Raw genomic sequence first — 45,630 nt, forward strand, 5'->3', positions numbered from 1 at the left:
ACACGTCAGGATTGTTCCATGACCCTTTAGCGGTACGCTCGTATTCTCGCTGGTATCCTGCAAATTCTTCACGCCATTATTCGGCGCGGGTATCTGACACAATGCGCCGGCGATGACAGTCGCCTGGTTGCAGTTTATCCCCCTGAGCGGAACGCACATCCAGATACTGAAGGGGCTGGCCGTGCGCGTTATCCAGCAGGACCGAATAGGTTTCCCCTTGCTCAAACATATAACGCTCTCCCCATTGCCGCAGCGCCACAACAATGGGAAACACGGAGCGCCCCTTTTCAGTCAGGACATATTCCTTGTATGCGCTGCCATCCGATGCCGGTAAAATCTCGAAAATACCGATATCAACCAGATGCTTCAGCCGCGAGGCAAGGATATTTTTGGCCAGCCCCAAATTTTTTTGAAACTCGCTGAATCTCCGCACATCGTCAAATGCTTCGCGGATAATCATCAGGCACCAGCGTTCACCAATTGATTCCAACGTTCTCGCCACCGGACACTCACTGGTTCTAAGTGATTCCTGCTTTGCCATCTGCGCGCTCCTTATCAATTTATCTACTGATCTAGCTTAATCCTCACCTTTACCAGTTGCAAAAAAAAACCAGCAAGGCTAATTCTATAGGTACACTAGTTTTAAAAAGCAACCAGACAGAGGGTCTCTTATGAAATGTAAGGCAAGTAGATGTACCGGCCAAAGGATCCAAACTGCGTCAGTCCCTGACACGATGCTGACCACAGGGATAACGGCGTTGTTTTCACTAACCTGCGCGCTGGCAGTAGCCAATGTTTATTCAGCACAGCCTTTACTCGACTCGATGGCGGTCAGCCTGAAGGTGTCGCCAGGCATGATTGGCAGCGTCATCACCGCTACGCAGGCGGGCTATGCCATTGGCTTGCTGTTCCTGGTTCCGCTCGGGGACTGGTTGAACCGTAAATACGTGGTGATGAGTCAACTGTTGCTTTCAGTAGCGGCGTTAGTCGCGGCAGGGTTATCCCCCAATATAGCAACGCTGCTTGGCGCCATGCTGATCGTCGGCCTGATGGCCGTGGTGGTGCAGGTGCTGGTGGCCTGGGTGGCAGTACTGGCGACGCCGCAGAAACGAGGCCAGGCGGTGGGTACCCTGACCAGCGGCATTGTTTCAGGTATCCTGTTATCTCGGTTTATCTCAGGCGCGATAGCCGATATCGCCGGCTGGCGAGCCGTGTATCTCACGGCTGCCTGTCTGATGTTGGTGATTGCAGGGGTCGTCTGGAAAATCATGCCTTCGCCCCCGCAGCAGCCGCAGCCGCAAAAGCCGACTTACCTTTCCTTATTGAAGTCCGTGTTTCAGCTGTACCTCACCGAGCCGCAACTGAGAAAGCGCGGGATCCTGGCGCTATTTATCTTCGCCGCTTTCAGCATGCTATGGACGACCATGGTCATGCCGCTCACCGCCCTTTCCCTCTCGCACACCCAGACGGGGATGTTTGGCTTAGCCGGCTTCGCTGGCATGCTGGCCGCCGCCAGAGCGGGCAAGTGGGCTGACCAGGGATGGGCTCAGCGCACTACCGGCCTGGCGCTGGCGCTGCTGACCATCTCATGGCTTCCTATCGGCTATGCCGAAACCTCTCTGCTTTGGCTGATAGCTGGCGTCATTGCGCTGGACTTTGCGGTACAGGCCGTTCATGTCTCCAGCCAGAGCCTGATCATTGCCGCCAGGCCTGCAGCGGCAAGCCGCCTGGTTGGGGCTTACATGTGTTTTTATTCGCTGGGCAGCGCGACAGGGGCTATCGTTGCCACACAGCTTTATTCCCACTGGGGATGGCAGGCGGTCTGCCTTGCGGGCGCCGCGGTCAGCGCGTGTGCATTTCTGATCTGGTCAGGATCGCGTCAATCATGATATTCGTTCTGCGTTTTAAAGGGGCCAGTCAAAAAGACCGTAATGCTGACCTGATTGCTGCCAGCTATTTGTATCGCATACATTTTTTCAATGCTTTTAAACAGTTATGTTCATGTTGTATAATGACGTGCACTTTAACTAAAAAAAGAGTGCGACCATGATTGATTCCTCATTGCCATTAACCGACATTCATCGTCATCTTGACGGTAACATCCGGGCCCAAACCATCCTCGATCTTGGCCGCGAATTTAATATCGCTCTTCCCGCAACCACCCTCGACACGCTGCGTCCGCACGTCCAGGTCACCAGCCTTGAGCCCGATCTGGTTAGTTTCCTCGCCAAGCTCGACTGGGGGGTAAAGGTCCTGGCCTCGCTGGAAGCCTGTCGCCGCGTGGCGTATGAGAACGTCGAAGACGCGGCGCGAAATGGCCTGCACTACGTTGAGCTGCGCTTCTCTCCCCGCTATATGGCGATGACCCACCGGCTGCCGGTCGACGGCGTGGTAGAGGCGGTAATTGCCGGGGTTCAAGAGGGATGCCGCGATTTCCAGGTCGACGCCCGGCTGATCGGTATTCTGAGCCGCACCTTCGGCGAAGCCGCCTGTCAGGAAGAGCTGGCGGCGCTGCTCGCCCACCGCGAGGGCATCACTGCCCTCGACCTCGCCGGCGATGAGCTCGGCTTCCCGGGTACGCTGTTCCGCAACCATTTTAACCAGGCCCGCGACGCCGGGTGGCATATCACCGTCCACGCGGGCGAAGCGGCCGGCCCGGAAAGTATCTGGCAGGCCATTCGTGAGCTGGGCGCGGAGCGCATCGGCCATGGGGTTAAAGCGGTAGAGGATCCAGCCCTGATGGACTACCTGGCCGAGCACCGCATCGGGATTGAATCCTGCCTGACCTCGAACGTGCAAACCAGCACCGTGGCCTCCCTGGCCCAGCATCCGCTGAAGCAGTTCCTTGAGCACGGCGTGCTGGCGAGCCTCAACACTGACGATCCGGCGGTCCAGGGTGTGGACATCATTCACGAGTATACCGTGGCGGCGCCGGCGGCAGGGCTGAGCCGGGAGCAGATCCGTCAGGCGCAGATCAACGGCCTGACCCTGGCGTTCCTCGGCGAACAGGAAAAAGCCGCCCTCATTCAGCGGGTTGCCAAAGGCTGATAACCGGCCCGGCAGCCGTGCTGCCGGGCTCCTCCTCAGACCAGGCTGAGCGTGGCGCGATGTCTGGCCGACTCGATACCCAACTCAATCAGGGTCATTATCTGAATCGCCTCGCTGGCCGGGACCGGGTTTTCCCCTACGCCGTTAAGCGCGTCGCGGATAGCGGCATAGTAAGCGGGATAATTACCCGGTAGCGTCAGCCATTTCTCCTGACTACGTTCATCCCCTTCGGCGCGAGTCAGGGTACCGTCGCGCATATCATATCCCCAGTCCTCCTGCGGCAGCCGTTCACCGTTTTTTAGCCGCTCCTCCTGCGGGTCAAGACCGTACTTAATATAGCTGGCCCGCGAGCCGTGGACGATAAAGCGCGCGCTCTCCGCGGCGGCGAGTAACGTACCATGCAGTACTACCCGCCGCTGCGGATAGGCCAGCACGGCGTGAAAATAGTCGGTGGATTGCGCGCCGGGCCGAAGCTGCGCGAGGTCCACCGTGATGCTTACCGGCAGGCCAAACAGCACCACGACCTGGTCGAGCAGATGCGGCGCGAGGTCATACCATATGCCGCTGCCAGGACCTGCCTGCTCACGCCAGCGCTGGCGCACCTGTGGTCGGAAGCGATCGAAATGCGACTCGAAGTAACACACCTCCCCCAGCTGACCTTCGTTGATCAACGCGCTGACCGTTAAGAAATCGCTGTCCCAGCGCCGGTTATGAAACACCGAAAGTATCCGACCGCAGTGCTTCGCCAGGCTTTCCAGCTCGCGAGCTTGTGACAGTGTCACGGTAAAGGGTTTATCCACCACAACATGCTTTCCCGCCTCCAGCGCCGCTTTCGCCAGCGGAAAGTGGGTGTCGTTCGGGGTGGCGATGACCACCAGATCGATATCCGGGTCGTCCAGCAGATCCCCCGGCGCACTCATTACCTTCACGCCAGGCCAATCGGCATGGACCTTATCGGCGTCGCTGCTGGCGACCGCCTTCAGCGCCATACCCGGCGTGCCGCCGATCAACGGCGCATGAAACGTTTTGCTGGCGTAACCGAACCCCACCAGCCCCACCCGGATCGCATCGCTCATCTTACCGCCTCGCTTATGCAACTGATATCAACACCAGGTTAATGAGAATAATTTTACAAACCGTGAGCAAAACTTATCATTCCTTACTTTGCGACTTACATGCAAGTGTGAGAAATCAGACAGATACCCCTTGTGATCTGCTGACCATCGAGTAACATTTCACGCTGTGTTCAAAGGATATTGAAGTGTTATGACAACTGTTTTTACCCGTATTGTAGAACTTATTGGCTGGGTTGTTTTTGGTATTTCGGCACTGCTTTTGGTTATCGCACACCATATAGATAACTATCAGTCCCCACCGCCAGCGGATGTGGTGCACACGAAGTAGCTCCGCGTTAAAACAGTGACCCGCCTCGCAACTGTGCAACCGGTTTCAGAAACCGGTTGCACGTATGCTCGCGCTTTTATTACACTCCCTTTATCATCAGACAGGGAGCTTTTTCATGGCCGCTTTTCCGCACAATTTCTTATGGGGTGCCGCTACCGCAGCGTATCAGGTTGAGGGAGGACACGACGCCGACGGTAAAGGACCGTCAATCTGGGATATCTACTCTCATCTGCCGGGTACCACCTTTGAAGGCACCACCGGCGATATTGCCGTCGACCACTATCACCGTTTTCGCGAAGACGTGGCGTTAATGGCCGAAATGGGCCTGCAAAGCTATCGATTCTCCATCTCCTGGCCCCGCCTGCTGCCCGCCGGGCGCGGTAAGGTGAATGAAGCGGGAGTCCAGTTTTACAGCGATCTGATCGACGAACTGCTGGCGCACAATATTGAGCCGATGATCACCCTCTATCACTGGGATCTGCCGCAGGCCCTGCAGGATGAGGGCGGCTGGGAAGCGCGCACTACCGCCGAGGCCTTCGCCGAGTACGCCCGCCTGTGCTATGCGCGCTTTGGTTCACGGGTGAAGCTGTGGGCTACCTTCAACGAAACCATTGTCTTCATTGGGCACGGCTACATTAACGGCCTCCATCCCCCGGCGGTCCGCGATCCGGCGCGTGCTATTCAGGCCTGCCACCACGTATTTATCGCCCATGCGCTGGCGGTGAAGGCCTTTCGCGAGATGGCTGTGGCCGGCGAGATTGGCTTCGTCAACGTACTGCAACCGCATACCCCGCTCACCGACAGCGAGGCGGACATTAAGGCCACCGAACTGGCTGACGCCATCCATACTCACTGGCTGTACGATCCGGTGCTGAAAGGCACCTATCCTGCCGACCTGCTGGCGCAGACCCAGGCGCTGTGGGGGGTACCTCGCTTTGCTCCAGGCGACGACGCGCTGCTCCGTGACAACCGCTGCGACTTTATCGGTCTGAATTACTATCGCCGGGAAACGGTATCTGCCCAGCCGCCTGAGATCGCTACCGGCGGTGAGCCTGGCGTGGAGGGATTATTCTATTTCGTGCGTAATCCCCAGAGTACATATACCGAATGGGGCTGGGAAATCTGGCCGCAGGGGCTAACTGACGGCATTATGATGATTAAGGCGCGCTATGGCGATATTCCGATATATATCACCGAGAATGGCCTCGGCGCGAAGGACCCGATTATTGACGGGGAAGTGGTCGACGACCCGCGGATTGATTATCTCAGCAGCCATATTGGCGCCCTCGAAAAAGCGCTGGCGCTGGGGGCAGATGTGCGCGGCTATTACCCCTGGTCATTTATCGATCTGCTGAGCTGGCTCAACGGCTATCAAAAGCAATATGGTTTTGTCTATGTCGATCACCAGCAAAATCTGGCGCGGAAACGAAAGAAGAGTTTTTATTGGTACAAATCTGTTATTGCCAGTCACGGCGAACAGCGTTAATCTTCTCTTGCGGGCGCCATTCGGCGCCCGGTCTGATTTTAGAATATTCTTAAACTTCTCCCTGCTCTTCAAGGCTGGCTTTGCCCCTTGTCATGGGTTTATATAACCTGATTCATTCCACGCGGCCCCAGCAGAAGGCGCCGTTGGTTGAGAGTAGGTTTAGTGAATGCTGATAATATTCAACGCAATAATTCCGATTATAAAATGGATACGAAAATGACCGTGCTGGACTACTTATTAAAATTTCGCAAAATCAGTTCGCTGGAAAGCCTTGAAAAACTATTTGATCACCTTAACTACTCCCTGACTGACACCCAGGAGATCGTGAATATGTATCGCGCCGCCGATCATCGTCGCGCAGAGCTGGTCTCCGGTGGTAAATTGTTCGATGTGGGCCAGGTTCCTAAATCCGTTTGGCGATTCGTGCAGTAAGGCTGTCATCCTTCACGCCAGTTGCTTATACTTCCCGGCCTGATTTTATTCACTGGCGTTGAATAGGGGAGAAACATGACGTCTCAATCTGCAGAGCGCATCGGCGGATGGCTGCTGGCTCCGCTGGCCTGGTTGCTGGTGGCGCTGCTGAGCGCCTCGTTATCGCTGCTGTTTTTTGCCAATGCGCTGATGTCGCCGCAGACCTATACACTACTGCGCGCCATGAGCGCGGGCCATATGGCGCTGTGGGTCGCCTCGCTGCTGTTTGCCCTCGCCATGTGGTATTACACGCTCTGGCTGACTATCGCCTTTTTCAAGCGGCGCTCGGTGGTGCCGAAACACTACATTATCTGGCTGCTCATCACCCTGCTGCTGGCGATAAAGGCTTTTGCCTTCTCGCCGGTCTCGGATGTGCTTGCCCTGCGTCAGCTGCTGTTTCCGCTGCTGGCCGCTGCGCTGCTGGCGCCCTATTTTCGCCGTTCGCAGCGGGTAAAACGGACTTTTGTTAATCCGTAATACCCCCACACTTAACCTGTTGTCGCTGGTATCGTTTTATTCGATAATAAGCGGCTTTTTTTCGTTTCAGGTCGCATGATGGCTGATTATTTACTGCTCTTTATTGGTACAGTCCTGGTCAATAACTTCGTTCTGGTGAAGTTTCTTGGTCTGTGCCCGTTTATGGGGGTTTCCAAAAAGCTGGAAACCGCAATGGGGATGGGGCTCGCTACCACCTTCGTGATGACCCTGGCCTCTATTTGCGCCTGGCTGATTGATACCTGGATCCTTATCCCGCTAAATTTGGTTTATTTGCGTACCCTGGCCTTTATTCTGGTTATCGCCGTGGTGGTTCAGTTTACTGAGATGGTGGTGCGTAAAACCAGCCCGGCGCTCTATCGCCTGCTGGGGATCTTTCTACCGCTGATCACCACCAACTGTGCCGTACTCGGGGTAGCGCTGCTGAATATTAATCTGGGCCACAATTTCCTGCAGTCGGCGCTGTACGGCTTTGCCGCCGCCGTCGGCTTCTCGCTGGTAATGGTGCTGTTCGCGGCGATCCGTGAACGCCTGGTGGTGGCCGATGTCCCCGCGCCGTTTCGCGGTAATGCCATCGCGCTGATTACCGCCGGTTTAATGTCTCTGGCCTTCATGGGCTTTAGTGGTTTGGTGAAGTTGTAATGAGCGCAGTCTGGATAGCCGTGATCGCCATCAGCCTGTTAGGGCTGATTTTCGGCTTAATACTGGGATACGCCTCGCGTCGTTTCGCGGTGCAGGACGACCCGGTGGTGGAAAAAATTGATGAGCTATTGCCGCAGAGCCAGTGTGGGCAGTGCGGGTACCCTGGGTGTCGCCCCTATGCGGAAGCAGTCGGCGTACAGGGTGAGAAAATAAACCGCTGCGCGCCGGGTGGCGAAGCGGTGATGTTAAAAATCGCCGCCTTGCTGAACGTCGACCCGCAGCCTGTCGACGGCGACGCACAGGAAGCGGAGCCGGCCCGCATGCTCGCGGTAATTGACGAGCCGAACTGCATTGGCTGTACCAAGTGTATCCAGGCCTGTCCGGTGGATGCCATCGTTGGGGCGACCCGCGCCATGCATACCGTGATGAGCGACCTGTGCACCGGCTGCAATTTGTGCGTCGCCCCCTGCCCGACCCAGTGCATTTCACTCGTTCCGGTGGCCACCACCCCGGAGACCTGGAAATGGGATCTGCATACGATCCCGGTGCGAAATATTCCTGTGGAACAACATGTTTAAGCTATTTTCCGCTTTCCGAAAAGACAAGGTCTGGGATTTCAACGGCGGTATTCACCCGCCTGAAATGAAAACCCAGTCTAACGGCACCCCGCTGCGTCAGGTTTCCCTGCCGCAGCGCTTTGTTATCCCGTTGAAGCAGCACATTGGCGCCGAGGGCGAACTGTGCGTTAAAGTGGGCGACCGGGTGCTGCGCGGCCAGCCGCTGACCCGCGGCTGGGGAAGAATGCTGCCCGTTCACGCCCCGACCTCCGGCACCATTGCCGCCATCGCTCCGCACACTACCGCGCACCCGTCGGCGCTGGCGGAGATGAGCGTGATCATTGACGCCGACGGCGAAGACCGCTGGATCGAGCGCGATGGTTGGAGCGACTATCAGACCCGCACGCGTGAAGCGCTGATCGAGCGTATCCACCAGTTTGGCGTTGCTGGCCTCGGCGGCGCAGGCTTCCCCACCGGCAGTAAACTGCGCGGTGGCGGAGATAAAATTAAAACGCTAATCATTAACGCCGCCGAGTGCGAGCCCTATATCACGGCGGATGACCGCCTGATGCAGGACTGCGCGGCGCAGATTGTCGAGGGTATCCGCATCCTCGCTCATATACTGCAGCCTGAAGAAGTGCTGATCGGCATTGAAGACAATAAGCCGCAGGCCATCTCAATGCTGCGGGCGGTGCTCTGCGACGCCCATGGCATTTCGCTGCGCGTGATCCCCACCAAATATCCCTCCGGTGGCGCCAAGCAGCTCACCCAAATTCTTACCGGCAAACAGGTACCGCACGGCGGTCGTTCATCGGACATTGGCGTGCTGATGCAGAACGTCGGTACGGCTTATGCGGTGAAACGCGCGGTGGTTGACGGTGAGCCGTTAACCGAGCGCGTGGTCACCCTCACCGGCGAAGCGGTAACCAGACCGGGCAATGTCTGGGCGCGTCTTGGCACGCCGGTGCGCCATCTATTGAACGATGCCGGCTTCTGCCCCAGCGCCGAGCCAATGGTGATCATGGGCGGCCCGCTGATGGGCTTTACCCTGCCGTGGCTCGACGTCCCGGTGGTGAAGATCACCAACTGTTTGCTGGCGCCTTCCGCCAGCGAGATGGGCGAACCGCAGGAAGAGAAAGGCTGCATTCGCTGCAGCGCCTGCGCTGACGCCTGCCCGGCCGATCTGCTGCCGCAGCAGCTGTACTGGTTCAGCAAAGGTCAGCAGCACGATAAAGCCACTGCCCATAATCTGGCGGACTGCATCGAGTGCGGCGCCTGCGCGTGGGTATGTCCAAGTAATATTCCGCTGGTGCAGTACTTCCGTCAGGAAAAGGCCGAGATCGCGGCGATTCGTCAGGAAGAGCAGCGCGCTGCGGAAGCCAAAGCCCGATTCGAGGCCCGACAGGCGCGCCTGGAGCGTGAGAAAGCTGCGCGCGCCGAGCGGCATAAAAAAGCCGCCGTTCAGCCTGCCGCCAAAGATCAGGAGGCGATTAGCGCCGCCCTGGCCCGGGTACGGGATAAACAGCGCGATGCCGCGCAGCCGATCGTGATCCAGGCCGGCGCCAAACCTGACAACAGCGAGGCAATTGCCGCCCGCGAAGCGCGTAAGGCTGAGGCCCGGGCGCGCAAAGCGCAGCAGCAGGACGCCCCGGCCGCCGAACCGGTCGACCCGCGCAAGGCGGCGGTGGAAGCCGCCATCGCCCGCGCCAAAGCGCGTAAAGCCGAACAGCAGGCCGCGCCGGTGGAAGCCCCGGCCGCCGAACCGGTCGACCCGCGCAAGGCGGCGGTGGAAGCCGCTATCGCCCGCGCCAAAGCGCGTAAAGCCGAACAGCAGGCCGCGCCGGTGGACGCCCCGGCCGCCGAACCGGTCGACCCGCGCAAGGCGGCGGTGGAAGCCGCTATCGCCCGCGCTAAAGCGCGTAAAGCAGAACAGCAGGCCGCGCCGGTGGACGCCCCGGCCGCCGAACCGGTCGACCCGCGCAAGGCGGCGGTGGAAGCCGCTATCGCCCGCGCCAAAGCGCGTAAAGCCGAACAGCAGGCCACACAACAGGATCTCGCGTCAGCCGCAGCCAATGACGACCCGCGCAAAGCGGCCGTCGCCGCGGCTATCGCCCGCGTTCAGGCGCGTAAAGCAACACAGCAGGCAGTTAACGAGGAATAAATGGTTTTCAGAATCGCAAGCTCCCCCTATACCCATAACCAGCGGCAGACCTCGCGTATTATGCTGCTGGTGCTGCTCGCCGCTGTGCCTGGCATTGTGGTCCAGACCTGGTTTTTCGGCTGGGGCACCGTACTGCAGATTGTCCTCGCCGCCCTGACGGCCTGGGCGACCGAAGCCGCTATTCTCAAACTGCGTAAACAGCCTGTTGCTGCCACGCTGAAAGATAATTCCGCCCTGCTCACCGGCCTGCTGCTGGCGGTGAGTATTCCGCCACTGGCCCCGTGGTGGATGGTGGTGCTCGGCACTGCCTTTGCCGTAGTCATTGCCAAGCAGTTGTACGGAGGCCTGGGCCATAACCCCTTCAACCCGGCAATGATCGGCTATGTCGTGCTGCTGATTTCGTTCCCGGTGCAGATGACCTCCTGGCTGCCTTCCTATGAGATAGCCGCCCATATCCCGGCATTCAGCGACGCGCTGCAGATGATCTTCACCGGTCATACCGCCGCCGGAGGCGACATGGCCAGTCTGCGGCTGGGTATCGACGGCGTCAGCCAGGCCACCCCGCTGGATACCTTTAAAACCTCCCTGCATGCCGGACATAGCGTTCAGCAGGTGCTGCAATTGCCGGTCTACGGCGGCGTGCTGGCAGGTCTGGGCTGGCAGTGGGTGAATATCGCCTGGCTGGCAGGCGGCCTTTTCCTGCTGTGGCAGAAGGCGATCCGCTGGCATATCCCGGTCAGCTTCCTTGTTAGCCTCGGCCTGTGCGCCACCCTCGGCTGGATTTTTTCGCCGCAGAGCCTGGCCTCACCGCAGATGCATTTGCTCTCCGGGGCGACCATGCTTGGCGCCTTCTTTATCCTGACCGATCCGGTGACGGCCTCAACAACCAACCGCGGCCGTCTGATCTTTGGCGCCCTCGCTGGCCTGCTGGTCTGGCTCATCCGCAGCTTCGGTGGTTATCCGGACGGCGTGGCGTTTGCCGTTCTGCTGGCGAATATTACCGTGCCGCTGATCGATTACTACACGCGCCCGCGCGTATATGGCCACCGTTGAGAGAGCAATGATGTTAAAAACGATGCGTAAACACGGCGTCACGCTGGCGCTGTTTGCCGCCGGTTCCACCGGGCTGACGGCGGCGATCAATGAGCTGACCAAAAGCACCATCGACCAGCAGGCGGCCCTGCAGCAAAAGGCGTTATTCGACCAGGTTTTACCTGCCGACCGCTATAATAACGATCTGCTTAAGAGCTGCTATCTGGTCAGCGCCCCGGCGCTGGGCAAAGGCCAGCATAAAGTGTGGATCGCCAAAAATAACGATCGACCGATCGGCGCGGTGATGGAAGCCACCGCGCCGGACGGCTACTCCGGAGCAATACAGCTGCTGGTTGCCGCCGATTTTAGCGGCACGGTCCTCGGCACCCGCGTAACTGAGCATCATGAAACGCCGGGCCTGGGGGATAAAATCGAACTTCGCCTGTCGGACTGGATTACCCATTTTGCCGGGAAAGTCATCCACGGCCAGGGCGATAGCCACTGGGCGGTCAAAAAGGATGGCGGCGATTTTGACCAGTTCACCGGCGCCACCATCACCCCCCGGGCGGTGGTCAATGCCGTTAAGCGCGCAGGCTTATATGCACAAACGCTGCCTGCGCAACTTCCTGAATTCACCGCCTGTGGAGAATAACCATGAGCGAAGTTAAAGACGTCATCGTCCAGGGCCTGTGGAAAAATAACTCCGCCCTGGTTCAGCTGTTAGGTATGTGTCCTCTGCTGGCGGTCACCTCGACCGCCACCAACGCCCTCGGGCTGGGTTTGGCCACCACCCTGGTGTTAACCCTGACCAACCTGACCATCTCCAGCCTGCGCCGCTGGACGCCGGCGGAGATCCGGATCCCCATCTACGTAATGATTATCGCCTCGGTGGTGAGCGTCGTGCAGATGCTGATCAACGCCTATGCCTTCGGCCTCTATCAGTCGCTGGGGATTTTCATCCCGCTTATCGTGACCAACTGCATCGTGGTCGGCCGCGCCGAAGCCTTTGCCGCCAAAAAAGGGCCGGCGCTGTCGGCGCTGGACGGTTTCTCGATCGGCATGGGCGCTACCTGCGCGATGTTTGTGCTGGGCTCCCTGCGCGAGATCCTTGGCAACGGCACCCTGTTTGACGGCGCCGACAGTCTGCTTGGCAGCTGGGCGAAGGTTCTGCGCATCGAGGTTTTCCACACCGACACCCCTTTCCTGCTGGCTATGCTGCCGCCAGGCGCCTTTATTGGCCTCGGCATGATGCTGGCGATTAAATACCTTATCGATGAACGTAGCAAACAGCGGAAGGCGCAAGCGGCCCGGGCCGTCTCTGTCGCCCCGTCCGACGTGACAGGGAAAGCATAATATGAACAAAGCCAAACGCCTGGCGATCCTCACCAGGCTGCGGGAAAACGATCCCCACCCCACTACCGAACTGCATTTCAGTTCGCCGTTCGAGTTGCTGATTGCCGTTCTGCTTTCTGCACAGGCCACCGATGTCAGCGTCAACAAAGCGACAGCCAAACTCTATCCGGTGGCCAATACGCCCGCAGCGATGCTGGCCCTGGGGGTGGATGGGGTAAAATCGTATATCAAGACTATCGGCCTGTTTAACAGCAAAGCGGAAAACGTCATCAAAACCTGCCGCATCCTGTTGGAGCAGCACAATGGTGAGGTGCCGGAAGACAGAGCAGCGCTGGAGGCGCTGCCCGGCGTGGGCCGTAAAACCGCCAACGTGGTGCTGAATACCGCCTTTGGCTGGCCGACCATCGCCGTGGACACGCACATCTTCCGCGTCTGCAATCGGACGCAGTTCGCCCCGGGCAAGAATGTTGAACAGGTGGAAGAGAAGCTTCTGAAGGTGGTCCCCGCCGAGTTTAAGGTCGACTGCCATCACTGGCTGATCCTGCATGGGCGTTATACCTGTATTGCCCGCAAGCCGCGCTGCGGCTCCTGCCTGATTGAAGATCTTTGCGAATACAAAGATAAAGTCTACGCCTGACTGTCTCGTCTCTATTGCGGTCATAGCTTAACTCTGGGTTATGGCCCGCATTCATCTATTTCACCGGCCATTAACACCACATAATCATCATGATTATGGATGATTATCCGGTTATATAACAAACAACTAGTTCATTCATTTTTTATCAGCGCAAAATTTCTATGCATTTGTGATCCAGATCATGCTCGCAACTTTATGTTGAATGAATGTTACTGGAATGGAAATAAATGTCAGGCAATACAACGGATGAGTAAAGATTGTCAGGATAATGACCCATGATTTTTTAAGATAATGGACCATATCACTATGATTACGCCAGATCAGTAGAATATATCGCCTTTTCCCGGCAAACCGGCGAACCCGAAAGATAAAAATACCAACGATATCGAAACGGTAAAATTTAACGCTGTATAACATCTATATGTCCGGAGCATTATACCACCCTGATTATGTGTAACAGATTATTACAAAAGCCTTGCCTGATGCGCCAGGATAGTGAACATTACTTGCCGTTTTCCCTCCAAGAATAACTATAAAGGCGGCGGTCCAACGAGATTGCGCCCCGAACACCCCCCAGTAAATATGGGATGTAAAAAAAGAGGTATATGTGTCTACTGCAAACAATAAACCAGCAGAAAGCGTGAGTCTGAACGCTTTCAAACAACCACGCGCGTTCTATCTCATTTTCTCGATCGAGTTGTGGGAGCGTTTTGGTTACTACGGCCTGCAAGGGATCATGGCCGTTTACCTGGTAAAACAGCTGGGTATGTCGGAAGCGGATTCCATTACTCTGTTCTCCTCCTTTAGCGCGCTGGTTTATGGCCTCGTCGCCATTGGCGGCTGGCTGGGTGATAAAGTGCTGGGTACCAAGCGTGTCATCATGCTGGGCGCTATCGTGCTGGCGATTGGCTATGCGCTTGTGGCCTGGTCCGGCCATGACGCCGCTATCGTCTATATGGGTATGGCGACCATCGCCGTCGGTAACGGCCTGTTTAAAGCCAACCCGTCCTCCCTGCTTTCTACCTGCTATGACAAAAACGACCCACGTCTGGACGGTGCATTTACCATGTACTACATGTCCATCAACATCGGTTCGTTCTTCTCTATGCTGGCAACCCCGTGGCTGGCCGCACGTTTTGGCTGGAGCGTAGCGTTTGCCCTCAGCGTGGTGGGGATGGTGATCACCATTATTAACTTCGCCTTCTGTCAGAAATGGGTTAAACAGTACGGCTCTAAACCGGACTTTGCCCCGGTACACATGGGTAAACTGCTGGCGACCATCGCTGGCGTGGTGGTGCTGGTCGCTATCGCCACCTGGCTGCTGCATAACCAGGGTATCGCACGTATGGTGCTGGGCGTCGTCGCACTGGGTATCGTCGTGATTTTCGCCAAAGAAACCATAGGCCTGAAAGGCGCTCCGCGTCGTAAAATGATCGTCGCTTTCCTGCTGATGGTAGAAGCGATTGTCTTCTTCGTGTTGTACAGCCAGATGCCGACCTCGCTGAACTTCTTCGCCATCCGTAACGTGGAGCACTCGATCCTCGGTCTCGCCTTTGAACCGGAACAGTATCAGGCGCTGAACCCGTTCTGGATCATGATTGGTAGCCCGATTCTGGCCGCCATCTACAACAAGATGGGCGACCGCCTGCCGATGCCGCACAAATTTGCTATCGGTATGGTACTGTGCTCTGGCGCATTCCTCGTCCTGCCTTTAGGGGCGAAGTTCGCCAGCGACGCCGGTATCGTCTCGGTCAACTGGCTGATTCTGAGCTACGCGCTACAGTCTATCGGTGAACTGATGATTTCCGGCCTCGGCCTGGCGATGGTCGCTCAGCTGGTTCCTCAGCGTCTGATGGGCTTCATCATGGGCAGCTGGTTCCTCACCACGGCAGGCGCGGCGATCATCGCCGGGAAAATCGCTAACCTGATGGCAGTCCCGGAGAATGTCACCGATCCGCTGGTGTCGCTGGAAGTGTACGGTCACGTATTCCTGCAGATTGGTATCGTCACCGCGGTTATCGCCGCCCTGATGCTGCTGACCGCGCCGAAACTGAATCGTATGACTCAGGACGACAGCGCGGACATTAAAGCACGCGAAACCGCGGCTGCCTGACGCCGCAGGGAAAACTAATTATTTTTAAGCCGCTAACGTTAGTTTAGCGGCTTTTTTTTTACCCCTGGCAGGACTAACATACAGAAAACTGCAGCCACGAGGAGTCACGCATGAAACTGTTCTACAAACCCGGCGCCTGTTCCCTTGCCTCGCATATTGCCCTGCGCGAAAGCGGTCTGGATTTTACCCTGCAGAGCGTGGATCTGGCCCAAAAACGGCTGGAAAACGGGGAAGACTATCTGCTGATCAACCCGAAAGGTCAGGTGCCGGCGCTGCTGCTGGATGATGATATCCTGCTCACTGAGGGCGTAGCCATCATGCAGTACATCGCAGACCAGGTGCCGGATCGTCATCTGCTGGCGCCGGTGGGCTCGATTGCGCGCTATCAGACTCTCGAATGGCTGAACTATGTGGCCACCGAGCTGCATAAAAGCTTTACCCCGCTGTTCCGCCCGGATACCCCGGAGGACTATAAGCCTGTCGCGCGGGGGCTGCTTGAGAAAAAGCTGCAATACGTTGATGCAGCGCTGGCAGACAAACAGTGGCTGACCGGCCATCGCTTCACCATTGCCGATGGTTATCTGTTTACGGTGCTGCGCTGGGCCTATGCTATAAAACTGGATATGGCTGCCTATGGTCATATCGGCAGCTGGATGACGCAGGTGGCAGCGCGTCCGGCGGTGGCGGCCGCACTGGCGGCTGAAGGCTTAAAATAAGGCCTGAACCTGCCCGGCGGACCGTCNNCAGGCCCTGGGAGTTACAGCCGGGTGGCGCTGAAGCAGTGCTCCGGTACGGCGATGCGATCCTGCGCCGCTACTACCTGTAGTTCGTATTCCTGCATATTTTTGGTGGCGAGCATAATCTCGTACACCGCGGCGGTGACGTGTTCCAGCGCATCGCGCAGACTTGCCCCCTGCAGCAATTTAACCAACAGCAGACCGCTGGTCACATCGCCGACGCCCACCGGCTGACGCAGGCCGAAATCCACCAGCGGCCGACTAATATGCCAGGCTTCTTCGGCCGTCACCAGCAGCATCTCAAAACGATCCATACTCAGACCCGCACGGGCAAGATGCTTAACTAATACCACTTCCGGCCCCTGGGCAATCAGCTCCCGCGCGGCGGCCACTGCCTCGCTGACGCTGGCGACCGGATGACCGCACAGGATCTCCAGCTCAACCAGATTCGGCGCAATAATATCGCTGGCCGGCAGCGCATAGCGCACGTGGAACTCCGCCACGCCCGGCGCGACGATGCAGCCCTTCTCCGGGTGACCCATCACCGGATCGCAAAAATATTTCGCCGCCGGATTGGCCGCCTTAACCTGACGCACGATACCGAGGATATGCTCTCCCTGCTCAGCGGAGCCAAGATAGCCGCTCAGTACCGCATCGCAGGTCTGCAGCTTGTCGATATCGGCAATGCCCTGAACGATCTCCGTCAAATGCGAAGGCGGCATGACGCAGCCGGTCCATTTGCCGTACTGCGTATGGTTAGAGAACTGTACGGTATTCAGGGGCCAGACATTGGCGCCCAGACGGCGCATCGGAAATTCGGCGGCACTGTTGCCGGCATGGCCAAACACAACGTGAGACTGAATGGCGAGGATGTTCTTCATTTTCTTACCACAACCCTAAAAAGAAAAAGGGCGTGGTTTCCCACGCCCTGGCAGTATTTTTTTATTTCCAGCAGACCAGGCAGTAATTTTTCTTACCGCGACGCAGCAAGGTGTAGCGGCCAAACAGGCGATCGCTGTCACTGAATACATATTCCGGGTCGGCCTGTTTTTCGCCGTTGATGGTCACCGCGTTAGAGGCAACGGTTTTACGCGCCTGACCGCGGGACGGCTGCAGCTCGGAATCAACCAGCGCCTGCAGCAGATCGGCGCCTTTTTCCATTTCGATCATCGGCACGCCATCCTGGGCCAGCTGTTCGAAGTCTGCTTCGCTCAGGTCGCTCAGGTTACCGTTGAACAGGCTTTCGGTAATGCGCTTCGCCGCTTCCAGGCCTTCTTCGCCGTGAACAAGGCGCGTCACCTGCTCTGCCAGCACGTACTGGGCGCGCGGCGCTTTACCGCTGTTTTTGTCTTCTTCTTCCAGGGCATTGATCTCCGCAATGTCCATAAAGGTGAAGAATTTGAGGAAGCGATAGACATCAGCATCCGCGGTGTTAATCCAGAACTGGTAGAATTTGTACGGACTGGTTTTCTTCGGATCCAGCCACACGGCGCCGCCTTCGGTTTTACCGAATTTGGTGCCGTCCGCTTTGGTGATCAGCGGTACGGTCAGGCCAAACACCTGGTTCTGATGCAGACGACGGGTCAGATCGATGCCGGAGGTGATGTTGCCCCACTGGTCAGAGCCGCCGATCTGCAGCGCCACGCCGTGCAGCTTGTTCAGGCAGGCAAAGTCGTAACCCTGCAGCAGATTGTAAGAGAACTCGGTAAAGGAGATACCCTGATCGTCACGATTCAGACGCTGCTTCACCGCTTCTTTGTTGATCATCTGGTTAACAGAGAAGTGTTTACCGATATCGCGCAGGAAGGTCAGCACGTTCATGCTGCCAAACCAGTCATAGTTATTCGCCGCGATCGCCGAGTTGTCGCCGCAGTCAAAATCAAGGAACGGAGCCACCTGTTTGCGGATTTTATCCACCCACTCCTGCACGGTATCCTCGGTGTTTAGTTTACGCTCAGCGGCTTTGAAGCTTGGGTCGCCAATCAGACCGGTTGCGCCGCCCACCAGCGCCACAGGTTTATGACCTGCCTGCTGGAAGCGTTTCAGGCATAACAATGGAACAAGATGCCCCAAATGCAAGCTGTCAGCGGTAGGATCGAAGCCGCAATAGAGCGCGATCGGGCCTTGCGCCAGTCGCTCTGCTAACGCTTCCTCGCCCGTCACCTGGGCTACCAGCCCCCGCTCTTGCAATTGTTTAATCAAGTTACTGCTTGCCATCAAATTCTCCATGTATAAACGACTGCACCTCTGCCGGTACACGACTTTTCGCCAGATGCGAAAAGTACATAGAATAAAGCGCCGGCCCTTTCAGCGCCAGCGCTTCGATAACTAATTTCGGCGTTTACGGCGCCAGACGGTCTATTTTCCAGGCGCCGCTATCGCGCTGGTATAAAAAGCGATCGTGCAGACGGTGTTCTCCCCCCTGCCAGAACTCCATCTGCTCAATGCTGACGCGGAATCCGCCCCAGAAGCTCGGCAACGGCACTTCACCCTGCTGGAACTTCTGCTTCAGCTCGAGGAATTTGCTTTCGAGGATGCCGCGGGCTGAGATCCGGCTCGACTGCTTCGAGACCCAGGCGCCAATCTGGCTGTCGCGCGGACGGCTGTGGAAATATTTGACCACTTCCAGCGTCGACAGACGCTCCGCTTTGCCGATTACCATCACCTGGCGCTCCAGCATATGCCACGGGAAAAGCAGGCTGACCTGCGGGTTGTTTTCAATTTGATGCGCTTTACGGCTGCCAAGGTTGGTATAAAACACCAACCCTTTTTCGTCGTAGTGCTTCAGCAGCACAATGCGCTGGTAGGGCTGGCCGCGCTCATCGACGGTGGCGACCACCATGGCCGTTGGGTCGGCAAGTTTCGCATCGCAGGCCTGACGCAGCCAGCGTTCAAACAGCGGCAGGGGTTCAGCAGGAAGATCGTGGCGACGCAAACCGCCACGGGTGTATTCACGGCGCAAATGCGCAATTTGCTGGAGTTCGTCGTTATCAGACATGGCCATTGAGGATGTAGTCATAAGGTGGCGTTATTGTGCGCCCCCCGGACAGAAATCTCAACGTTTGGCCGTCTGCAGCTGACAGTTATCAAGGACGATGCGGTCGCGCTTATAGACGGTGGCGGTATCGCCTTTTGACCAGAACACATAGACGCCGTCGGTGTAGCGCGCCCCGGAAGCCGACAGCCCCTCAGACAGGTTCAGTTGCTGATTATCATAGATAAAACTGACCTGCTGGCGTGCGTTATTGCGATGGACCGTCAATGGTTTCTGGTCGCATTGATACTCCAGCGTGTCCGTCTGCATCCGCTCGACAAACTGGTTGTAGTAGCTACAGCCCGCCAGCATAAAAGGTACAACTGCGATAAGAATTTTTTTCATTCGTTTGCCTTCGACTTTCCCGGTCACGGCGGGCACTCCGCCCTCCGCTTAACTTGTCCAGTTTACCGGTCGCATCGTATTTAAGATTTCAGTTAACTCCGATTCTGCGGCGGGTTAGCCGGAAAAATGGCGCCCAGCACCGAGGCTTCGCTGGCGCCGGTCACGGAGGGCAGATTGCCCGGCAGACCAGCCAGCGTTCGCCAGGCCAGCCAGGCAAAGGCCAGCGCTTCCATATCATCGCCGCTGATCCCCGCCTCATCGGTGGTGGAGACCTCGGTTCCCGGCAGCAGCGCCGCCAGGCGCGCCATTAACAAGGGGTTACGCGCGCCGCCGCCGCACACTAACAAACGCTCGCAGCCGCCGCTTAACAATACCTGCTCACTGATGGTGACGGCGGTCAATTCCGCAAGCGTAGCCTGAACATCCTCCCCGCGTAGCCCCGGATAGCGGGCCATATGCTGCTCCAGCCAGCCGTAATTGAAATATTCCCGACCGGTGCTTTTTGGCGCCGGCAAGGCAAACCACGGATCGCTCAGCATGTCCTGCAGCAGCGGCAGCAGCACTTTACCTTCGCTAGCCCATTGGGCGTCCTTGTCGTACGGTTTGCCCTTCTGGCGCCAGATCCAGGCGTCCAGCAACATATTTCCCGGCCCGGTATCATAGCCGCGCACCGGCTGCCCTGGCGCCAGCAGCGACACATTAGCGATCCCGCCGATATTGAGCACCATACGTCGCTCAACGGGGTGGGCCAGCAGCGCATGATGAAAAGCCGGCACCAGCGGCGCTCCCTGCCCGCCTAGCGCCATATCCCGGCGACGAAAATCCCCCACTACGGTTATCCCGGTGTGGGCGGCGATCTGGTTGTTGTCACCAATTTGCAGGGTATGCGGAGCCTCTCCCTGCGGTTCATGCCATACGGTCTGTCCATGGCAGCCGATGGCGATGACGTCGGTGGGTTTGAGACTTTCCTGGCGCATCAGCGCCAGTACGGCATCGGCAAACAGCCGTCCCAGACGGGTGTCCAGACGACCTAGCTGCGAAAGGGTCAGCGACTGCCCCTGGCAAATCGCCAGAATCTCTTCTTTTATCGCGTGTGGAATGGGCCAGGTGAGACTAGCCTGCTGCGCCACCATGTTTTCAGTAATGGTGGCCAAAACGACATCGATACCATCCAGGCTGGTACCAGACATAACGCCAATAAAGCGACCCGATCTCATACGTTTTCCTTCATTCCATGACCCTTGTATGCCCNCACTCCATCATAAAGTGTCGGTTAATGCTATGTTGTACTAATACTTTTTAACAATAGAGCGACAAATCAGAGAACATCGTAAANAACCGGCGTTTAGTTGAGGTTGAAGCACCAGTGTTTATTATTTTTTGTATAGTCCAGGGAGAACCTATGCCCGCCGACGACTAAATGCCATATAATTAACCGTATGGACGTTCAATTGAACACCTTCGGTGAACAGGAGATTCATAAATGATTTTACGTGTTTTGGCTGTATCGATGATTGGTTTTACGCTCGCAGGCTGCGTGAGCAGCAGCGGCCTGTCCGGCGACGTTTATTCCGCATCTGAAGCCAAACAGGTGCAGAGCGTGACTTACGGTACTATCGTGCATACGCGCGCCGTACAGATCCAGAGCGGCGACGATAGCAATGCCATCGGGGCCATTGGCGGTGCGGTACTGGGCGGGTTCCTTGGAAACACCATCGGCGGCGGTACCGGACGCTCTCTGGCTACGGCGGCAGGTGCGGTCGCGGGCGGCGTAGCCGGTCAGGGCGTTCAGGGCGCGATGAATAAAACGCAGGGCGTTGAACTGGAAATCCGTAAGGACGATGGCAATACCATTATGGTAGTGCAGAAACAGGGCAGCACTCCGTTCTCCGTTGGTCAGCGCGTGGCCATTGCCGGCAGCGGCAGCCAGGTCACCGTCTCTCCGCGATAATCTCCCTTACGATGCGGCCGGTTGCGCCGCATCGTATTTTTCAGCCACGTTTATTTCGCCGTAATAAATTCGTAGTAACCATCAGACATCTTTATTTTAATATTCCATGAATCATTGCGCCTGCGCAATATCTTATCTGCCCGCCCCTATTACCCTCAAGAACGTAAATTAGCCCTGGCGACTCATCGTCGCTGCCGTTGCCTTTTATGTGGAATATTGCCTATGCCCGAACATGTGCATCATATCGTTAAACGTCTAATCCTTTATATTTGCATTTGTTTACTGGCCGGGATTGGCATTTCCGGGATGACTGCGTTTTTTCATACCAGCTTCAGTAGTACTTCCTCAATATTATTTCCGCTGCTGACCAGTTTCCTGATGGTTTTTCATATTACCATTGCCTGTTTTATGGGCATGAAATACTGGAGCAGCAAGCGGCGTCTGTACCTTACTCCAGTCTCTTTCGGGTTTGCCTGCTCAGCGCTGCTGATGCTTGGCACGCTCAGCAGCTATCCGGACTGGCTTACCTGCAATCCGGCCCCGGTCGTTAATCAAAATGACGCCGTTATTTATTATTTCTTCCGCAATATAATGATGGCTGTGTTATTCATGTCATCTATTATTTTGTACTATTTTCGCCAGCGCATCATGCATTCGTGGAAAGCACACGTTCTTACATTTACAGCATGTATACTTTTTACGTTGACCATTATTGTTTTATCATGGCTATACTCCAGCCATTCGCCGTGGCTGAGCGTCAATTTTATCGACGATCTGAGCCATACCTTTACCCCGTTGTGGCAAAGTATTATCGGCTGGCTGCTGATGGCAGTTTGGTTCATCACGCTGATTTTATTAATTAGCTTGAGTAAACTGCGTAATATTTTTTGGTTCAGCGGCGCTTTTTTTTNCAGCGCTTATTTGTTCACGCTTTTCCAGCTGCTCTCCACCGCAGGGGAGCTGGATCAGACCTGGTACCAGGCGCGTTTTTTCGAAACGCTATGCACCTTGTTCCTGATTCTGGTGCTACTGGTTGACGTCTTTATCCTCTATCGCGAGTCTAACCACAAATATGTCCATTCGTATCAGAATTCGATCCGCGACCCGTTGACCCGCCTCTACAACCGCAGCTTTTTCTACGACACTCTTAACCAACAGCTGGCGAAGGTGAATGCCCAGCATCCGCTGTCGGTGCTCATCAGCGACCTCGACCATTTCAAACGCATCAACGATAGCTACGGCCATGTCGCCGGCGACAAAGTGATCCAGTTCGCCGCCTCGGTGCTGGAAAGCCATTCGCGGGTAGATGACGCCGCCGCACGCATCGGCGGTGAGGAATTTGCTCTGCTGCTGGTCAACACCGGTGAAAAAGAAGCGCAAGCGATCGCCGAGCGTATCCGCCTGGCGGTCAGTGCCGGGGAGAGCCATTTACCGGAGCGAATGACCATCAGCATGGGGGTGTATACCACCTACGACAATAGCGTGACAGCGGAAGCGTGCGTTCAGCGCGCGGACGAAGCCATGTATGAAGCAAAGAATAACGGACGTAACCAGGTGATCGTCTGGCATCGGCAGGGAGGGTGAAAAAAGGCCCGGATTAGCCCGGGCCGCAAAGAATTAATCTTTAGCCTGGAGATCGAGGATATTTTGTTCAAGTTTACGGATTAAGTGGAGCAAGGTTTCCACTTCCTGCTTCGAGACCCCTGAGAGGATTTCATCACGGGTCTTACCTATCACCTCTTCCATCTCGTTGATCAGCGGTTCGGCTTTTTCCGTCAGCTTGATGCGTTTGGCCCGCCGATCGCTTGCGCAGGTCTGGCGAGAAATGAGCCCTTTCTCCTCCAGCTGATCGAGCGTACGCACCAGCGACGGCTGTTCAATACCGATAGCTTTCGCCAGCTGGATCTGCGACTGCTCAGGCGGCAGCTGGTGGATGTTATGCAGCGTGACCCAGTGGGTCTGCGTTAACTCCAGAGGTTTCAGGCGATGGTCGATTAGCGCGCGCCAAACGCGAACTAAACGTGCCAGATCAGAACCAAGTGGCGATTCCAATTTCATCTCCTTATAATTAGCTTGCTAAGTTATTATACTGATTTTAGAATAGTGTGCAGCATTTGAATTATCAAAACAAATGAATTACTTGATTCAACAAAAACCAAAACAATGATTTACACTGTTAAAGAGTAGCACGTCCTGAGGTTACCCCTGTAATGGCAAAGGATTTTTGCTTGTGAAACTGAGTCTTAACACATCCGGATTGCCGCTGCAGGACCTGGTGTTCGGCGCATCCGTCTATTTCCCTCCGCTGTTCAAAGCCGTCTTGTTGGGTTTCTTTATCTGGTTGTTTTTACATCGCCAGCTGCGTGACTGGATGTATGCGGGCGACATCTGGCACCCGCTACTAATGGATCTCTCCCTGTTCGCGCTCTCGGTCTGTCTGGCCCTGGTATTACTCATTGCCTGGTGATCTCCCTGTTATGAAAAGATTAAAATATCTGTCAACGCTGCTGGTCGCGGCCGTCGCCCTGATTGCCGCATGGTTGTTATGGAATTTCTACACTCAGTCACCCTGGACCCGCGACGGCAAAGTGCGCGCCGAGCAGGTTGGGATCACCCCTCAGGTCTCCGGCAGTATTCTGCAGTTGAACGTAACCGATAACCAACGGGTCAAAGCCGGGGAAGTATTGTTTACCATCGACGACACCCCCTATCGCATCGCGGTGCTGAACGCCCAGGCGCAGCTGGCGAAAGCCCAGGCGGAGGTGGCGAAAGCGCAGGCGGAGCAAAGCAAGGCCGCCAGCGAGGCTCGCCGTCGCCGAAGCCTGTCGCAAAATGCCATCTCGGCTGAAGACCTTGAGAACGTCAATACCGCCCTGAATACCGCCACCACCACCCTGGCTGCCGCCAGAGCGGGGGTCGGCGTAACCGAAGCGGCGCTGAAACATGCGCAGTGGCAGCTCAGCCAGACGGTTGTCAAAGCGCCGGTGGATGGCTGGGTGACCAACCTTTCCACCCGCGTCGGTGATTACGCTACCACCGGCCATCCGGTCTTTGCCCTGGTGGACAGCCACTCGTTTTACGTGCTGGGCTACTTCGAAGAGACCAAACTGCGCCACATTCGCATCGGCGATCCGGCACAAATTATTCTCTATAGCAATCAGCAGACGCTAAAGGGCCATGTCGCGAGCATCGGCCGCGCGATTGTCGACCAGAGCGTGGAACAGGGAACCGGGCTGGTGGCCAACATCAAACCAAATATCCCCTGGGTTCGTCTCGCCCAACGCGTTCCGGTGCGAATTGCCTTTGATACGCTGCCGGCCGATGTCACCCTGGTCTCCGGCACCACCTGCACTGTCTCAATTGGCGGGCAGTAATGAACCTGCAGACCCTGTCGTGGCGCGCACTCCCCTGGGTTAAAGCCACCCGGCCGCAGTGGCGGTACGCATTGCGCAACGGCATCGCGATGTGTCTTGCGCTGAGTATCGCCTATGCGCTGGATCTTGATGAGCCCTACTGGGCGATGACGTCCGCGGCGGTGGTCAGCTTTCCCACCGTCGGCGGCGTGATCAGTAAAAGTTTTGGCCGCATCGCAGGCAGCCTGCTCGGCGCCTGCGCCGCCCTGCTGCTTGCCGGTCATACACTCAACGATCCCTGGCTGTTTCTGTTCAGTATCTCCGGCTGGCTGGCGCTCTGCACCTGGGCCTGCGCCCTGTTCACCAACAACGTCGCTTATGCCTTTCAGCTGGCGGGCTATACCTGCGCCATCATCGCCTTTCCGGTGATTAACATCAGCGACAGCTACGAGCTGTGGGTCATCGCCCAGTCGCGCGTCTGCGAAGTCATCGTCGGGATCCTCTGCGGCGGGCTAATGATGATGATCCTGCCAAGCACCTCCGACGGCAGCAACCTGCTGACGGCCCTGAAAACCATGCACGCCCGGCTGCTGGAGCACGCCAGCCTGCTGTGGGTGCCGGAGACGACGGATGCCATTCGCACCGCCCATGAGAGCGTGATTGGCCAGATCCTGACCATGAACCTGCTGCGTATCCAGGCCTTCTGGAGCCACTACCGTTTCCGTCGGCAGAATCCTCTGCTGAACTACCTCCTGCATCAGCAGCTCAGAATGACCAGCGTCATCTCCAGTCTGCGACGGATGCTGCTGAACTGGCCTGACGCGCCGGCGAATACTCGCCAGGTACTGGAGTCGCTGCTCGCCGAGCTCGCCACCCCTCATGCCGACAGCTATCACGTTGCGCGGATCCTGGCGCCGCTGGCGCCGCGGCAGGATGCCGATTACCGGCACATCGCTTTCTGGGCGCGATTGCGCTATTTCTGTCGCATTTACCTGGAGAGCAGCCGCTGGATCCGCCGCGTTGAAAATGCCTCGGCGATCGCCGAGTTCAATGTGCCCGCCGCCCCGTCGTTAGCCCGCCATACCGATCAGGCGGAGGCGTTGCTCAACGGTGTCCGTACCTTTTGCGCGCTGGTGGCGATTGGCGCATGGGGGATCAGTACCCAGTGGACCAGCTGCGCGGCGGCCCTGACCCTGGCCTCCATCTGCTGCGTGCTCTACTCCGTATCCGCCTCGCCGTTTCGCTCGCTGACATTGCTGATGCAGACTCTGGTCCTGCTGTCGCTATTCAGTTTCGTAGTGAAGTTCGGCCTGATGGTGCAGGTAACCGACCTGTGGCAGTTTCTGCTGTTCCTGTTCCCGCTCCTGACCACCATGCAGTTACTCAAACTGCAGTGGCCCAAATACGCCGGCCTGTGGGGACAGCTTATCGTCTTTATGGGCTCGTTTATCGCCGTCACCAACCCGCCGGTGTACGATTATGCGGCCTTTTTCAATGATAATTTGAGCAAGATTGTCGGGGTAGGCTTTGCCTGGCTGGCCTTTGCGGTACTGAGTCCGGGCTCTGACGCCCGCAAAGGGCGACGCCATATCAGAGCGTTACGGCGTCACTTTGTCGATCAGCTTAGCCGTCATCCTCAGCACAGTGAGCATGAATTTGAATCGCTGGTCTATCACCACGTCAGTCAGCTCAGCCAGAGTAAGGATGCCCTGGCGCGCCGCTGGCTGTTGCGTTGGGGCGTCGTGCTGCTCAATTGCTCGCACGTCGTCTGGCAGCTTCGCGAATGGGAAACCCGCTCCGATCCTCTCGCCCAGGTGCGCGACCTGTGCATCAACCTGTTACGCGATGTGATGAGCGAGCGCGGCGTGCAGCAGCGCCCGCTGGCCTCCACCCTGCAGGAGCTGCAGCGGATCTGCGACGCCCTGAACCACCATCATCAGCCGGCGGCGCGGGAACTGGCCGCCGCGATTTGGCGACTGTACTGCGCCTTGTCGCAGCTGGAACAGGCCCCGGTGGCCGGCACAATTGGCGAAGGAACTACTTAATCACCCCGCAGGCAAACCGTTCGCCGCCGCCGCCCAGCGGCTGCGGACTGTCGGCCATGTTATCCCCGCCTACGTGGACCATCAGCGCTTTCCCTTTCACCTCCGCCAGCGTTTTCAGGCGCGGAGCAATAATCGGCTGGTCGGCTACGCCCGCATCGTTGACCACCAGCAGGGGCAGGTCGCCAAGATGCCCGGCCCCCAACGGCCCTTCGTGTTTGCCGGTATGCTGCGGATCGTAATGTCCGCCCGCCGCCCCGGCGGCCACGGCTTTACCTTCTTTCATCGCCGGCTGGCAGCTGCCTTCGGCATGAATATGAAACCCGTGCTTACCCGGCGGTAGCGCCCGCAAAGTGGGGGCGAACTCGAGTCCGCGGTCGGTTTCGGTGATTTTGACGCTGCCGATGGTCTGACCGACGCCCTGGGTGGTCACGAGATTAAGTTGCACATCTTCACTAACGGCCTGTGCGCCAGCGCAAAATGCGAGGGATAAGATCGCGAGAATACATCGTTGCATAACACCTCCGGATGGCTGTCTCCCTGTTAAGTGTAAACCAGGAACGCCTTTCCGGAGGGGAAATGCCCGTTACGGTACGTCGTACCCGAGCGCGGCTTTACGGATGCGGAACCACTGCTGACGGGTCATGCTGAGTTTTTCAGCCACAATCGCCGAGCGCACGCGCTCGATTTTGCCCGAGCCAATAATCGGCAGCGGCTGCGACGGCAGACGCAGCACCCAGGCATAAACTACCTGTTCGATGCTGTCGGCGTTAAGCTCGTGCGCCACCTGCGCCAGCTCATCGCGCAGCGCCTGGAAGCCCTCTTCGTTAAACAGGCGACCACCGCCAAGACAAGACCACGCCATCGGACGAATACGCAGTTGCTGCAGCTGATCGAGAGTACCGTCGAGCAGCAGCGGCTGATGCACCGGTGAAATTTCGACCTGGTTGGTGGCCAGGGTAAACGGCAGACGTGACTGCAGCAAGGTGAACTGGGCGGGGGTAAAGTTCGAGACGCCAAAATGGCGCACTTTACCGCTATGATGCAGCGCGAGAAAAGCTTCGGCTACCTCGTCGGCGTCCATCAGTGGGTCCGGCCGGTGGATCAGCAGCAAGTCGAGATGGTCCGTCGCCAGATTACGCAGCGATTGCTCGGCGCTGAGCACGATGTGATCGCGGTCGGTAATGTAGTGGCCAATGGTGTTCTCAGCGCGCGCCCGGGTGGCGATACCGCATTTGCTGACGATTTCCATCCGGCTACGCAGATGCGGCGCTCGCTTCAGCGCTTCGCCAAAGGCAGCCTCACACTGATAATCGCCATAGATATCGGCGTGATCGACGGTGGTTACGCCTAAATCGAGATGCTGCTCAATAAAGCTGACCAGCTCGCCAGGCGACATTTTCCAGTCCATCAGACGCCAGTAGCCCATCACAAAACGTGAAAATTCCGGCCCCTGGGGAGCCATAGCAATACGCTGAACCATAACCGCTTCCTCAATAAAAAAGTGCTCTGAGTATACGTAATTTTTGGCTTAAAACAGTGAGGGTTGCTGCGGTTCTTCCGCCGGCTCCGGCCTGTTCGCGCGTATTTTGCGCAGCAGCCGTTGGCGGCAAAGACGCAAAACCTCCTGTTTCTGCGCATCGCTCATCGTTTGCCAGTTAAAACGTTCCTCACGGCTGCGGAAACAGCCGCGACAGTAGCCGCGCTCATCGGTCTGACATATTCCCCGGCACGGGCTCTGCACCGGGAAAAATTCTAACTGCTCTGCCACCACACGCCTCCTGTCCCCTCGTCTCCTTTCATTGAAGACGTTTCCCCGCGCCGACGCAAATTTTGTTCACTACGTGCTGCGCCAGCTAACATTTTTCCGCCGACGCTTGCATTAGACCAATCGGTCTACTACAGTGTGCAGCATGAACAGACACAGCGATTGCGATACCCGAGAACATATCCTGGCCACCGGCGAGCAGCTTTGCATGCATCGCGGTTTTACCGGAATGGGCTTGAGCGAACTTCTGAAGACGGCGGAGGTGCCCAAGGGCTCCTTCTACCACTACTTTCGCTCTAAGGAAGCCTTCGGCGTCGCGCTGCTTGAACATCACTACACCGGATATCTGCAGCGCCTGGTCGACCACTTCGATCATGGCGACGGTAACTATCGCGATCGCCTGCTGGCCTACTATCAGCACACGCTGAATCAGTTCTGCCAGCAGGGGATTATTAGCGGGTGTCTTACTGTCAAGCTATCCGCGGAGGTTTGCGATCTGTCGGAAGATATGCGCGCCGCCATGGATCGCGGAGCCAGCCAGATTATCGCCCTGCTGGGCGACGCGCTGGAGAAAGGACGTCAGGAAGGCAGTCTCGCATTTGACGGCGCGGCCATGACCCTGTCGCAGGTGCTGTATTCCCTGTGGCTCGGGGCCAACCTGCAGGCCAAAATTACGCGTAGCGCAACGCCGCTGGAAAGCGCCCTTGCCCACGCCAAACAGATTATTGCGGCGCCTGCGGTATAACAGGCGTTTTTATTTCATCAGTTACTAGACGACCGGTCTACTCAGGAGTCACTATGTCGGAAGCAAAATTATTCAGCCCACTGAAAGTCGGTGCGGTCACCGTCCCTAATCGCGTATTTATGGCGCCGTTGACGCGTCTGCGCAGCATTGAGCCGGGCGATATCCCTACTCCGCTGATGGGCGAATACTACCGCCAGCGCGCCAGTTCCGGGCTGATCATCACCGAAGCGACGCAGATCTCCGCGCAGGCCAAAGGATACGCCGGCGCGCCTGGGCTGCACAGCCCGGAGCAGATTGCCGCCTGGCAGAAAATCACCGCCGGCGTTCATGCCGAAAATGGTCATATCGCCGTCCAGCTGTGGCACACCGGGCGTATTTCCCATAGCAGCCTGCAGCCTGGCGGCGCCGCCCCGGTAGCGCCTTCCGCACTGAGCGCGGGCACCCGTACCTCACTGCGTGACGAAAACGGCCACGCCATTCGCGTCGACACCTCAATGCCCCGCGCCCTGGAAACCGCAGAGATCCCAGGGATCGTCAACGATTTCCGTCAGGCGGTCGGCAATGCCCGTGACGCCGGCTTCGATCTGGTTGAGCTGCACTCAGCCCACGGCTATCTGCTGCACCAATTCCTCTCGCCATCGGCGAACCAGCGTACCGATCAGTACGGCGGCAGCGTGGAGAACCGTGCCCGTCTGGTGCTGGAAGTGGTTGACGCCGTGAGTCAAGAGTGGAGCGCCGAGCGCATTGGCATCCGCGTGTCGCCGATTGGCAGCTTCCAGAATGTGGATAATGGCCCGAACGAAGAAGAAGACGCGCTGTATCTGATTAGCGAGCTGGCGAAACGCGGTATCGCCTATCTGCACATGTCCGAGCCGGACTGGGCGGGCGGCAAACCTTACAGTGAAGCTTTCCGTCAGAAAGTCCGCGACCGCTTCCCGGGGGTGATCATTGGCGCTGGCGCTTACACAGTAGAAAAAGCCAACGATCTTATCAATAAAGGGCTGATTGATGCCGTGGCCTTTGGCCGCGATTACATCGCCAACCCGGATCTGGTGGCTCGCCTGCAGAAAAAAGCGCCGCTTAACCCGCAACGCCCGGAATCCTTCTACGGCGGCGGCGCGGAAGGCTACACCGATTACCCGACTCTGTAATCCCTCCATTGATAGCGGCGACGTATCGCCGCTATACTCAACGTTCTGATCTATCAAATAAACTGCATAGGGGACATTATGCGCTTACTCCACACCATGCTGCGCGTTGGCGACCTGCAACGTTCTATCGACTTCTATACCAACGTGTTGGGCATGAAGCTGCTGCGCACCAGCGAAAACCCGGAGTACAAGTACTCCCTCGCCTTTGTCGGCTACGGCGAAGAGAGCGAAACCGCGGTGATCGAACTGACCTACAACTGGGGCGTGGACAGCTATGAGCTGGGCACCGCCTACGGCCATATCGCGCTGAGCGTCGATAACGCCGCCGAAGCCTGCGAACGGATCCGTCAGAACGGGGGCAACGTCACCCGTGAAGCCGGGCCGGTAAAAGGCGGCACCACCGTCATCGCCTTCGTGGAAGATCCGGACGGTTACAAAATCGAGCTCATTGAAGAGAAAGATGCCGGCAAAGGTCTGGGCAACTAACGCTTCCCCACGCTGGCATATTTAATGCCATGGCTCGCCCGGGCGCTACGGCGCCCGTTGTTTTCACCCCTGCCTGCTGCAAGCCGCGGCAAAATTTGCCATAATGCGCGCTACTTTTTTCCAGCTAAGAGAATCTGATGTCCGAGAACGCTCAACTGAATGGTCTGTGCGACCGTTTCCGCGGTTTTTATCCGGTGGTGATCGATGTTGAAACCGCAGGATTTAACGCCAAAACCGACGCCCTGCTGGAGATCGCCGCCATTACGTTGAAGATGGATGAGCACGGCTGGCTGATGCCCGATGAAACGCTGCATTTCCATGTTGAACCTTTCGAGGGCGCCAATCTGCAGCCCGAAGCGCTGGCTTTTAACGGGATTAACCCGCATGACCCGCAGCGCGGGGCCGTCAGCGAATACGATGCCCTGCATGCCATCTTCAAAATGGTGCGCAAAGGGATGAAAGAGAGCGACTGCAGCCGGGCAATCATGGTGGCGCACAATGCCACCTTTGACCACAGCTTCACCATGACCGCCGCCGAACGCGCGGGACTTAAACGCAACCCTTTCCATCCGTTTGTTACCTTCGACACCGCCGCGCTAAGCGGGCTGGCGCTGGGCCAGACGGTGCTGTCGAAAGCCTGTATTGCCGCGGGTATGCCGTTCGACGGCGCGCAGGCTCACTCCGCCCTGTATGATACCGAGCAGACGGCGCAGCTGTTTTGCGAGATCGTGAACCGCTGGAAGCGTCTGGGCGGCTGGCCGCTGCCAGTGGCCACCCCGGAGTGATAAAAAAAGCGACTTCCAGGAAGTCGCTTTTTCACTGATGGCGGGAATTACTCCGCTTTTGGCTCGTCGGTATGGTACTTTGCCGCCGTCTCTTTGATCAGCTGCTGCAGTTCACCGCGCTGGTACATTTCGATGACGATATCGCAGCCGCCCACCAGTTCACCGTCTACCCACAGCTGCGGGAAAGTCGGCCAGTTGGCGTATTTAGGCAGCTCGGCGCGGATATCCGGGTTCTGCAGGATATCAACGTAAGCAAAACGTTCGCCACAGGCGGACAGCGCCTGAACGGCCTGGGCAGAGAAACCACAGCTTGGCAGCTTCGGCGACCCTTTCATGTACAACAGGATCGGGTTTTCAGCGATTTGGCGTTGGATCTTTTCTAAAGTCGAGCTCATTGTCGTGCTTCCTTAAACTTCTTTCTACGGCAGTAACTTGTCATTGTAGCGTCCTGTAGGCAGGACGGATAATAACATTTTTTTCACTATTCATATTTTATCTTCTGTTGCGCGAAGTTGCCTTAAAAATATCATTTTGCGGTCACAGGCGGGCGCTCATTGCGCATTTTCTGTGCGAGGCGGTCAATGTCTGACGCGTTTTCTTGCAATCGTTAACCAATCGACATTTTTGATACAAAAGAATATTAACTTTCCGGCTTTTTATGCTTTAGAATCATTCCGGTTTGTCATTCATCGTCAGGCATTTGTACATGTCTGTAATTAATCAGGGGATTGCTCAGTGGCGCGGCTAAACAAAATCGCGATATCGCTCTGTGCATTACTGTTCACGTCTATCTCATTCACGCCACTGGCTCAGGCATCAGGGCATACGCACGCCTCCGCTTCGCCAAAAGCGTTGCCCGCGAAAAGTGGCTCAGAGCGCAAGAAAAAAGCAACCAGTCAAAAAACTAAAACCACCGCTAAAACCACCAGTAAAAAGTCCTCGCGCACCCGGCTCCCTACCCGCACTACCGCAGCAAGCCAAACCGCACTTCATCGTCAGGCCGCCGGCGCGACGAAAAAATGCGTGCTGCGTAAAGGTTATAAAAAGCAGTGCGCGAAAACGGTCGCCGCCAGCGCCGAGCCGACCCTGGCGCTAAACAGCGTCAAAAGCAAATGCGTGGTGCGCAAGGGCTATAAAAAACGCTGTAAGCCCGAGGCCAGCGAAGCGAATTTAACGATCGCCGACGCCCACAAGGTCCGGGTGCAAAAGGCGCAAAGTACCGCGATGAACAAACTGATGGGCCAGTTGGGTAAACCCTATCGCTGGGGCGGCACCTCGCCGCGCACCGGGTTTGACTGCAGCGGGCTGGTCTATTACGCCTATAAGGACCTGGTCAAGATCCACATCCCGCGTACGGCCAACGAAATGTACCACCTGCGCGATGCGCGTCCGGTGGATCGTGATGAACTGCAGAGCGGCGATTTAGTCTTCTTCCGCACCCGCGGACGGGGCGCTGCCGACCATGTCGGCGTCTACGTCGGCAACGGAAAATTCATTCAGTCGCCGCGCACAGGTCGTGATATTCAAATCACCTCCCTGAGCGAGGATTACTGGGTTCGCCATTATGTCGGCGCTCGTCGCGTCATGACGCCGAAAACCATTCGCTGATCCCGGTCTGCCGCTGCGGCGGCAGACCGCCTCTCCTGCTCGATATCCATCCCCACCCGCAAGGGATATTGCAGATTGCTCTCTTTGCCCGGCGTATCACGACGATAGCGGGTCGGCGACATGCCAAAGTGACGGTGAAAGGTCCGGCAGAAAGCGGCTTGTCCCTCGTATCCCAGGCACTGAGAAATACTCTGTATCGACGCCTGCGTCTGCGTTAAATAGATTGTCGCAATCGTCATCTTTCGTCGGCTGACGTAGCTCGCCAGCGTGCAGCCCGTTACCATGGCGAATTGTCGCTGGAAGTACCAGTGTGAGTAGCCGGACTTTTTCGCAATCGCGCTCACCGACAGGGTGTCGAAAATATGTGCTTCGATCCAGTCAACAATCCCCTGCACCACCGGGATCATTTTCGCGCTCACCACCTCATCTGTTTTTGCCATCGTCGTCATCCTGGGGAAATTACTGCTGGCGGCTATATTTGTCATACAAATTAAAAAATAGACAATGAATTATTGGCATAGCGACGATTGCCTGAGCGCATATTTTTATTAATCGTTTGATATTAAAGTTTTATTTTTTGTTCAGCGCATTGCGTGACAGCGGCGAAGCAGAGTAGTTAATTGCCATGCGAGTTCGCAAATCCGCAGAGGGCATCTCCTTATACATGGTTGCAACAATTTTGGCGGCTTATTGCCCACTCCTGCAGAAAACGGTTAAGCCTTCACCACATGCACCGGAGATAATAGCCTTTATCGTTGTAAGGCTTTTCACTGCTTGCGGCAAATGTTAACATTCTCAATACAATAACACGCCCGGGACGCGACAGCGTCGGGCGGTCAGAACACGATTCAGGTGAAAACCTCATCCTGTCAATGTGAGATAAAACAAAAAGTTATAAGGAGAGTAGCAATGTCGTTTGAATTACCTGCATTACCATATGCAAAAGACGCCCTGGCGCCGCACATTTCCGCAGAAACCCTGGAATATCACTACGGTAAACACCACCAGGCGTATGTCACTAACCTCAACAACCTGATCAAAGGCACTGCGTTCGAAGGCAAGTCCCTCGAAGAGATCGTCCGCACGTCTGAAGGCGGCGTATTCAACAACGCAGCGCAGGTCTGGAACCACACCTTCTACTGGAACTGCCTGGCGCCTAACGCCGGCGGCGAACCGGAAGGCGAACTGGCGGCCGCAATCGCCAAATCTTTCGGCAGCTTCGCGGATTTTAAAGCCAAATTTACCGATGCCGCGGCGAAAAACTTCGGCGCTGGCTGGACCTGGCTGGTCAAAAATGCCGACGGCAGCCTGGCTATCGTCTCCACCAGCAACGCCGGCACCCCGCTGACCACCGACGCGAAGCCGCTGCTGACCGTTGACGTTTGGGAACACGCCTACTACATCGACTATCGCAACGCCCGTCCAAGCTACCTGGACCACTTCTGGGCGCTGGTTAACTGGAAGTTTGTTGCGGCTAACCTGGCGGCATAAACGACAAACCGCAGCGGGGTCTCCCCGGCTGCGGTTTTTTTTGCCCTTGCCCAGCCGATGATTACTGGCTGGCGAAAGCCTCTTCCGGCTGCGCTCGCCCGCTAAACCAGACCAGCAGCAGCGCCAGACCAGCGATAATCGCGCCCATCACCGGCACAAACGCATATCCCAGTCCGCCAGAGATCACCGCCCCACCGGCGGCGGCGCCCAGCGCGTTGCCGAGGTTGAACGCGCCGATATTCACCGAAGAAGAGAGCCCCGGCGCCTCATGCGCTACGCGCATAACCCGCATCTGCAGCGGCGGAACCACCGCAAAGGTTGCTGCGCCCCAGACAATCATGCTGATGGCCGCCCCGGCCTGGGATTGCGCCAGCAGCGGGATCGCCAGCATGATCGCCATCAGCAGCAGCAGAAAGCCCTTCAGCGTGCCGGAGACCGACCGGTCAGCAAATTTGCCGCCCAGATAGTTGCCTAGCGAAAAACCGACGCCAATCAGCACCAGCATCGCGGTTATAAACAGCGATGAAGCGTGGGTCAGCGTATTGAGCACTGGCGAAATGTAGGTATACAGCGTAAACATCGCCCCGGCGCCCAGCACGGTGGTCAGCAACGCGGAGAGCACCTGCGGGCGCAGCAGGACAGAAAGCTCTTTTTTGACATCAGGACGTTCCCCCGCGCTGCCCTTCGGCAGGGAGAACCACAGGCTAACCATCGCCAGCAGGCCTAATCCCGCAGTAGCAAGGAAGGACATCCGCCAACCGATGGTTTCGCCAAGCCAGGTGGCCGCCGGCACGCCGCCAATGTTGGCGATGGTCAGGCCCATAAACATAGTGGCTACCGCGCTGGCCTGCTTATGCTTTGGCACGACGCTGGCCGCCACCACCGATCCCAGGCCGAAAAAAGCGCCGTGGTTGAGGCTGGTAATAATGCGCGACAGCAGCAGCGTGGTGTAATCCGGCGCGATGGATGACAACAGGTTGCCAACGGTGAAGATCCCCATCAGAAAAATCAGCGCATTGCGCCGTGCGCGATGCGACAACAGCAGCGTCATCAGCGGTGCGCCGACCATGACGCCGATGGCATACGCACTGATCAGCATTCCCGCTACCGGTATCGAGACGTCCACACCTTTCGCAATCACCGGCAGCAATCCCATCGGGGAGAACTCGGTGGTACCGATGCCAAAGGCGCCGATCGCCAGCGCAAGTAAAGGAAAGTTGATTTTCATTCAATGACTCCATCAGACCGTCAGAGAGGACGGCGTAACATCAGAAGTCAAAAGCATGACATCAATCACAAAAAAACAAAAGTGAACGAAATGACAAAAGATTTTTGCAGAATTGATAATAATGGCGGGATATGGGGAGGAAGCGGCCTCCTCCCTCAGCGAAACATTAGTGCAGTATGGCGGTCAGGCTGAAAGCGACAATCACGCCGAGAGCAATAATCGTGGTGATCAGCGAAAACTTTAAATTGGTATCCATCATTTTTCCCTCTTGTTATCCCCACACCAAAAGTGAGCCTGCTCATTTTTGCACAAAAAATCGCAAAAATCTTCCGGGATTTAGGGCGATGCACATTTTTGCTCTTCCACTTTGCCCCAAGATCGGACAAAATCCCACGCTAATTTAAAAGCGTATCGGCCATTGACCCCTTCCTGTCGTTCTGTGTCGTTTTCCCGACGTGATGCAATGTTGAAAATTGTATTCAGGGTGTGTGTAGGCAAACGTTTACGTATCGATGATCAGGCGATCAGGTCAAGGCATGGAGTGAGATGTAATGGCAACTATTAAAGATGTAGCGAAACGCGCAAACGTTTCCACTACAACTGTGTCACATGTAATTAACAAAACCCGTTTCGTTGCCGAAGAGACGCGTAATGCGGTATGGGCGGCGATTAAAGAGCTGCACTACTCGCCGAGCGCCGTGGCGCGCAGCCTGAAAGTCAATCACACCAAATCGATTGGCCTGCTGGCGACCAGTAGCGAAGCCGCCTATTTCGCTGAAATTATTGAGTCCGTTGAAAAGAGCTGCTTCCAGAAGGGCTATACTCTGATCCTCGGTAACGCGTGGAACGATCTGGAAAAACAGCGCGCCTATCTGTCGATGATGGCGCAAAAGCGCGTAGACGGTCTGCTGGTGATGTGTTCCGAGTATCCGGATTCGGTATTGAGCATGCTGGAAGAGTACCGCCATATCCCAATGGTGGTGATGGACTGGGGCGAGGCGAAAGCCGACTTCACCGATGCGGTGATCGATAACGCCTTCCAGGGCGGCTATATCGCCGGACGCTACCTGATTGAACGCGGCCATCGCGAAATCGGCGTGATCCCGGGTCCGCTGGAGCGCAACACCGGCGCGGGGCGACTGGCCGGCTTCATGCAGGCGATGAAAGAGGCGCATATCAGCGTGCCGGAAAACTGGATTGTGCAGGGCGACTTCGAGCCGGAGTCCGGCTACCGCGCAATGCAGCAGATCCTAAACCAGCAGCACCGCCCGACGGCGGTCTTCTGCGGCGGCGATATCATGGCGATGGGCGCTATCTGCGCGGCGGATGAAATGGGACTGCGGGTGCCGCAGGACATTTCGCTGATCGGTTATGATAATGTGCGCAACGCCCGCTATTTCAGCCCGGCGTTAACCACCATTCATCAGCCGAAAGATTCCCTGGGCGAGGCCGCATTTAACATGCTGTTGGATCGTATCGTCAACAAGCGTGAAGAGTCGCAGTCTATCGAAGTGCACCCCCGTCTGGTTGAGCGCCGCTCGGTAGCGGATGGCCCGTTTGTCGATTATCGTCGTTAAGGCATCTGGCGGGCGCGGATCTCTCCGGCGCCCGCAGCCACTCCCGATTCAGCGTGTCGCTGTCCCCCAGATAGTCAAGCATCCAGTTCAGCGCCGGTGAGGCATCGTTCTGCTGCCACGTCAGGCAGCAGGCGGCATCCGGGAACGGATTTTCCAGCGCCAGCGCAGTCCACTCGCCGCGATCTATCCATGGACGGGCGAAATGGCTCGGCACCATGCCGACGCAGAGTCCTGCCGACAAACAGGTTGCTGATGATTCCCAGTCAGGGACGACTACCCTCTTCTGGTTATCCAGCAACCATGTTGTCCGTTTAGGCAACGAGCGCGAGGTATCCTCCCGCACCAGCGACGGCCAGTTACGCAGGACGTCGTCGCTCAGGGGTCCATCCATCTTTGCCAGCGGATGATCGCTCGCCACCACGCAGTCCCAGCTCAGCATCCCCATATCGCGGAACGCATAGCGACCGCCGACCGGAATAGATCGCGTTGCGCCAATCGCCAGCTCAACGCGGCCGTCGGCNAGCGCATCCCATACACCATTGAATACTTCCTGAAAGACGATCAGTTCGACGTCGGGAAAATGGCGATAGAAGTCGACGATCATCTGACGCATCCGCGCCGGTTTCACAATATCATCCACTGCGATCGACAACTGTCCGCGCCAGCCGTTCGCAATTTGCTGACACTGCTGGCGGGTGATCTGCATTTTTTTGATAACAGAGCGCCCTTCCTGTAAAAACCAGACCCCGGCGGGGGTCAACTCCACATCACGATGGCGACGCTCAAATAAGGGAACGGCGAGCCACTCTTCGAGCTGACGCACGGTATAGCTGACCGCGGAAGGCACCCGGTGAAGCTCCTGCGCGGCCGCGCTGAAGCTGCCGTTACGGGCGACGGCATCAACCACTTCCAGAGAGTATTCAGACCACATTTTCTGCCTGCAAAATTTTTGAATGCATGTGACAAATATTAGCGTTTCACAAGCCACAATGCACTCCCTACACTCTGCGGCATCGTACCTGTACACCAACTATGAGAACGTTATGTCACAACCCGGGAAAGGATTTTTAGTCTGGCTGGCCGGCCTGAGCGTGCTGGGCTTTCTGGCCACCGATATGTACCTGCCGGCGTTTGCCGCCATGCAGCAGGATCTCAACACCTCCGCCGCCTCCATTAGCGCCAGCCTGAGCCTGTTCCTCGCCGGCTTCGCGCTGGGCCAGCTGTTCTGGGGACCGCTGTCGGACCGCTATGGACGTAAACCGGTGCTGCTGAGCGGCCTGGCGATTTTCGCGGCCGGCTGTCTGGGGATGCTGTGGGTGCACAACGCCACCCTGATGCTGGCGCTGCGCTTTCTGCAGGCGATTGGCGTCTGTGCCGCGGCCGTTACCTGGCAGGCGATGGTCGCCGATTACTATCCTGCCCAGCGCACGAACCGCATCTTCGCCACCATTATGCCGCTGGTAGGACTGTCGCCGGCGCTGGCCCCGCTGCTGGGCAGCTGGCTGCTGGTGCACTTCGAGTGGCAAGCCATCTTCGCCACCCTGTTCGCCATCACTCTGCTGCTGATGCTGCCTGCCCTGCGCCTGAAGGCAGCCGCGAAGTCAGTAGTAGTGACGCAGCAAAAGATCACCTTTCTCGCGCTGCTGCGCTCCCGGGAATACAGCGGCAACGTCCTGATCTACGCCGCCTGTTCCGCCAGCTTCTTCGCCTGGCTTACCGGTTCACCTTTTATCCTGCACGAAATGGGCTATGGCCCAACCGCTATCGGCCTGAGCTATATTCCGCAGACCATCGCCTTTCTGGTGGGAGGCTATGGCTGTCGCGCGCTGCTGCAGAAATGGTCCGGTCAACAGATGCTGCCGTGGCTGCTGGTGATTTTTGCCGTCAGCGTAGCCGCCACCTGGCTGGTGGGCCTGCAAACCCATGCCTCGCTGGTGGCGTTAATGATCCCGTTCTGCATGATGGCGGTGGTCAACGGCGGGATCTACCCCATCGTGGTTGCTCAGGCGCTGAAGCCTTTTCCGCAGGCGACCGGCCGCGCGGCGGCGCTGCAAAATACCCTGCAGCTTGGCCTGTGCTTCCTGACCAGTCTGCTGGTATCCGCGCTGATCGCCACGCCGCTGCTGACCACCACCAGCGTAATGCTGGTTTCGATTGGCTTAGCCGGAATAGGCTATCGCCTGCAGCAGACGCCGGAGCTGACACCCCACTCTTCCCACGCGTAATGCCCGTCGCCAGGGCCCGGACCAGTCGTTAGCATGCTAAGAAATTTTTATTGAAAGCCAGTACTTAGCGTCCTATACTGGATCCGGGTTCACATAAATAGAAAATAGTTACAGATTAACGGATGCAGGATGCCTCCGTTTCACCATGGAAGGCCTTTCGGCAAGGGTTATCTCCCTTCCTCTGTTTACGTCGGATAGCGACTTCACGGATTATCCGTGAGATTTCTCACAAAGCCAAAAAAGCGTCTACGCTGTTTTAAGGTTCTGATCACTTGGGCGTGATGGAGAAGCTATGAGTTCATCGTGTATAGAAGAAGTAAGTGTACCAAATGATGACTGGTACCGGATTGCAGCTGAATTATTAGGCCGTGCGGGAATTGAAATCAATGGCTCCGCGCCGTCCGACCTGCGGGTTAAAAATCCTCTCTTTTTTAAACGGGTTTTGCAGGAAGGTTCGCTGGGTTTAGGCGAAAGCTATATGGACGGCTGGTGGGAATGCGAGCGTCTGGATATATTCTTCCACAAGGTGTTACGCGCCGGGTTGGAAAAGCAGCTCCCACACCATTTCAAAGACACACTCCGCATCGCAGGCGCTCGTCTGTTTAATCTACAAAGTAAAAAACGTGCCTGGATTGTCGGTAAAGAGCACTACGACCTCGGCAACGATCTCTTCAGCCGGATGCTTGATCCCTATATGCAATATTCCTGCGGTTACTGGAAAGAGGCGCAGAGCCTCGAGGCCGCCCAGCAGGCTAAGCTGGATCTCATCTGCCGCAAACTGGAGCTGGAGCCAGGCATGCGGGTACTGGATATTGGCTGTGGATGGGGCGGTCTCGCCGAATATATGGCGCGAAATTATCAGGTCAGCGTCGTGGGTGTAACCATCTCCGCCGAGCAACAAAAAATGGCCCAGGCGCGCTGCGCCGATCTCGATGTAGAGATTCGTTTCCAGGATTATCGCGATCTGCACGACAGCTTTGACCGCATCGTCTCCGTTGGCATGTTTGAGCACGTGGGGCCGAAAAATTACGCTACCTACTTTGAGGTTGCCGACCGTAATTTGAAACCCAACGGCCGCTTTTTACTGCACACCATTGGTTCCAAGGTCACCGACCATAACGTTGACCCGTGGATCGATAAATATATCTTCCCGAACGGCTGCCTGCCTTCCGTGCGTCACATTGCCGAAGCCAGCGAGAAGCACTTTGTGATGGAAGACTGGCACAACTTCGGCGCCGATTATGACACGACCCTGATGGCCTGGTATGAGCGTTTCCTCGCCAGCTGGCCGGAAATTGCCGATAACTATTCTGAGCGTTTCAAACGCATGTTTACCTATTATCTGAACGCCTGCGCCGGCGCCTTCCGCGCCCGCGACATTCAGCTCTGGCAGGTGGTGTTCTCGCGCGGTATTGAACATGGACTGCGCGTCGCCCGTTAAATAACACTCCCCCGCTTATCGGCGGGGGATTTTTTTTCAGGCTTCATTGACCTTAGCCGCCATCTCTTTCGCGGCCAGCACGCGTTCGACCGTATCGACAACCGCCTGGGTCTGCGGATCAATCTCAATATTGACGCGATCGCCCAGTTTTTTCGCTCCCAGGGTGGTCCGCTGCAGCGTCTCCGGAATAAGATGCACGCAGAAACGGGTCGCCGTCACCTCACCCACCGTCAGACTAATGCCGTCAATACCGATGAATCCTTTATAGAGGATGTATTTCATCAGCGTTGGATCCTGCACTTTAAACCAGATCTGACGGTTATTTTCGGAAGTCAGAATCTTCACGATTTCCGCGGTGGTCATAATGTGGCCGGACATTAAATGCCCGCCGATTTCATCACTAAATTTCGCCGCTCGCTCGACGTTCACTTCATCGCCGACCTGAATATCACCAAGATTGGTAATCCGCAGCGTCTCTTTCATCAGATCGAAGCTGATGCGCGCGCCGTTGATTTCGGTCACCGTCAGGCAGCAGCCGTTGTTGGCTACCGAGGCGCCGGTTTCCAGCCCCTCCAGCATATGTGCCGGTAACTCAACCACGTGAGTGCGAAAATTGGGTTTATCATCAATGGAGACCACTTTCGCGGTTCCCTGAACAATACCAGTAAACATGTTTGGCTCCTGTTGAAAATCATGACGGTATCATTACCGCTTTCGCTATCGGGAACAATAACAGGAGGGCAAAGCGGTTGCCAGCGCGCTTCGTGCCTCGACTCTTTTTTCACTGGCTTAATAGCCAATCCTCGCTACAATAGACTGGAAATTCCTCATTTTTATCCCCTTGCTGCCAGTTACGGCGGCTTTTTTAGTCTCAAAATAACAACAANTCGAAGGTGTTCACGTGCAGAAGTATTTCGTTGAAGCGCGTCAGTTATTAGCTCTGGCTATACCCGTCATCCTTGCGCAGGTGGCGCAGACGGCGATGGGTTTTGTCGATACCGTGATGGCGGGTGGCTACAGCGCCACGGATATGGCCGCCGTGGCCATCGGGACCTCCATCTGGCTGCCGGCGATCCTCTTCGGCCACGGCCTTCTGCTGGCGCTGACCNCGGTGGTGGCGCAGCTTAACGGATCCGGGCGGCGGGAGCGTATCGCGCCTCAGGTGCGTCAGGGCTTCTGGCTGGCCGGCTTTGTCTCGGTGCTGATCATGGTCGTGCTGTGGAACGCCGGATACATCATCAGCTCCATGCATAACATCGATCCGCTGTTGGCTGAGAAGGCGGTTGGCTACCTGCGCGCGCTGCTGTGGGGCGCGCCGGGCTATCTGTTCTTCCAGGTCGCCCGTAACCAGTGTGAAGGGCTGGCAAAAACCAAGCCCGGGATGGTCATGGGCTTTATTGGATTACTGGTCAACATTCCGGTGAACTATATTTTTATCTATGGTCATTTCGGCATGCCCGAGCTGGGCGGCGTCGGCTGCGGTGTGGCGACGGCCTCCGTTTACTGGGTGATGTTCGCCACCATGCTGTGGTGGGTGCGCCGGGCGCGTACGATGCGCGATATCCGCTGCGCCGAGCGCTTCAGTGGCCCTGATTTTGCCGTCCTGTTACGGCTGGTGCAGCTGGGNCTGCCCATTGCTCTGGCGCTGTTCTTTGAAGTCACTCTGTTTGCCGTCGTCGCGCTGCTGGTCTCCCCGCTCGGGATCATTGACGTCGCTGGTCACCAGATCGCGCTTAATTTCAGCTCGCTGATGTTCGTTCTGCCGCTGTCGCTGGCGGCGGCGGTCACCATTCGCGTCGGCTTCCGCCTTGGCCAGGGCTCAACGATCGATGCCCAGGTTTCGGCCCGCACCGGCGTGGGCGTGGGGGTCTGCCTGGCGGTATTTACCGCTATCTTTACCGTCCTGATGCGTAAGCAGATTGCGCTGCTGTATAACGATAATCCCGAGGTGGTGACGCTGGCCTCGCACCTGATGCTGCTGGCGGCTATCTATCAGATCTCCGACTCTATTCAGGTGATCGGCAGCGGCATTCTGCGCGGCTATAAAGATACGCGGTCTATCTTTTTTATTACCTTTACCGCGTACTGGGTGCTGGGTTTGCCAAGCGGCTATCTGCTGGCGCTGACCGATATGATTGTGCCCCGCATAGGACCTGCCGGTTTCTGGTGCGGATTTATCATCGGTCTGACCTCCGCCGCCATCATGATGATGCTGCGGATGCGTTTTCTGCAGCGCCAGCCTTCCAGCATCATCTTACAGCGCGCTGCGCGCTAACTTGTCTAAGCCCGCCGCTCCGGCGGGCTTTTTCGTTCTTCGCTATAACGGCGCGTTGTACATTCCGTTACTCCCTGACACCAAAGACTCACTGATAGCCTCCCGGCAGGCGCTTATAGTGTTGCCAACAGCCCCGCAGTGGGGTTACTCAAGAAACCAAGTCGAGGATTTCAGAATGAAAAAAGTATTAGCTCTGGTCGTTGCCGCTGCTATGGGTCTGTCATCAGTTGCTTTCGCTGCCAATGCGGCAAGCACCACCCCGAGTGCAGCAGCCAGCCATACTACCGTTCACCATAAGAAACATCACAAAGCGGCCGCGAAACCGGCAGNCGNGCAGAAAGCGCAGGCGGCGAANAAACACCANAAAGCCGCTGCTAAACCGGCAGTNGCGCAGAAAGCGCAGGCGGCGAANAAACACCATAAAACGACGCACCATGCAGCTAAACCGGCGGTTAAACCGGCGGCATAATGGTCAGGGCGTTAAGGTGATAAACCGGCGCTGAACAGCGCCGGTTTTTTTTCAGGAGGACATCATGCTGCAACGCTATCGCTTCGAATTGCTGCTGTTACTGCTCATCGTCTGCGCGCTGTTTACCCTGCGTTTGATGTTTAAATAGCTGGCTGCTGAACCCATTTACGGGCCGGCGGCGTATAGTCGCGAAAACCGGCGATAATCTCGTCTGCCGAGGTAGCGAACGGCAGCATCTCCGCGTAGCGCGGGTGCATAAACCCTTCCCGTACCATGTTATCGACCATCGCCTGAAGCGGATCGTAATAACCCTTAATATTCAGGAACGCGCACGGTTTCTCATGGATCCCCAGCTGCGCCCAGGTCCATTGTTCGAAAATCTCCTCGAGCGTCCCCGCCCCGCCCGGCAGGGCAATAAAGCCATCCGCCAGCGCCGCCATTTTGGTTTTCCGCTCGTGCATATCCTCGACCACATGCAGCTCCGTCAAGCCGCGGTGGGCAATTTCCCGCTCCACCAGGCCGCGCGGCATCACGCCGATCACCACGCCACCGGCCTCCAGCGCCGCATCGGCGACCGCCCCCATCAGACCAACTTTGCCGCCGCCATAGACAAGCGCCAACCCCTGCTGCGCCAGCGTACGTCCAACCAGACGGGCGGTTTCGAGGTACAGCGGATGTTCGCCAGCTGAAGAACCGCAGAAAATACCAATCGATTTCATCTTCGTTATGACTCCTTCTCTTCTGGTGGCCGATAATTTAACACATCGGCAACCCTTCCGCGCAGGTTTGGACTGGCTGAAAAATAAGACCCGTGATGCTCGCTGGCGAAGAAATATCCTTGTGGTTCAGTAAAATATATCCGGAATGAGTAAAAGTTCCGCAATCGCATGCAATGTGCAAGAAAAGTGACGTTTACCTCTTGCCACATCCCCTCCCTGCCGCTAATATGCGTCCCCGTTGTCACCACAACATTGCGTTCGTAGCTCAGTTGGTTAGAGCACCACCTTGACATGGTGGGGGTCGTTGGTTCGAGTCCAATCGAACGCACCATAATGCGTTTATAGCTCAGTTGGTTAGAGCACCACCTTGACATGGTGGGGGTCGTTGGTTCGAGTCCAATTAAACGCACCATAATGCGTCTGTAGCTCAGTTGGTTAGAGCACCACCTTGACATGGTGGGGGTCGATGGTTCGAGTCCATTCAGACGCACCAATCATCTTTCCTTCTGTAATTCCTGAATTTTATCACCTGCTCCCCGTTGGTATTGCTGACNTTAAAATGTTGTGTTTTGGCAAAGCGTTTTCCTTGCATAGTCCATACTAGTCCACATGAGTGCTAAGGAAGCCAACCCTTTTAATGAGCATCAAAAATCGATCAACAGACCACGCCGTTTAATTTCTTAATGATAATCATTCCATTCATCATAAATATATGCATATGCAAATCGATATATCAGATACCCCACCAGGAATTCCACAACTGAAAGTAAACCCCAGAGAAATTTATATTCATTTACTGAG

Annotated in this window: 49 protein-coding genes and 3 tRNA genes; 34 read left to right on the forward strand and 18 right to left on the reverse strand. The window is 56.6% G+C overall.

All coding sequences use genetic code 11. The features are described from left to right. Positions 1-76: 76 nt before the first annotated feature. Positions 77-541: a winged helix-turn-helix transcriptional regulator gene (locus VZP09_RS09825; RefSeq protein WP_004180158.1), complete on the reverse strand. Its 465-nt coding sequence runs from the start codon at positions 539-541 to the stop codon at positions 77-79. 193 nt (positions 542-734) lie between these two features. Between VZP09_RS09825 and VZP09_RS09830 the strand changes: the two genes are divergently transcribed. Together VZP09_RS09830 and add are read left to right on the forward strand one after the other, a co-directional pair. Further along, the gene (locus tag VZP09_RS09830; RefSeq protein ID WP_032104210.1) at positions 735-1,889 is read left to right on the forward strand and encodes an MFS transporter; all 1,155 of its coding nucleotides are present in this window, start codon (positions 735-737) and stop codon (positions 1,887-1,889) included. Between the two features lie 157 nt (positions 1,890-2,046). Further along, entirely contained in the window at positions 2,047-3,048 is a 1,002-nt protein-coding gene (gene add / locus VZP09_RS09835) for an adenosine deaminase (protein WP_004151209.1), read from the forward strand. Positions 3,049-3,083: 35 nt separating this feature from the next. Here the strand turns inward: add and VZP09_RS09840 are convergent, their stop codons facing one another. Then, the gene (locus VZP09_RS09840) at positions 3,084-4,124 is read right to left on the reverse strand and encodes an oxidoreductase (protein ID WP_002907650.1); all 1,041 of its coding nucleotides are present in this window, start codon (positions 4,122-4,124) and stop codon (positions 3,084-3,086) included. Between the two features lie 190 nt (positions 4,125-4,314). Here VZP09_RS09840 and blr point away from each other — a divergent pair, with 190 nt between their 5' ends. The 13 genes from blr (at position 4,315) to gstA (ending at position 16,115) form a co-directional block, all read left to right on the forward strand. Next, the gene (blr, locus tag VZP09_RS09845; RefSeq protein WP_004898594.1) at positions 4,315-4,452 is read left to right on the forward strand and encodes a division septum protein Blr; all 138 of its coding nucleotides are present in this window, start codon (positions 4,315-4,317) and stop codon (positions 4,450-4,452) included. Positions 4,453-4,567: 115 nt separating this feature from the next. Next, positions 4,568-5,938 (forward strand): GH1 family beta-glucosidase, encoded by a 1,371-nt coding sequence (locus VZP09_RS09850; RefSeq protein ID WP_004180160.1) that lies wholly within the window; start codon positions 4,568-4,570, stop codon positions 5,936-5,938. Positions 5,939-6,154: 216 nt separating this feature from the next. Continuing rightward, the gene (ydgT, locus tag VZP09_RS09855) at positions 6,155-6,370 is read left to right on the forward strand and encodes a transcription modulator YdgT (RefSeq protein WP_002907652.1); all 216 of its coding nucleotides are present in this window, start codon (positions 6,155-6,157) and stop codon (positions 6,368-6,370) included. A gap of 75 nt (positions 6,371-6,445) precedes the next feature. After that, entirely contained in the window at positions 6,446-6,886 is a 441-nt protein-coding gene (locus VZP09_RS09860; protein WP_002907654.1) for a DUF2569 domain-containing protein, read from the forward strand. Positions 6,887-6,964: 78 nt separating this feature from the next. After that, on the forward strand, positions 6,965-7,546 hold the full coding sequence (rsxA, locus tag VZP09_RS09865) for an electron transport complex subunit RsxA (protein WP_002907658.1): 582 nt from the start codon (positions 6,965-6,967) through the stop codon (positions 7,544-7,546). After that, positions 7,546-8,124: an electron transport complex subunit RsxB gene (rsxB, locus tag VZP09_RS09870; protein WP_004143816.1), complete on the forward strand. Its 579-nt coding sequence runs from the start codon at positions 7,546-7,548 to the stop codon at positions 8,122-8,124. Before rsxA ends, rsxB begins: the two co-directional genes overlap by 1 nt. Further along, entirely contained in the window at positions 8,117-10,264 is a 2,148-nt protein-coding gene (gene rsxC / locus VZP09_RS09875) for an electron transport complex subunit RsxC (protein ID WP_328795090.1), read from the forward strand. The genes rsxB and rsxC overlap by 8 nt, the downstream gene beginning before the upstream one ends. Next, positions 10,265-11,317, forward strand: coding sequence for an electron transport complex subunit RsxD (gene rsxD / locus VZP09_RS09880; RefSeq protein ID WP_002907730.1), 1,053 nt, complete (start codon positions 10,265-10,267; stop codon positions 11,315-11,317). A gap of 10 nt (positions 11,318-11,327) precedes the next feature. Continuing rightward, positions 11,328-11,948 carry an electron transport complex subunit RsxG gene (gene rsxG / locus VZP09_RS09885; protein WP_002907731.1) on the forward strand — a complete coding sequence of 207 codons (621 nt, stop codon included), beginning with the start codon at positions 11,328-11,330 and terminating at the stop codon, positions 11,946-11,948. Positions 11,949-11,950: 2 nt separating this feature from the next. Continuing rightward, positions 11,951-12,649: an electron transport complex subunit E gene (locus tag VZP09_RS09890; RefSeq protein ID WP_002907733.1), complete on the forward strand. Its 699-nt coding sequence runs from the start codon at positions 11,951-11,953 to the stop codon at positions 12,647-12,649. Between the two features lies 1 nt (position 12,650). After that, the gene (gene nth / locus VZP09_RS09895) at positions 12,651-13,286 is read left to right on the forward strand and encodes an endonuclease III (protein ID WP_002907734.1); all 636 of its coding nucleotides are present in this window, start codon (positions 12,651-12,653) and stop codon (positions 13,284-13,286) included. Positions 13,287-13,893: 607 nt separating this feature from the next. After that, the gene (dtpA, locus tag VZP09_RS09900) at positions 13,894-15,399 is read left to right on the forward strand and encodes a dipeptide/tripeptide permease DtpA (protein ID WP_004151206.1); all 1,506 of its coding nucleotides are present in this window, start codon (positions 13,894-13,896) and stop codon (positions 15,397-15,399) included. 110 nt (positions 15,400-15,509) lie between these two features. Then, positions 15,510-16,115, forward strand: a complete 606-nt coding sequence (gstA, locus tag VZP09_RS09905) for a glutathione transferase GstA (protein ID WP_002907736.1) — start codon at positions 15,510-15,512, stop codon at positions 16,113-16,115. 41 nt (positions 16,116-16,156) lie between these two features. On the opposite strand, the gene pdxY is transcribed toward gstA, so the two are convergent. The 5 genes from pdxY to anmK all read right to left on the reverse strand — a co-directional run bounded on the left by pdxY (position 16,157) and on the right by anmK (position 20,732). After that, positions 16,157-17,017, reverse strand: a complete 861-nt coding sequence (gene pdxY, locus VZP09_RS09910) for a pyridoxal kinase PdxY (protein WP_002907739.1) — start codon at positions 17,015-17,017, stop codon at positions 16,157-16,159. A gap of 61 nt (positions 17,018-17,078) precedes the next feature. After that, on the reverse strand, positions 17,079-18,353 hold the full coding sequence (gene tyrS / locus VZP09_RS09915) for a tyrosine--tRNA ligase (RefSeq protein ID WP_328795091.1): 1,275 nt from the start codon (positions 18,351-18,353) through the stop codon (positions 17,079-17,081). Positions 18,354-18,477: 124 nt separating this feature from the next. After that, positions 18,478-19,134 carry a pyridoxamine 5'-phosphate oxidase gene (pdxH, locus tag VZP09_RS09920; protein ID WP_002907742.1) on the reverse strand — a complete coding sequence of 219 codons (657 nt, stop codon included), beginning with the start codon at positions 19,132-19,134 and terminating at the stop codon, positions 18,478-18,480. Positions 19,135-19,191: 57 nt separating this feature from the next. Then, positions 19,192-19,515 carry a C-type lysozyme inhibitor gene (gene mliC, locus VZP09_RS09925; RefSeq protein ID WP_002907744.1) on the reverse strand — a complete coding sequence of 108 codons (324 nt, stop codon included), beginning with the start codon at positions 19,513-19,515 and terminating at the stop codon, positions 19,192-19,194. A 92-nt stretch (positions 19,516-19,607) separates the two neighbouring features. After that, complete coding sequence (gene anmK, locus VZP09_RS09930) at positions 19,608-20,732, reverse strand: anhydro-N-acetylmuramic acid kinase (RefSeq protein WP_004143831.1); 1,125 nt, start codon at positions 20,730-20,732, stop codon at positions 19,608-19,610. Between the two features lie 266 nt (positions 20,733-20,998). On the opposite strand from anmK, the gene slyB reads away from it, so the two are divergent. Further along, a complete protein-coding gene (slyB, locus tag VZP09_RS09935) occupies positions 20,999-21,466 on the forward strand; it encodes an outer membrane lipoprotein SlyB (RefSeq protein WP_002907749.1) in 468 nt (155 codons plus the stop codon). A 222-nt stretch (positions 21,467-21,688) separates the two neighbouring features. After that, entirely contained in the window at positions 21,689-23,050 is a 1,362-nt protein-coding gene (locus tag VZP09_RS09940) for a GGDEF domain-containing protein (RefSeq protein ID WP_328795481.1), read from the forward strand. 33 nt (positions 23,051-23,083) lie between these two features. On the opposite strand, the gene slyA is transcribed toward VZP09_RS09940, so the two are convergent. Further along, the gene (gene slyA / locus VZP09_RS09945; RefSeq protein WP_004143833.1) at positions 23,084-23,524 is read right to left on the reverse strand and encodes a transcriptional regulator SlyA; all 441 of its coding nucleotides are present in this window, start codon (positions 23,522-23,524) and stop codon (positions 23,084-23,086) included. A 172-nt stretch (positions 23,525-23,696) separates the two neighbouring features. On the opposite strand from slyA, the gene VZP09_RS09950 reads away from it, so the two are divergent. Genes VZP09_RS09950 through VZP09_RS09960 form a run of 3 tightly spaced genes read left to right on the forward strand, consistent with a single transcriptional unit; the run spans position 23,697 to position 26,864 of the window. After that, complete coding sequence (locus VZP09_RS09950) at positions 23,697-23,933, forward strand: DUF1656 domain-containing protein (protein ID WP_004143834.1); 237 nt, start codon at positions 23,697-23,699, stop codon at positions 23,931-23,933. A gap of 10 nt (positions 23,934-23,943) precedes the next feature. Next, the gene (locus VZP09_RS09955; RefSeq protein ID WP_004143835.1) at positions 23,944-24,840 is read left to right on the forward strand and encodes an efflux RND transporter periplasmic adaptor subunit; all 897 of its coding nucleotides are present in this window, start codon (positions 23,944-23,946) and stop codon (positions 24,838-24,840) included. Next, complete coding sequence (locus VZP09_RS09960; protein ID WP_328795092.1) at positions 24,840-26,864, forward strand: FUSC family protein; 2,025 nt, start codon at positions 24,840-24,842, stop codon at positions 26,862-26,864. Before VZP09_RS09955 ends, VZP09_RS09960 begins: the two co-directional genes overlap by 1 nt. Here VZP09_RS09960 and sodC read toward each other — a convergent pair. The 3 genes from sodC to VZP09_RS09975 all read right to left on the reverse strand — a co-directional run bounded on the left by sodC (position 26,857) and on the right by VZP09_RS09975 (position 28,635). Continuing rightward, positions 26,857-27,378, reverse strand: coding sequence for a superoxide dismutase [Cu-Zn] SodC (gene sodC, locus VZP09_RS09965; RefSeq protein ID WP_004184268.1), 522 nt, complete (start codon positions 27,376-27,378; stop codon positions 26,857-26,859). The genes VZP09_RS09960 and sodC overlap by 8 nt on opposite strands. Positions 27,379-27,447: 69 nt before the next feature. Beyond that, positions 27,448-28,344 carry an aldo/keto reductase gene (locus tag VZP09_RS09970; RefSeq protein ID WP_002907760.1) on the reverse strand — a complete coding sequence of 299 codons (897 nt, stop codon included), beginning with the start codon at positions 28,342-28,344 and terminating at the stop codon, positions 27,448-27,450. 48 nt (positions 28,345-28,392) lie between these two features. Then, on the reverse strand, positions 28,393-28,635 hold the full coding sequence (locus tag VZP09_RS09975; RefSeq protein ID WP_004189722.1) for a DUF1289 domain-containing protein: 243 nt from the start codon (positions 28,633-28,635) through the stop codon (positions 28,393-28,395). Positions 28,636-28,774: 139 nt separating this feature from the next. Between VZP09_RS09975 and VZP09_RS09980 the strand changes: the two genes are divergently transcribed. The 4 genes from VZP09_RS09980 to rnt all read left to right on the forward strand — a co-directional run bounded on the left by VZP09_RS09980 (position 28,775) and on the right by rnt (position 31,796). Then, positions 28,775-29,374: a TetR/AcrR family transcriptional regulator gene (locus tag VZP09_RS09980; RefSeq protein ID WP_009486422.1), complete on the forward strand. Its 600-nt coding sequence runs from the start codon at positions 28,775-28,777 to the stop codon at positions 29,372-29,374. 53 nt (positions 29,375-29,427) lie between these two features. After that, complete coding sequence (locus VZP09_RS09985; RefSeq protein ID WP_002907763.1) at positions 29,428-30,525, forward strand: alkene reductase; 1,098 nt, start codon at positions 29,428-29,430, stop codon at positions 30,523-30,525. Positions 30,526-30,603: 78 nt separating this feature from the next. Beyond that, entirely contained in the window at positions 30,604-31,011 is a 408-nt protein-coding gene (gene gloA / locus VZP09_RS09990) for a lactoylglutathione lyase (protein WP_002907764.1), read from the forward strand. Positions 31,012-31,148: 137 nt separating this feature from the next. Continuing rightward, on the forward strand, positions 31,149-31,796 hold the full coding sequence (rnt, locus tag VZP09_RS09995) for a ribonuclease T (protein ID WP_002907766.1): 648 nt from the start codon (positions 31,149-31,151) through the stop codon (positions 31,794-31,796). 47 nt (positions 31,797-31,843) lie between these two features. On the opposite strand, the gene VZP09_RS10000 is transcribed toward rnt, so the two are convergent. Next, a complete protein-coding gene (locus VZP09_RS10000) occupies positions 31,844-32,191 on the reverse strand; it encodes a Grx4 family monothiol glutaredoxin (RefSeq protein ID WP_002907768.1) in 348 nt (115 codons plus the stop codon). A 340-nt stretch (positions 32,192-32,531) separates the two neighbouring features. Here VZP09_RS10000 and VZP09_RS10005 point away from each other — a divergent pair, with 340 nt between their 5' ends. Continuing rightward, positions 32,532-33,404, forward strand: a complete 873-nt coding sequence (locus tag VZP09_RS10005; protein WP_004151204.1) for a C40 family peptidase — start codon at positions 32,532-32,534, stop codon at positions 33,402-33,404. Here VZP09_RS10005 and VZP09_RS10010 read toward each other — a convergent pair. Continuing rightward, the gene (locus VZP09_RS10010; protein ID WP_040165305.1) at positions 33,359-33,844 is read right to left on the reverse strand and encodes a helix-turn-helix domain-containing protein; all 486 of its coding nucleotides are present in this window, start codon (positions 33,842-33,844) and stop codon (positions 33,359-33,361) included. The two genes, VZP09_RS10005 and VZP09_RS10010, sit on opposite strands and share 46 nt — an antisense overlap. Positions 33,845-34,313: 469 nt before the next feature. On the opposite strand from VZP09_RS10010, the gene sodB reads away from it, so the two are divergent. Next, positions 34,314-34,895 carry a superoxide dismutase [Fe] gene (gene sodB / locus VZP09_RS10015; protein ID WP_002907771.1) on the forward strand — a complete coding sequence of 194 codons (582 nt, stop codon included), beginning with the start codon at positions 34,314-34,316 and terminating at the stop codon, positions 34,893-34,895. Between the two features lie 61 nt (positions 34,896-34,956). On the opposite strand, the gene VZP09_RS10020 is transcribed toward sodB, so the two are convergent. Together VZP09_RS10020 and cydH are read right to left on the reverse strand one after the other, a co-directional pair. Next, complete coding sequence (locus VZP09_RS10020; protein ID WP_002907773.1) at positions 34,957-36,123, reverse strand: MFS transporter; 1,167 nt, start codon at positions 36,121-36,123, stop codon at positions 34,957-34,959. 166 nt (positions 36,124-36,289) lie between these two features. Further along, a complete protein-coding gene (gene cydH, locus VZP09_RS10025; protein WP_002907776.1) occupies positions 36,290-36,382 on the reverse strand; it encodes a cytochrome bd-I oxidase subunit CydH in 93 nt (30 codons plus the stop codon). 292 nt (positions 36,383-36,674) lie between these two features. Here cydH and purR point away from each other — a divergent pair, with 292 nt between their 5' ends. Further along, the gene (gene purR, locus VZP09_RS10030; protein ID WP_002907778.1) at positions 36,675-37,700 is read left to right on the forward strand and encodes an HTH-type transcriptional repressor PurR; all 1,026 of its coding nucleotides are present in this window, start codon (positions 36,675-36,677) and stop codon (positions 37,698-37,700) included. Here purR and punR read toward each other — a convergent pair. After that, positions 37,627-38,631, reverse strand: a complete 1,005-nt coding sequence (gene punR / locus VZP09_RS10035; protein ID WP_023316933.1) for a DNA-binding transcriptional activator PunR — start codon at positions 38,629-38,631, stop codon at positions 37,627-37,629. The two genes, purR and punR, sit on opposite strands and share 74 nt — an antisense overlap. 112 nt (positions 38,632-38,743) lie before the next feature. Here punR and punC point away from each other — a divergent pair, with 112 nt between their 5' ends. Next, entirely contained in the window at positions 38,744-39,925 is a 1,182-nt protein-coding gene (gene punC, locus VZP09_RS10040) for a purine nucleoside transporter PunC (RefSeq protein WP_002907785.1), read from the forward strand. Between the two features lie 292 nt (positions 39,926-40,217). Then, positions 40,218-41,366 carry a cyclopropane fatty acyl phospholipid synthase gene (gene cfa, locus VZP09_RS10045; RefSeq protein WP_328795093.1) on the forward strand — a complete coding sequence of 383 codons (1,149 nt, stop codon included), beginning with the start codon at positions 40,218-40,220 and terminating at the stop codon, positions 41,364-41,366. 36 nt (positions 41,367-41,402) lie between these two features. On the opposite strand, the gene VZP09_RS10050 is transcribed toward cfa, so the two are convergent. Next, complete coding sequence (locus VZP09_RS10050; RefSeq protein WP_002907792.1) at positions 41,403-42,038, reverse strand: riboflavin synthase; 636 nt, start codon at positions 42,036-42,038, stop codon at positions 41,403-41,405. A gap of 229 nt (positions 42,039-42,267) precedes the next feature. Here VZP09_RS10050 and mdtK point away from each other — a divergent pair, with 229 nt between their 5' ends. Together mdtK and asr are read left to right on the forward strand one after the other, a co-directional pair. Beyond that, positions 42,268-43,641, forward strand: coding sequence for an MdtK family multidrug efflux MATE transporter (gene mdtK / locus VZP09_RS10055; RefSeq protein ID WP_328795094.1), 1,374 nt, complete (start codon positions 42,268-42,270; stop codon positions 43,639-43,641). 175 nt (positions 43,642-43,816) lie between these two features. Continuing rightward, the gene (gene asr / locus VZP09_RS10060; RefSeq protein WP_328795095.1) at positions 43,817-44,110 is read left to right on the forward strand and encodes an acid resistance repetitive basic protein Asr; all 294 of its coding nucleotides are present in this window, start codon (positions 43,817-43,819) and stop codon (positions 44,108-44,110) included. Positions 44,111-44,250: 140 nt separating this feature from the next. On the opposite strand, the gene VZP09_RS10065 is transcribed toward asr, so the two are convergent. Next, positions 44,251-44,829 carry a TIGR00730 family Rossman fold protein gene (locus VZP09_RS10065; RefSeq protein WP_004175848.1) on the reverse strand — a complete coding sequence of 193 codons (579 nt, stop codon included), beginning with the start codon at positions 44,827-44,829 and terminating at the stop codon, positions 44,251-44,253. 254 nt (positions 44,830-45,083) lie between these two features. Between VZP09_RS10065 and VZP09_RS10070 the strand changes: the two genes are divergently transcribed. The 3 genes from VZP09_RS10070 to VZP09_RS10080 all read left to right on the forward strand — a co-directional run bounded on the left by VZP09_RS10070 (position 45,084) and on the right by VZP09_RS10080 (position 45,322). Continuing rightward, a tRNA-Val gene (locus VZP09_RS10070) sits at positions 45,084-45,160 on the forward strand. A 4-nt stretch (positions 45,161-45,164) separates the two neighbouring features. Continuing rightward, positions 45,165-45,241 (forward strand) — tRNA-Val (locus VZP09_RS10075). Between the two features lie 4 nt (positions 45,242-45,245). Further along, a tRNA-Val gene (locus tag VZP09_RS10080) sits at positions 45,246-45,322 on the forward strand. Positions 45,323-45,630: the final 308 nt, after the last annotated feature.

The organism is Klebsiella sp. EMBS2024, assembly GCF_036233805.1.
Lineage (GTDB): Bacteria > Pseudomonadota > Gammaproteobacteria > Enterobacterales > Enterobacteriaceae > Klebsiella > Klebsiella pneumoniae.

What these genes read in the sequence shown, in the direction of transcription:
- VZP09_RS09825 (WP_004180158.1), bottom strand. Translation starts at nt 541, where the DNA reads ATGGCAAAGCAGGAATCACTTAGAACCAGTGAGTGTCCGGTGGCGAGA.
- VZP09_RS09830 (WP_032104210.1), top strand. Translation starts at nt 735, where the DNA reads ATGCTGACCACAGGGATAACGGCGTTGTTTTCACTAACCTGCGCGCTG.
- add (WP_004151209.1), top strand. Translation starts at nt 2,047, where the DNA reads ATGATTGATTCCTCATTGCCATTAACCGACATTCATCGTCATCTTGAC.
- VZP09_RS09840 (WP_002907650.1), bottom strand. Translation starts at nt 4,124, where the DNA reads ATGAGCGATGCGATCCGGGTGGGGCTGGTGGGGTTCGGTTACGCCAGC.
- blr (WP_004898594.1), top strand. Translation starts at nt 4,315, where the DNA reads ATGACAACTGTTTTTACCCGTATTGTAGAACTTATTGGCTGGGTTGTT.
- VZP09_RS09850 (WP_004180160.1), top strand. Translation starts at nt 4,568, where the DNA reads ATGGCCGCTTTTCCGCACAATTTCTTATGGGGTGCCGCTACCGCAGCG.
- ydgT (WP_002907652.1), top strand. Translation starts at nt 6,155, where the DNA reads ATGACCGTGCTGGACTACTTATTAAAATTTCGCAAAATCAGTTCGCTG.
- VZP09_RS09860 (WP_002907654.1), top strand. Translation starts at nt 6,446, where the DNA reads ATGACGTCTCAATCTGCAGAGCGCATCGGCGGATGGCTGCTGGCTCCG.
- rsxA (WP_002907658.1), top strand. Translation starts at nt 6,965, where the DNA reads ATGGCTGATTATTTACTGCTCTTTATTGGTACAGTCCTGGTCAATAAC.
- rsxB (WP_004143816.1), top strand. Translation starts at nt 7,546, where the DNA reads ATGAGCGCAGTCTGGATAGCCGTGATCGCCATCAGCCTGTTAGGGCTG.
- rsxC (WP_328795090.1), top strand. Translation starts at nt 8,117, where the DNA reads ATGTTTAAGCTATTTTCCGCTTTCCGAAAAGACAAGGTCTGGGATTTC.
- rsxD (WP_002907730.1), top strand. Translation starts at nt 10,265, where the DNA reads ATGGTTTTCAGAATCGCAAGCTCCCCCTATACCCATAACCAGCGGCAG.
- rsxG (WP_002907731.1), top strand. Translation starts at nt 11,328, where the DNA reads ATGTTAAAAACGATGCGTAAACACGGCGTCACGCTGGCGCTGTTTGCC.
- VZP09_RS09890 (WP_002907733.1), top strand. Translation starts at nt 11,951, where the DNA reads ATGAGCGAAGTTAAAGACGTCATCGTCCAGGGCCTGTGGAAAAATAAC.
- nth (WP_002907734.1), top strand. Translation starts at nt 12,651, where the DNA reads ATGAACAAAGCCAAACGCCTGGCGATCCTCACCAGGCTGCGGGAAAAC.
- gstA (WP_002907736.1), top strand. Translation starts at nt 15,510, where the DNA reads ATGAAACTGTTCTACAAACCCGGCGCCTGTTCCCTTGCCTCGCATATT.
- pdxY (WP_002907739.1), bottom strand. Translation starts at nt 17,017, where the DNA reads ATGAAGAACATCCTCGCCATTCAGTCTCACGTTGTGTTTGGCCATGCC.
- tyrS (WP_328795091.1), bottom strand. Translation starts at nt 18,353, where the DNA reads ATGGCAAGCAGTAACTTGATTAAACAATTGCAAGAGCGGGGGCTGGTA.
- pdxH (WP_002907742.1), bottom strand. Translation starts at nt 19,134, where the DNA reads ATGTCTGATAACGACGAACTCCAGCAAATTGCGCATTTGCGCCGTGAA.
- mliC (WP_002907744.1), bottom strand. Translation starts at nt 19,515, where the DNA reads ATGAAAAAAATTCTTATCGCAGTTGTACCTTTTATGCTGGCGGGCTGT.
- anmK (WP_004143831.1), bottom strand. Translation starts at nt 20,732, where the DNA reads ATGAGATCGGGTCGCTTTATTGGCGTTATGTCTGGTACCAGCCTGGAT.
- slyB (WP_002907749.1), top strand. Translation starts at nt 20,999, where the DNA reads ATGATTTTACGTGTTTTGGCTGTATCGATGATTGGTTTTACGCTCGCA.
- slyA (WP_004143833.1), bottom strand. Translation starts at nt 23,524, where the DNA reads ATGAAATTGGAATCGCCACTTGGTTCTGATCTGGCACGTTTAGTTCGC.
- VZP09_RS09955 (WP_004143835.1), top strand. Translation starts at nt 23,944, where the DNA reads ATGAAAAGATTAAAATATCTGTCAACGCTGCTGGTCGCGGCCGTCGCC.
- VZP09_RS09960 (WP_328795092.1), top strand. Translation starts at nt 24,840, where the DNA reads ATGAACCTGCAGACCCTGTCGTGGCGCGCACTCCCCTGGGTTAAAGCC.
- sodC (WP_004184268.1), bottom strand. Translation starts at nt 27,378, where the DNA reads ATGCAACGATGTATTCTCGCGATCTTATCCCTCGCATTTTGCGCTGGC.
- VZP09_RS09970 (WP_002907760.1), bottom strand. Translation starts at nt 28,344, where the DNA reads ATGGTTCAGCGTATTGCTATGGCTCCCCAGGGGCCGGAATTTTCACGT.
- VZP09_RS09980 (WP_009486422.1), top strand. Translation starts at nt 28,775, where the DNA reads ATGAACAGACACAGCGATTGCGATACCCGAGAACATATCCTGGCCACC.
- VZP09_RS09985 (WP_002907763.1), top strand. Translation starts at nt 29,428, where the DNA reads ATGTCGGAAGCAAAATTATTCAGCCCACTGAAAGTCGGTGCGGTCACC.
- gloA (WP_002907764.1), top strand. Translation starts at nt 30,604, where the DNA reads ATGCGCTTACTCCACACCATGCTGCGCGTTGGCGACCTGCAACGTTCT.
- rnt (WP_002907766.1), top strand. Translation starts at nt 31,149, where the DNA reads ATGTCCGAGAACGCTCAACTGAATGGTCTGTGCGACCGTTTCCGCGGT.
- VZP09_RS10000 (WP_002907768.1), bottom strand. Translation starts at nt 32,191, where the DNA reads ATGAGCTCGACTTTAGAAAAGATCCAACGCCAAATCGCTGAAAACCCG.
- VZP09_RS10010 (WP_040165305.1), bottom strand. Translation starts at nt 33,844, where the DNA reads ATGGCAAAAACAGATGAGGTGGTGAGCGCGAAAATGATCCCGGTGGTG.
- sodB (WP_002907771.1), top strand. Translation starts at nt 34,314, where the DNA reads ATGTCGTTTGAATTACCTGCATTACCATATGCAAAAGACGCCCTGGCG.
- VZP09_RS10020 (WP_002907773.1), bottom strand. Translation starts at nt 36,123, where the DNA reads ATGAAAATCAACTTTCCTTTACTTGCGCTGGCGATCGGCGCCTTTGGC.
- cydH (WP_002907776.1), bottom strand. Translation starts at nt 36,382, where the DNA reads ATGATGGATACCAATTTAAAGTTTTCGCTGATCACCACGATTATTGCT.
- purR (WP_002907778.1), top strand. Translation starts at nt 36,675, where the DNA reads ATGGCAACTATTAAAGATGTAGCGAAACGCGCAAACGTTTCCACTACA.
- punC (WP_002907785.1), top strand. Translation starts at nt 38,744, where the DNA reads ATGTCACAACCCGGGAAAGGATTTTTAGTCTGGCTGGCCGGCCTGAGC.
- cfa (WP_328795093.1), top strand. Translation starts at nt 40,218, where the DNA reads ATGAGTTCATCGTGTATAGAAGAAGTAAGTGTACCAAATGATGACTGG.
- VZP09_RS10050 (WP_002907792.1), bottom strand. Translation starts at nt 42,038, where the DNA reads ATGTTTACTGGTATTGTTCAGGGAACCGCGAAAGTGGTCTCCATTGAT.
- VZP09_RS10065 (WP_004175848.1), bottom strand. Translation starts at nt 44,829, where the DNA reads ATGAAATCGATTGGTATTTTCTGCGGTTCTTCAGCTGGCGAACATCCG.